Origin of the sequence: Aliirhizobium wenxiniae, assembly GCF_014201355.1 — a bacterium.
Lineage (GTDB): Bacteria > Pseudomonadota > Alphaproteobacteria > Rhizobiales > Rhizobiaceae > Neorhizobium > Neorhizobium wenxiniae.
In genome coordinates, this window is sequence record NZ_JACHEG010000001.1 from 52,973 (window position 1) to 108,191 (window position 55,219).

56 protein-coding genes and 3 tRNA genes (1 of these 59 only partly in view) are annotated in these 55,219 nt (G+C 57.8%); 36 read left to right on the forward strand and 23 right to left on the reverse strand.

The genetic code is table 11. From position 1 onward, the window contains the following. Positions 1–252, reverse strand: partial view of a DUF3597 domain-containing protein gene (locus HNQ72_RS00325; protein WP_183989068.1) — the 5' portion only. Its footprint begins 177 nt before the window's first position; 252 of the gene's 429 nt are visible here — the first part of the coding sequence; the start codon lies at positions 250–252; the stop codon falls past the left edge of the window. Between the two features lie 181 nt (positions 253–433). Here HNQ72_RS00325 and HNQ72_RS00330 point away from each other — a divergent pair, with 181 nt between their 5' ends. The 4 genes from HNQ72_RS00330 to HNQ72_RS00345 all read left to right on the forward strand — a co-directional run bounded on the left by HNQ72_RS00330 (position 434) and on the right by HNQ72_RS00345 (position 4,879). Beyond that, positions 434–1,333: an alpha/beta hydrolase gene (locus HNQ72_RS00330; protein ID WP_183989069.1), complete on the forward strand. Its 900-nt coding sequence runs from the start codon at positions 434–436 to the stop codon at positions 1,331–1,333. 143 nt (positions 1,334–1,476) lie between these two features. Continuing rightward, positions 1,477–2,724 carry a threonine ammonia-lyase gene (ilvA, locus tag HNQ72_RS00335; protein WP_373289338.1) on the forward strand — a complete coding sequence of 416 codons (1,248 nt, stop codon included), beginning with the start codon at positions 1,477–1,479 and terminating at the stop codon, positions 2,722–2,724. Between the two features lie 80 nt (positions 2,725–2,804). Beyond that, the gene (locus tag HNQ72_RS00340; RefSeq protein ID WP_183989070.1) at positions 2,805–3,125 is read left to right on the forward strand and encodes an HlyU family transcriptional regulator; all 321 of its coding nucleotides are present in this window, start codon (positions 2,805–2,807) and stop codon (positions 3,123–3,125) included. 497 nt (positions 3,126–3,622) lie between these two features. Next, on the forward strand, positions 3,623–4,879 hold the full coding sequence (locus HNQ72_RS00345) for a GGDEF domain-containing protein (RefSeq protein ID WP_183989071.1): 1,257 nt from the start codon (positions 3,623–3,625) through the stop codon (positions 4,877–4,879). Between the two features lie 14 nt (positions 4,880–4,893). Here the strand turns inward: HNQ72_RS00345 and HNQ72_RS00350 are convergent, their stop codons facing one another. Continuing rightward, entirely contained in the window at positions 4,894–5,511 is a 618-nt protein-coding gene (locus tag HNQ72_RS00350) for an FMN-dependent NADH-azoreductase (protein WP_183989072.1), read from the reverse strand. 154 nt (positions 5,512–5,665) lie between these two features. Between HNQ72_RS00350 and HNQ72_RS00355 the strand changes: the two genes are divergently transcribed. Both HNQ72_RS00355 and HNQ72_RS00360 read left to right on the forward strand, forming a co-directional pair. Further along, complete coding sequence (locus HNQ72_RS00355; protein WP_183989073.1) at positions 5,666–6,649, forward strand: LysR family transcriptional regulator; 984 nt, start codon at positions 5,666–5,668, stop codon at positions 6,647–6,649. 199 nt (positions 6,650–6,848) lie between these two features. Next, the gene (locus HNQ72_RS00360; RefSeq protein WP_183989074.1) at positions 6,849–7,457 is read left to right on the forward strand and encodes a DUF2087 domain-containing protein; all 609 of its coding nucleotides are present in this window, start codon (positions 6,849–6,851) and stop codon (positions 7,455–7,457) included. Between the two features lie 5 nt (positions 7,458–7,462). Here the strand turns inward: HNQ72_RS00360 and HNQ72_RS00365 are convergent, their stop codons facing one another. The 3 genes from HNQ72_RS00365 to HNQ72_RS00375 form a co-directional block, all read right to left on the reverse strand. Continuing rightward, positions 7,463–8,299, reverse strand: coding sequence for a PhzF family phenazine biosynthesis protein (locus tag HNQ72_RS00365; RefSeq protein ID WP_183989075.1), 837 nt, complete (start codon positions 8,297–8,299; stop codon positions 7,463–7,465). Between the two features lie 88 nt (positions 8,300–8,387). Further along, on the reverse strand, positions 8,388–10,376 hold the full coding sequence (locus tag HNQ72_RS00370; protein ID WP_183989076.1) for a bifunctional 2',3'-cyclic-nucleotide 2'-phosphodiesterase/3'-nucleotidase: 1,989 nt from the start codon (positions 10,374–10,376) through the stop codon (positions 8,388–8,390). 97 nt (positions 10,377–10,473) lie between these two features. After that, positions 10,474–10,812 (reverse strand): PilZ domain-containing protein, encoded by a 339-nt coding sequence (locus tag HNQ72_RS00375; protein WP_183989077.1) that lies wholly within the window; start codon positions 10,810–10,812, stop codon positions 10,474–10,476. Positions 10,813–11,030: 218 nt separating this feature from the next. Here HNQ72_RS00375 and HNQ72_RS00380 point away from each other — a divergent pair, with 218 nt between their 5' ends. Further along, positions 11,031–11,864 carry a DMT family transporter gene (locus HNQ72_RS00380; RefSeq protein ID WP_183989078.1) on the forward strand — a complete coding sequence of 278 codons (834 nt, stop codon included), beginning with the start codon at positions 11,031–11,033 and terminating at the stop codon, positions 11,862–11,864. A 14-nt stretch (positions 11,865–11,878) separates the two neighbouring features. On the opposite strand, the gene HNQ72_RS00385 is transcribed toward HNQ72_RS00380, so the two are convergent. Both HNQ72_RS00385 and HNQ72_RS00390 read right to left on the reverse strand, forming a co-directional pair. After that, entirely contained in the window at positions 11,879–12,631 is a 753-nt protein-coding gene (locus HNQ72_RS00385; RefSeq protein WP_183989079.1) for a pYEATS domain-containing protein, read from the reverse strand. A 65-nt stretch (positions 12,632–12,696) separates the two neighbouring features. Beyond that, a complete protein-coding gene (locus tag HNQ72_RS00390; protein ID WP_183989080.1) occupies positions 12,697–13,158 on the reverse strand; it encodes an Lrp/AsnC family transcriptional regulator in 462 nt (153 codons plus the stop codon). 158 nt (positions 13,159–13,316) lie between these two features. Between HNQ72_RS00390 and ald the strand changes: the two genes are divergently transcribed. Further along, positions 13,317–14,435 carry an alanine dehydrogenase gene (gene ald / locus HNQ72_RS00395; RefSeq protein ID WP_183989081.1) on the forward strand — a complete coding sequence of 373 codons (1,119 nt, stop codon included), beginning with the start codon at positions 13,317–13,319 and terminating at the stop codon, positions 14,433–14,435. 159 nt (positions 14,436–14,594) lie between these two features. Continuing rightward, complete coding sequence (locus tag HNQ72_RS00400; RefSeq protein WP_183989082.1) at positions 14,595–15,296, forward strand: PadR family transcriptional regulator; 702 nt, start codon at positions 14,595–14,597, stop codon at positions 15,294–15,296. An 87-nt stretch (positions 15,297–15,383) separates the two neighbouring features. On the opposite strand, the gene HNQ72_RS00405 is transcribed toward HNQ72_RS00400, so the two are convergent. The 5 genes from HNQ72_RS00405 to HNQ72_RS00425 form a co-directional block, all read right to left on the reverse strand. Beyond that, on the reverse strand, positions 15,384–15,854 hold the full coding sequence (locus HNQ72_RS00405) for a DUF1203 domain-containing protein (RefSeq protein ID WP_183989083.1): 471 nt from the start codon (positions 15,852–15,854) through the stop codon (positions 15,384–15,386). 81 nt (positions 15,855–15,935) lie between these two features. After that, a complete protein-coding gene (locus tag HNQ72_RS00410) occupies positions 15,936–16,493 on the reverse strand; it encodes a GNAT family N-acetyltransferase (protein WP_183989084.1) in 558 nt (185 codons plus the stop codon). Between the two features lie 15 nt (positions 16,494–16,508). Further along, positions 16,509–17,384 (reverse strand): 3-mercaptopyruvate sulfurtransferase, encoded by an 876-nt coding sequence (sseA, locus tag HNQ72_RS00415; protein WP_183989085.1) that lies wholly within the window; start codon positions 17,382–17,384, stop codon positions 16,509–16,511. A 21-nt stretch (positions 17,385–17,405) separates the two neighbouring features. Further along, on the reverse strand, positions 17,406–18,143 hold the full coding sequence (locus tag HNQ72_RS00420; protein WP_183989086.1) for an alanyl-tRNA editing protein: 738 nt from the start codon (positions 18,141–18,143) through the stop codon (positions 17,406–17,408). Between the two features lie 22 nt (positions 18,144–18,165). Beyond that, positions 18,166–19,203, reverse strand: a complete 1,038-nt coding sequence (locus tag HNQ72_RS00425) for a cysteine synthase A (protein ID WP_183989087.1) — start codon at positions 19,201–19,203, stop codon at positions 18,166–18,168. A 235-nt stretch (positions 19,204–19,438) separates the two neighbouring features. Here HNQ72_RS00425 and HNQ72_RS00430 point away from each other — a divergent pair, with 235 nt between their 5' ends. Continuing rightward, positions 19,439–20,083: a ChrR family anti-sigma-E factor gene (locus HNQ72_RS00430; protein ID WP_183989088.1), complete on the forward strand. Its 645-nt coding sequence runs from the start codon at positions 19,439–19,441 to the stop codon at positions 20,081–20,083. 88 nt (positions 20,084–20,171) lie between these two features. On the opposite strand, the gene HNQ72_RS00435 is transcribed toward HNQ72_RS00430, so the two are convergent. Continuing rightward, the gene (locus tag HNQ72_RS00435) at positions 20,172–20,414 is read right to left on the reverse strand and encodes a DUF982 domain-containing protein (protein ID WP_183822132.1); all 243 of its coding nucleotides are present in this window, start codon (positions 20,412–20,414) and stop codon (positions 20,172–20,174) included. Positions 20,415–20,586: 172 nt separating this feature from the next. After that, complete coding sequence (locus tag HNQ72_RS30470; RefSeq protein ID WP_194468885.1) at positions 20,587–20,910, reverse strand: hypothetical protein; 324 nt, start codon at positions 20,908–20,910, stop codon at positions 20,587–20,589. A 153-nt stretch (positions 20,911–21,063) separates the two neighbouring features. On the opposite strand from HNQ72_RS30470, the gene HNQ72_RS00440 reads away from it, so the two are divergent. Both HNQ72_RS00440 and HNQ72_RS00445 read left to right on the forward strand, forming a co-directional pair. After that, positions 21,064–21,138 (forward strand) — tRNA-Asn (locus HNQ72_RS00440). A gap of 269 nt (positions 21,139–21,407) precedes the next feature. Next, positions 21,408–21,581, forward strand: coding sequence for a hypothetical protein (locus HNQ72_RS00445; RefSeq protein ID WP_183822090.1), 174 nt, complete (start codon positions 21,408–21,410; stop codon positions 21,579–21,581). Positions 21,582–21,645: 64 nt separating this feature from the next. Here HNQ72_RS00445 and HNQ72_RS00450 read toward each other — a convergent pair whose 3' ends face one another. The 3 genes from HNQ72_RS00450 to HNQ72_RS00460 form a co-directional block, all read right to left on the reverse strand. Then, positions 21,646–22,287, reverse strand: coding sequence for an exopolysaccharide biosynthesis protein (locus HNQ72_RS00450; RefSeq protein ID WP_183989089.1), 642 nt, complete (start codon positions 22,285–22,287; stop codon positions 21,646–21,648). Positions 22,288–23,047: 760 nt separating this feature from the next. Beyond that, positions 23,048–23,410: a DUF982 domain-containing protein gene (locus HNQ72_RS00455; RefSeq protein ID WP_183989090.1), complete on the reverse strand. Its 363-nt coding sequence runs from the start codon at positions 23,408–23,410 to the stop codon at positions 23,048–23,050. Between the two features lie 107 nt (positions 23,411–23,517). Continuing rightward, a tRNA-Cys gene (locus tag HNQ72_RS00460) sits at positions 23,518–23,591 on the reverse strand. Positions 23,592–23,832: 241 nt separating this feature from the next. Between HNQ72_RS00460 and HNQ72_RS00465 the strand changes: the two genes are divergently transcribed. The 6 genes from HNQ72_RS00465 to exoR all read left to right on the forward strand — a co-directional run bounded on the left by HNQ72_RS00465 (position 23,833) and on the right by exoR (position 31,897). After that, positions 23,833–24,030 carry a hypothetical protein gene (locus HNQ72_RS00465; protein ID WP_183989091.1) on the forward strand — a complete coding sequence of 66 codons (198 nt, stop codon included), beginning with the start codon at positions 23,833–23,835 and terminating at the stop codon, positions 24,028–24,030. 172 nt (positions 24,031–24,202) lie between these two features. Beyond that, positions 24,203–24,856 (forward strand): protein-L-isoaspartate O-methyltransferase family protein, encoded by a 654-nt coding sequence (locus HNQ72_RS00470; RefSeq protein WP_183989092.1) that lies wholly within the window; start codon positions 24,203–24,205, stop codon positions 24,854–24,856. A gap of 220 nt (positions 24,857–25,076) precedes the next feature. Further along, positions 25,077–25,970, forward strand: a complete 894-nt coding sequence (locus tag HNQ72_RS00475) for a PopZ family protein (protein ID WP_183989093.1) — start codon at positions 25,077–25,079, stop codon at positions 25,968–25,970. A gap of 133 nt (positions 25,971–26,103) precedes the next feature. After that, on the forward strand, positions 26,104–29,019 hold the full coding sequence (locus HNQ72_RS00480; protein WP_183989094.1) for a valine--tRNA ligase: 2,916 nt from the start codon (positions 26,104–26,106) through the stop codon (positions 29,017–29,019). A gap of 351 nt (positions 29,020–29,370) precedes the next feature. Continuing rightward, positions 29,371–30,633, forward strand: a complete 1,263-nt coding sequence (locus HNQ72_RS00485) for an OmpP1/FadL family transporter (protein ID WP_183989095.1) — start codon at positions 29,371–29,373, stop codon at positions 30,631–30,633. 493 nt (positions 30,634–31,126) lie between these two features. Then, entirely contained in the window at positions 31,127–31,897 is a 771-nt protein-coding gene (gene exoR / locus HNQ72_RS00490; protein WP_373289339.1) for an exopolysaccharide production regulator ExoR, read from the forward strand. A gap of 39 nt (positions 31,898–31,936) precedes the next feature. On the opposite strand, the gene xth is transcribed toward exoR, so the two are convergent. After that, the gene (xth, locus tag HNQ72_RS00495) at positions 31,937–32,743 is read right to left on the reverse strand and encodes an exodeoxyribonuclease III (protein WP_183989097.1); all 807 of its coding nucleotides are present in this window, start codon (positions 32,741–32,743) and stop codon (positions 31,937–31,939) included. 95 nt (positions 32,744–32,838) lie between these two features. Beyond that, positions 32,839–33,168 carry an iron-sulfur cluster insertion protein ErpA gene (gene erpA, locus HNQ72_RS00500; RefSeq protein WP_183989098.1) on the reverse strand — a complete coding sequence of 110 codons (330 nt, stop codon included), beginning with the start codon at positions 33,166–33,168 and terminating at the stop codon, positions 32,839–32,841. 169 nt (positions 33,169–33,337) lie between these two features. Between erpA and HNQ72_RS00505 the strand changes: the two genes are divergently transcribed. The 13 genes from HNQ72_RS00505 (at position 33,338) to HNQ72_RS00565 (ending at position 48,673) form a co-directional block, all read left to right on the forward strand. After that, entirely contained in the window at positions 33,338–34,555 is a 1,218-nt protein-coding gene (locus tag HNQ72_RS00505) for a deoxyguanosinetriphosphate triphosphohydrolase (RefSeq protein ID WP_183989099.1), read from the forward strand. A gap of 64 nt (positions 34,556–34,619) precedes the next feature. Next, entirely contained in the window at positions 34,620–36,377 is a 1,758-nt protein-coding gene (gene argS / locus HNQ72_RS00510; protein WP_183989100.1) for an arginine--tRNA ligase, read from the forward strand. Positions 36,378–36,442: 65 nt separating this feature from the next. Continuing rightward, positions 36,443–39,448 carry an SPOR domain-containing protein gene (locus tag HNQ72_RS00515; protein ID WP_183989101.1) on the forward strand — a complete coding sequence of 1,002 codons (3,006 nt, stop codon included), beginning with the start codon at positions 36,443–36,445 and terminating at the stop codon, positions 39,446–39,448. A gap of 126 nt (positions 39,449–39,574) precedes the next feature. Then, the gene (nagZ, locus tag HNQ72_RS00520) at positions 39,575–40,591 is read left to right on the forward strand and encodes a beta-N-acetylhexosaminidase (protein ID WP_183989102.1); all 1,017 of its coding nucleotides are present in this window, start codon (positions 39,575–39,577) and stop codon (positions 40,589–40,591) included. Between the two features lie 69 nt (positions 40,592–40,660). Next, positions 40,661–41,464: a segregation and condensation protein A gene (locus HNQ72_RS00525; protein WP_183991181.1), complete on the forward strand. Its 804-nt coding sequence runs from the start codon at positions 40,661–40,663 to the stop codon at positions 41,462–41,464. After that, complete coding sequence (gene scpB / locus HNQ72_RS00530; protein WP_183989103.1) at positions 41,461–42,189, forward strand: SMC-Scp complex subunit ScpB; 729 nt, start codon at positions 41,461–41,463, stop codon at positions 42,187–42,189. Before HNQ72_RS00525 ends, scpB begins: the two co-directional genes overlap by 4 nt. A gap of 154 nt (positions 42,190–42,343) precedes the next feature. Further along, positions 42,344–42,556: a twin-arginine translocase TatA/TatE family subunit gene (locus tag HNQ72_RS00535; RefSeq protein WP_112507697.1), complete on the forward strand. Its 213-nt coding sequence runs from the start codon at positions 42,344–42,346 to the stop codon at positions 42,554–42,556. A gap of 33 nt (positions 42,557–42,589) precedes the next feature. Further along, entirely contained in the window at positions 42,590–43,423 is an 834-nt protein-coding gene (gene tatB, locus HNQ72_RS00540; protein WP_183989104.1) for a Sec-independent protein translocase protein TatB, read from the forward strand. Then, positions 43,420–44,241 (forward strand): twin-arginine translocase subunit TatC, encoded by an 822-nt coding sequence (tatC, locus tag HNQ72_RS00545; RefSeq protein ID WP_148146410.1) that lies wholly within the window; start codon positions 43,420–43,422, stop codon positions 44,239–44,241. Before tatB ends, tatC begins: the two co-directional genes overlap by 4 nt. Positions 44,242–44,292: 51 nt before the next feature. Then, entirely contained in the window at positions 44,293–45,573 is a 1,281-nt protein-coding gene (gene serS, locus HNQ72_RS00550) for a serine--tRNA ligase (RefSeq protein WP_183989105.1), read from the forward strand. A 13-nt stretch (positions 45,574–45,586) separates the two neighbouring features. Further along, positions 45,587–46,357, forward strand: a complete 771-nt coding sequence (gene surE / locus HNQ72_RS00555; protein ID WP_183989106.1) for a 5'/3'-nucleotidase SurE — start codon at positions 45,587–45,589, stop codon at positions 46,355–46,357. An 8-nt stretch (positions 46,358–46,365) separates the two neighbouring features. Beyond that, entirely contained in the window at positions 46,366–47,007 is a 642-nt protein-coding gene (locus HNQ72_RS00560) for a protein-L-isoaspartate(D-aspartate) O-methyltransferase (protein WP_183989107.1), read from the forward strand. Between the two features lie 124 nt (positions 47,008–47,131). Continuing rightward, entirely contained in the window at positions 47,132–48,673 is a 1,542-nt protein-coding gene (locus HNQ72_RS00565; RefSeq protein ID WP_183989108.1) for a LysM peptidoglycan-binding domain-containing M23 family metallopeptidase, read from the forward strand. Positions 48,674–48,807: 134 nt separating this feature from the next. Here HNQ72_RS00565 and HNQ72_RS00570 read toward each other — a convergent pair whose 3' ends face one another. After that, entirely contained in the window at positions 48,808–49,680 is an 873-nt protein-coding gene (locus HNQ72_RS00570) for an ATP-binding protein (protein ID WP_183989109.1), read from the reverse strand. A gap of 182 nt (positions 49,681–49,862) precedes the next feature. On the opposite strand from HNQ72_RS00570, the gene yajC reads away from it, so the two are divergent. The 4 genes from yajC to HNQ72_RS00590 all read left to right on the forward strand — a co-directional run bounded on the left by yajC (position 49,863) and on the right by HNQ72_RS00590 (position 52,176). Continuing rightward, complete coding sequence (gene yajC, locus HNQ72_RS00575; protein WP_183989110.1) at positions 49,863–50,219, forward strand: preprotein translocase subunit YajC; 357 nt, start codon at positions 49,863–49,865, stop codon at positions 50,217–50,219. Between the two features lie 113 nt (positions 50,220–50,332). Further along, complete coding sequence (locus tag HNQ72_RS00580) at positions 50,333–50,719, forward strand: Mth938-like domain-containing protein (protein WP_183989111.1); 387 nt, start codon at positions 50,333–50,335, stop codon at positions 50,717–50,719. Between the two features lies 1 nt (position 50,720). Further along, the gene (locus HNQ72_RS00585) at positions 50,721–51,575 is read left to right on the forward strand and encodes a phytoene/squalene synthase family protein (RefSeq protein WP_183989112.1); all 855 of its coding nucleotides are present in this window, start codon (positions 50,721–50,723) and stop codon (positions 51,573–51,575) included. Between the two features lie 40 nt (positions 51,576–51,615). Beyond that, positions 51,616–52,176, forward strand: coding sequence for a hypothetical protein (locus HNQ72_RS00590; protein WP_244654254.1), 561 nt, complete (start codon positions 51,616–51,618; stop codon positions 52,174–52,176). Here the strand turns inward: HNQ72_RS00590 and trmFO are convergent. The 3 genes from trmFO to HNQ72_RS00605 form a co-directional block, all read right to left on the reverse strand. Continuing rightward, positions 52,154–53,563: a methylenetetrahydrofolate--tRNA-(uracil(54)-C(5))-methyltransferase (FADH(2)-oxidizing) TrmFO gene (gene trmFO, locus HNQ72_RS00595; RefSeq protein ID WP_183989113.1), complete on the reverse strand. Its 1,410-nt coding sequence runs from the start codon at positions 53,561–53,563 to the stop codon at positions 52,154–52,156. The two genes, HNQ72_RS00590 and trmFO, sit on opposite strands and share 23 nt — an antisense overlap. Before the next feature lie 183 nt (positions 53,564–53,746). Continuing rightward, complete coding sequence (locus HNQ72_RS00600; RefSeq protein WP_119940433.1) at positions 53,747–53,890, reverse strand: DUF1127 domain-containing protein; 144 nt, start codon at positions 53,888–53,890, stop codon at positions 53,747–53,749. 315 nt (positions 53,891–54,205) lie between these two features. Then, entirely contained in the window at positions 54,206–54,352 is a 147-nt protein-coding gene (locus tag HNQ72_RS00605) for a DUF1127 domain-containing protein (RefSeq protein WP_112507721.1), read from the reverse strand. A gap of 641 nt (positions 54,353–54,993) precedes the next feature. On the opposite strand from HNQ72_RS00605, the gene HNQ72_RS00610 reads away from it, so the two are divergent. Then, positions 54,994–55,078, forward strand: a tRNA-Leu gene (locus HNQ72_RS00610). Positions 55,079–55,219: the final 141 nt, after the last annotated feature.

The following is a 55,219-nucleotide window of genomic DNA, read 5'->3' on the forward strand; positions in this document are numbered from 1 at the left end:
GTCGACGATCGAGTGGCGCCAGTCGAGCTTCTGGCCGCTCTTCTTGACCGCAGCGTCAAGGATCGGTGCGACGTCGACGGGCGCAGACGTTGATGGACTGGGCGCCGGAGCGGTGGAAGCTGCGGCGGGGGCAGGGGACGAAGTGGCAGCAGTCGGCGCGGCGCCCGTTGCGGCAGGAGCCGCGGCTGGGTTCTCAGCCGCCGCTGCCGGGGAGCCGAAGATCGCATTCTTAATCTTGCTGAAGATGCTCATTGTCTTCTCCTCAAGGTTAGACGGTAAGGAACTAGGGCGTCCAGTGGCGGAGGAAATGGGGCCTATGTCTAAACGAGGCGAATTGTGGTGGTCAGCAATATTGTCGCGAACGTCTAGGATCGCTTCAGGTTGACGCTTTACTGTCCGGGGCTATGTCCTCCTCCATAACGAGGAGGAAAATATGGTCGGGAGAGTATTGTTCTTTTTGCTGGTGATCTTCGTAGGCTCCGTGGCGCATGCGGAAGGTACGGTAAAGGAAGGCCAGGTCATGGCCAGCCGCATTCTCGGAAAGAACGTCGAGTTCACGCTGTATCTGCCGCCGGGTTTCGGCCGTGACGAGAGGCGCTATCCGGTCATCTACCTTATGCATGGTGGCGGCGACGGCCAAAATCAGGATTGGTATCGTTTCGGCAACGCCAACCTCGTTTTTGACAGGTTGATCGAATCGGGTGAAGTGCCGCCCTTCATCGCTGTTACGCCGGAAGGCCGCCGGGATGACGACAACAAATTCAACACCTATTACATGAACGATGCCGACGGCCAGTATCTGTGGCAGGACATGTTCGTGAAAGAGTTCGTTCCGCACATCGAAAAGACCTTTCCCGTCATTCCAGGCAAGAAATCCCGCGGCATTCTCGGCCTGTCGATGGGCGGATATGCAGCGATGGCTTTTTCCATGAAATATCCGGATCTTTTCGCCGGTGCCGCTGCATTGAGTGCGGCCTTCCGCACCGACCAGCAGATCGTCGAAATGGATCAGGCAGGATATGATCGGCGCTATGGCAAGGCCTGGGGAGTGGGATTGGGTGGACGCGATCGCCTCAATCAGCCTTATTATGCCAACAGCGTTCTTGATCTGGTCGACAAGGTCCCGGCTGACGATCTTAAGAAGACCGAGCTCTATATAGACTGCGGTTCATATGACGATTTTTTCGTCGGCAACGCTGAACTGACAATGAAACTCCGGAAACTGAAAGTGCCGCATCATTTCATGGCCCGCGAGGGTGGTCATGACTGGACCTACTGGCGCACCGGGCTGCCACAGGCGACCGTTTTCCTGGGTAAGGTTTTTCATCAATAACAGACCGATAGAGGTCATTTGCTCGTCTCCGCCGGGATGCTGAAGTCGGCGGAGAACTGAAAGCTGGTTAAACGGGCTTGGTCTTCATCCACAAGCTATGGCATAGCGATGAAAATCTTGACGAGCCGTGGATGGTTTATGTGATGAAGACAGGTGTGGATGATGCCAAGGCGGCGATGCGGACGATCTTTCCGGAGACGCCGCTCCAGTTGAACGAGCATCTGAGCCGCCGTTACGGCGCAGATATCTGGTTGAAGCGTGAGGATCTGTCGCCGGTCCGTTCCTACAAGATACGCGGCGCCTTCAATTTCCTGCGCAAGGCGATCGCTGCTGGCGCAAACGGCAAGACGTTCGTCTGCGCTTCGGCCGGCAACCATGCACAGGGGTTTGCCTTCGTCTGCCGCCATTTCGAAGTGCCTGGCATTGTTTTCATGCCGGTCACGACGCCGCAGCAGAAAATAGACAAGACCCGCATCTTCGGCGGCGAATTCATCACCATCAAGCTTGTCGGCGACATTTTCGACCAATGCTACGCCGCCGCCCGTACCCATGTGGAGGAAATCGGCGGCATGATGGTGCCCCCCTTCGACGATCTTGACATAATCGAGGGGCAGGCGACCGTTGCTGCGGAAATTTCTACCCAGCTGCCCGATGGCGTGTTGCCGGACTTGGTCATCCTTCCGGTTGGCGGTGGCGGTCTTGCTTCCGGCGTCACCGGTTACCTCAAGGACGCGGTCGCGGCTGAAGGTTTTCTCTTCACCGAGCCGACAGGCGCGCCGAGCCTGAAGAAAAGCCTCGAGGCCGGATCGCCCATAACGCTTCCGAAGGTCGACAATTTCGTCGATGGTGCCGCGGTCGCGCGCATCGGTGACCTCAATTTTGAAGCGTTGAAAGGTTTCTCGTCGTCGCAGGTGATGCTGGTTCCCGAAAATGCGATCTGCGTCACGATGACCGACATGCTGAATGTCGAAGGCGTCGTGCTGGAACCGGCAGGTGGCCTTTCGATCACCGCCCTGTCGCTTCTTCCGCGTGAAAAGATCGCCGGAAAGACCATCGTCTGCATCGTCTCGGGCGGCAATTTCGATTTCGAGCGGCTACCCGATGTGAAGGAACGGGCCATGCGTTATGCGGGTCTGAAGAAATATTTCATCCTGCGTTTGCCCCAGCGCCCCGGGGCATTGCGTGACTTCCTCAATCTTTTGGGGCCTGATGATGATATCGCCCGTTTCGAATATCTGAAGAAATCCGCCCGCAATTTCGGCTCGATCCTTATCGGTATCGAAACGACGGCGTCGGAAAATTTCGCCGGCCTTTATGAGCGTTTTGAAGGGGCAGGGCTCGGTTACGAGGACATCACCGAAAACGAAATCCTGGCCAACCTGATCATCTGATGGGCTGGCGCTTCCGGCCTGAAACAGTTACAGGCGGTTGGATGCGTTTCGGCGCCGGGAGCAATGTGGTAGGCAAAATCATGGCATCTTTTTTCTCTTCTCTCCTCTCCGCCTTTTCAGGCAAGGATAAGCCGGCTCAGGCTGCCAAAGGCGTGGAACCTGTTGCTTACAAGGATTGCCTGATCTATCCGGCACCGATCGCCGAAGGCGGACAATATCGCCTCGCTGGCCGGATCGAGAAGGACGTAAATGGCGAAACGCTGGTTCGCCATGTCATTCGGGCCGACATGTTCTCATCGATGGACGACGCCGTGACTTTCACGGTTCGCAAGGCTGAACAGATCATCGACCAGAACGGCCCTTCGCTGTTTTCGGACGGTCAAAGCTCCCGTTCGGCCTGATCGGCCACTGATCGGACGTTACATTTTCCGTTTCCTCAGGGACGGGGAGGCGATCCGTGTTTTTGAGATCATCAGGCTCAGCGATGACGCCCGGCATGAGATTGCGATCTTCCGCGGAGGTCTCGGCTAGGCTGATGGCTCTGATCGGGGCGCAGGATATGGTCGGTGCCTTGGGGAAGACGAATTCGCAGCAATTCTGGTAAGCGTGTCGACGGAACGAGATCTGGAAACGTTCAGCGCTCTGCCTGGAGCATACGGCTGACAAGGATGCGCCGGTCGGTTGTGCCGATATCGTGCTCTATCGAGATCGATCCCGCGATTGCTGTTCAACTCAAACACATGCCAAGACGATTGCCGGAGGGTGCAGGGTCTCGACCTCAAAGAGGGCGCGACTGTCCGTCTTGTCAGATAACTTGCGCATGACCCACCGGGATTTGAGGAAAACTTAACTGAGACGATCCTAAAAGAGCTTGTTCTCAATGGCGCAAGGAGCGCCCATGCAATGGCTTAATCTCGGCTTGTTTCTGCTTGAAGCGGTCGTCTATTTCTCCGTCATGACGGCGTTCCTGCATTTTCGGCGTTCGCTTGGCCTGGGTGTGTTTTTGGCCGCGCTCGGTGTGATGCACTTCATGGAGACCTACCTGGCGGCGGTCTTTTACGTCGAGCTGCCATTCGGAACGGTATCGCCAGGTTCCTCCATCTTTTTTGCCGGCAAGCTGATGATGATCCTGATGCTTTATATCAAGGAAGATGCAGCAACGGTGCGGCAGCCCATTTATGGACTGTTTCTCGGCAATCTCGTGACAGTCGGCATCGCCCAGATATTGCAGCTGCACGCGGCTGTAACGCTGCCTGGTGGACGCGCTGCCGATATGGCCTTTCTCGATGAGATGGGTTGGCTCATGGTCTGGGGTACGACGATCCTCTATGTCGACGCGATTGCCATCATCCTGCTTTACGAGCGATTAGGGCGTTTCGTCGATAATGTGGTCATGCGCTTCGCCATCAGCGGCGCCATTATGCTGACTTTTGATCAGGTCGCGTTTTTCTCGGTGCTCCACATTTTACTTGGTGTGCCGCTGCCTGTCTTCTTCGGTGGCTGGTATGCGAAGCTACTCGCGGTGCTTATTTATTCGAGCCTCTTTGCAGTCTATCTCAGGATCGATCAAAACGACCGATGGTTCGCGTCGTCACGGCAGATCAAGGATATTTTTCACGACCTCACATTCCGCGAGCGTTATCAGGCTCTGCTGGCAAAGGCTGGTGTGGACGGACTGACCGGTCTGTTGGATCGCGGCCGTTATGAGATGGACGGACCTGAACTGGTGCGAAAGAGCCTCGCAATGCGCCAGTCGATCAGCATGGTCATCGTCGATGCCGATCATTTCAAGGAGGTCAATGATCGATTCGGCCATCAGCGTGGTGATACTGTTTTGCGGGATTTGGCAGCTTGTCTGAGCAGGAGCGCTCGCTCAAGTGATCATTTATCCCGTTTCGGCGGCGAGGAATTCGTGATCCTTTTGTCGGACACCGACCATGAAAAGGCTCTGGAAGTCGCAGAGCGCCTTCGCTTGGATATCGCGGCCAACATCACGCGTCCCGATGGCGCGCCGCTTACGGTCTCGATCGGCGTTTCGACCGCTCCTGAGGATGGTCGGACACTCGACCTTATCTTGAGCCGGGCGGACGAACGGCTCTATCAGGCAAAAAATAACGGCCGTGATATGGTTCACGGCCGTTATGGGAAGTTCTGAAATTCTTCAGGAGATTAGGCGGCAAGTGCCAGCTGCTCGGTCCGTTCCTGGGCCGAAGCGATTGCCTTTTCGAAGGCTTCCGGACCGAAAGCCGTGCCTTCGACATAGATGACTTCGACATCGGTCATGCCCATGAAGCCGAGAACGGTCTTCAGGTAAGGAACGGCGTGGTTCATAGCCATGGCAGGGCCTTCGGAATAGATGCCGGCAGCCGAGAGGACGACGTATACTTTCTTGCCGGTTGCAAGGCCTTCCGGGCCTTCTGCCGTGTAGCGGAACGTCAGGCCTGCGCGGGCAACATTGTCGATCCAGCTCTTCAGCTGCGAATAGATGTTGAAGTTGATGAGGCCGGTTGCCAGCACGACCGTATCGGCAGCAAGCAGCTCAGCGGTGAGCTTGTCCGACAGCGCGGCAGCTGCGGCTTCTTCGGCATTGCGCTGGTCGGCAGGCTTGCGGATGGCCGAGGTGGTGACGGTGTCCAGATGGGCGATCGGGTTCTGGCCGAGGTCGTGGCCCACAACGGTCGAGCCGGGGTTCTTTGCCTTCAACTTATCGACGAATTCGTTGGCGATCTTGGTCGAGAGGGATTCGCCGCCGCGCGGGCTGGAGGTGACGAGAAGAATGGAAGACATGGTGCCAATTCCTTGATTTGTCTTGGAGGCCTTCTTTCGACCTCGATATTGGGGGCGAGACTGGAGGCTCGTATGACTGACAAATAGGTCTGGACCGCCATCGATAAAACAGGGATAATATCGAAGCTTCCTATCGAATATCTGGATATCTCTCATGGATGCCAATCCGACCCTCGACCAGTTGCAGGTCTTCATCGCCGTCGCGGAAACAGGAAGTTTTTCTTCCGCAGCCCGCTCGCTAAACCGGGCGCAATCGGTTGTCAGCTACACGATCGGTAATCTCGAAGCCCAGCTTGAAGTGACGCTTTTCGAGCGCAGTGGCGCACGTCAGCCGAAGCTGACAGAGGCGGGCAGGGCGATGCTGGCCGATGCCCGCCGGATCGTCGCCGACCTGCAGGTCATGCGCTCACGCGCCAAGGGCATTCGGCAGGGGCTGGAAGCGGAAATCACGCTGGCAATCAGCGTCATGGTACCGGCCGATGCTCTGGTGGCCGAGCTGAAGGAGTTCAGGACGGAATTTCCGACGGTAGCTCTCAATCTAAATGTCGGCGAACTCGGCATGGTGATGAACCTCGTCATGAACGGCAAGGCGGATATCGGCATTGGCGGGGCTCTGCTGAAACAGGACGATTCGCTGATGGCGGAAAAGATCGGCCACGCTTTCCTGCTTCCGGTCGCAGCTGCCGACCATCCGCTGGCAAGGCTCGGGCGGCCGCTGACGCTTGCCGATGTCCGCGAAGAGACGCAGCTTGTCGTCACCGATGCATCGGGCATTACCGCCGGCCGCGATTTCAACGTTCTGTCCTACAAGATCTGGCGGGTCAGCGACATCGCCACCAAGCATCATCTCGTCAAGGGTGGGCTTGGATGGGGCGGCCTGCCGGCATCGCTGGTGCGTGATGACGTGCGTGACGGCAATCTCGTCGTCCTCGATATCGAAGCCTACGAACAGGGCGAATATCCGCTTTATGCGCTGCGCAGGACGGCCAGTCCGCCCGGTCCTGCCGGCCAGTGGCTGATCGATAGCTTCGCCCGCCGGCTTTCGACCTGCCCGAACAAGGAGCATTTCACCACCATGCTCCGCGCCGATATCGACAAGCCCATCGATGCGCCTGCCTATCCTCAGGCGGCGGAATAGAGGCGCAATGCGGACGATTGACCGCGTCGGGCTGATCTTGATATAGGTCGATCACGGTCAGCAGTTCACCGAGGCGTCGCCGTCCCTTATGGGAAGCTAAACCTGCAAATTCAGATATCAGCACTTATCCTGTGCCGAAGTCGACAAGACGGTGACCAGCGACATACCAGACGGACCGGCACGCTTTAAAGGATAAGCCATGCCCAGAACCATCTTTCCGATGGCCGTGTCAGATATGTCGGCTTTCGCCAAATCCCTGCGAGACCAGATTGACAAGCTTGATCACAAGCCGACCCATGTGGAGATGCTCAATCTCCTCAGTCGCGCCGCAGGTTTCCGCAATTACCAGCATTTTCGCGCAACCGCCGATGGCGCCGATCCCGTCGAGATGAGCCATGCCACGGCCGAGCCGGAACCGCAGGCAAACGAACGTCGTGTCATGCATACGCTTCGCGTCTTCGACCGTGACGGGCGTATCATCCGCTGGCCGGGAAAACGCTCGCAGCAGGAGCTTTGCCTCTGGTTTCTCTGGTCGAAGATCCCGCGCGGAAGAATATTTTCCGAACGGGAGATCAGCGCATTCTTGAACGGACAGCACCTTTTCGAGGACGCCGCATTGCTCAGGCGTGATCTCTTCGATCTCGGCCTGGTCACCCGCAATCGTGACGGCAGCGATTATCGCCGTGTCGAGAAAAAGCCGCCGCCCGAACTGGGGTTGCTCCTGCGCAAGCTCGCAACCTCACCCGTGAAAGCCGCAGGTCGGTACAGGCCAGCTACAGTCTTGCCGGAAACCTCGGCCCCCGCCTGACCGCTTCACAGCGTCAGTGTGCCGGAAATGCATGTCGCGACTTCGCCGCCGACCCATATGTCGTCGCCGACCTTGTCGACATGCACCCGGCCGGCGCGGCCGAGAACGGTACCCTGTGCCGCCACATAACTTTCAGGCGCGACACCGGAGCCGATCAGCCACTGAGCCAGCCCGGCATTGAGGCTTCCCGTCACCGGGTCTTCATAGCCGTTGCGGGTAAAGGCGCGCACTTCGAACTGCGCGTCTTTACCGTCCGACTGCGGATCGAAGCGACCGACCAGCCCGACCCGTGCGCCTTTGAGAACGGAATAGTCCGGCCTGACCGCCAGCACATCCGCACGCGAGGGCAAGCGCACGCCGATCCAGTCCGGTCCGTTTTCTATCCAGTTCGCGTCCTCGATCATCGCTGCCGGAATGCCCAGCCCCTTGGCTATCCTTTCGACCAGAACCGGCTCCACCGGGCCGCTGCACACGAGCGGTGGTGCGGCAAAAGCCAGCCGCCGGCCGTCGCGGCGAAGACGCACTAGCCCCGCATCGCATTCCTGCACGATCTCGCCTTCGGGTGCATTTGCCGCCTGGCTGAGCCAGACATGCGCGCTGCCGAGCGTCGGATGTCCCGCAAACGGCAGCTCCTGCGTCGGCGTGAAGATCCGCACGCGGTAATCCGCACCTGCCGCTCTCGGCTTCAAGAGAAAGGTTGTCTCGCTGAGATTGGTCCAGTTGGCGAAGGCCTGCATCTGTGCGTCATCGAGATCGTCCGCGCCGATGACGACCGCGAGCGGATTGCCGCGCATCGGCTGGCTGGAAAAGACGTCGACCTGCTGGAAGGAAAAGCTTGGCATTAAGATCACTGCGTCCGGTTGAAACGAAAACGGCAGCTTTTCAGCTGCCGTTCGATTCCGCAAATGATTTGCCGGGTGGCCGATCGCCTCACAGCACCAGCCGGAATTTTGCAAAACCGTTTTCACCGTCGCCAGCGTCCTCGATCTTGGCCCCCTTGATCTCACCGGCGAAATGGCGCCCCTTGGGGCCGCTCTCGAACACGGCTGTCGTTCCCGGCAGCGGCTTGAACGACCAATTGTCGTCTGCCGACGGATTGATCGTCCCCTGATCGACGATATAGCGGACGATCACGTCGCGGTTGGTGTCGGGAGCGACGAAGATCAGTTTATCGGCTGCGATCTCCGGGAACTTGCCGCCACCACCAGCACGATAATTATTCGTCACGACAACGAATTTCTGAATTGGATCAATCGGTTTTCCGTCAAATTTCAAGTCAGTTATGCGATGCGCATCTTCATTGATCAGCTTACCGTCCTTGTCGAAGCGCACCGGCTGCGACAGGTCGATCTGGTAGGTCACGCCATCGATGACATCGTAATTATAGGAAGGGAAGCCGTCGTTCAGCAGCGCCGCATCCTTGGCGCCCGCCTTGAGCTGATTGAACATGCCTGCCGACATTTCCAGCCAGTTTTTCACCTGCGCGCCGGTAATCAACACCGCCTGAACCGTGTTCGGATAGAGGTAGAGGTCGGCGACGTTCTTGATCGCGATATCACCGGTCGGCACGTCGGTATAATATTCGGCACCGCCACGTCCGCCGGCCTTGAATGGTGCCGCAGCCGAAAGCACCGGATAGTCCTTGTACTGGCCATCCTTCAGCATCTGCTTGATATACCAGCTCTGCGCATTCGAGACGATCTGCACTGAAGGATCGTCGGCCACCAGCGCGAAATAGGAATAGAGCGGCGCCGAGGTCTTGCCGACAGGTCGGCGCACATAGGCAAGCGTTGCCTCATGTTCGGCCTTGGCCGCTGCCAGAACCTCCGGCTTGTCCTTCACATCGGCGACCACCTTACGGTTCTCGTCGCGATGGTAGATCGGCCGCGCTTCCGAGGTCGACGAAATTATCTTCCAGCTGTTACCATCCTTTTCCAGCAGCAGGTCGATCAGCCCCATATGCGAGCCCCAGAAACCGGCCATCACCGCGGGCTTGCCCATCAGCGTGCCCTTCTTGGCATCCGCGCCGGCAATCCCGTCAAAATCCTTCGGCCCGGGGAAGACCAGATGCTGGTGGCCGGTGAAGATCGCGTCGATCCCTTCGATGCCGGCGAGATAGAGTGAGGCATTTTCCATCCGCTCGCTCTGGCCGGAACCGTCTATGCCCGAATGCGAAAGCGCGATCACGATATCCGCACCTTCCTCCTCCATCTGCGGCACCCAGGCCTTGGCGGCGTCGACGATGTCGCGTGTCTGCGCCTTGCCTTCGAGGTTCTTGGCATCCCACACCATGATTTGCGGCGGCACGAAACCGATGAACCCAACCTTGATCGGCGAGGTCGCGCCGGAACCATCACGGATCTGTTTTTCCAGGATCACATAAGGCTTGAATAAAAGCTCATCTTTTTTGGCATCGGATGCCAGCATGCCTTTGGTAAGGTTTGCACAAACGTAAGGAAATCCTGAGCCCGCCAGCGCCTTGAACATGAAGTCCAGGCCGTAGTTGAACTCGTGGTTGCCAAGCGTCCCGACATCATAGCCGAGCACGCTCATGGCGGTGATCACCGGATGCTTGTCGCCTTCCTTCATGCCACGCTCATAGGCGATATAGTCGCCGAGCGGATTACCCTGAAGAAAGTCGCCATTGTCGACCAGCATCGAATTGCCGGCCTCCGCCCGGATCGCGTCGATGATCGAGGCCGTGCGGGCAAGCCCCAGCGTGTCATTCGGCTTGTCGGCGTAATAGTCGTATGGGAAGACGTGGACATGGATATCCGTCGTTTCCATGATCCGCAGATGTGCCTGGTTGGCCTGCGCTCGCGCCGCGAAAGGATGCAGCGCAACCAGTGCAGAAGAGGCGGCAATTCCACCCAGAACCGAACGGCGCGAGAGCTGAGAGGATAAAGTGGAGGACGGCATGATATCTCCCTATTTCGTCATCGAAAGGCGTAACACTAGGCGCATTCGCATGAGCCTGCATCACCAAAATGACAGGGGGAAATAATCCTTCTCTGGCCTACCGTCTCAGCACGGGCTGGATGTCCTGATGGAAGAAGCGGAAATAGGCTGCGACCTGCGCCGCTGCATTTGTATTGGGGCGAAACTGGATGCCGAGGCGTCCATTATGGCTCCACTTCACGATACCCTCCAGAACGCCCAACTCCTCACTGTCAATCCTGACGGGGCTTCCGATGGAGGCATTGAGTGGTGCGCCGAGGTCTAGCGCAAGACCGGTCGCGGAAATATCGACGACGCGAGCATTGACCGATTGCCCGTAATATTTCAGCGTTCCGGGAATTCGTGCCTTGCGCCGAGGAGCAGAGCGCACCTTCATGTTGAGATTGTTTATCGCCATATCCTGATACCTCCTGACCTTTTATCCGGGTTATATCTGGCATGAATTGAAACGCCTTTAGTTTGCGTCATAAAATTGTAACGGATCGGGTAACCGCCGCTTTACATCCGTTCGCGTCTGGCGCGAATGAATGGGGGAGATAAGCTGATTCTCTCGCTGTGGAGGATTTGCATGCCTGGATATTTTGGCCATGCCGCGACGACCGGAATGGATGGCGGATGAGCACGTCGGTTGTGCTTCTGGCTTTGTTTGCTGCAGTTCTTCATGCCAGCTGGAATGCTTTCCTGCGTTCGGGTGCCGATCGCTTCTGGATGATGACGGTCATGAACCTCGCCATCACGGTTGCCGCTATTCCGGTTGCGCTCATCTTTCCCATGCCGGTAACCGATGCATGGCCCTATATTATTGGTTCTTCGCTGTTTCAGGTCGCCTACGGCCTTCTGCTCGTCGCCGCATACAGGCATGGTGAACTCGGGCAGGTCTATCCGATCATCCGTGGCAGTGCACCGCTTCTGGTCACGGTTGGCAGTTTCTTCCTGATGGGCGAAGTGCTCCAGTTTCTGGCCATGCTCGGCGTTCTGTGCATCGTGCTCGGCATCATGACGCTGGCGCTCGGCAAGGCGAGGGCATCCGGCACGTCCATGCTGTTTGCACTTGCGACCGGCGTGGCGATCGCGGGTTATTCGACCTTTGATGCCATCGGCATCCGGGTGGCAGGCGAACGAGTAGCCTATATTGCCTGGGTGTTCATTCTTCCGGGCATTCTTCTTTCCGCAGCCTACATGGCTATGCGCGGGCCCCTGCATATCGATATTCGCTCACCGGAAACCCGCAAGGCGATCGGCGGCGGCATGGTCTCGCTTCTCTCTTACGGCACTGTTCTGGTTGCTTATTCATTGGCACCGGCCGGTCCGGTATCGGCCCTCAGGGAGACCAGCGTGGTGTTCGCTGCTCTCATCGGATGGAAGTTCCTGGGGGAGCGCCTGACGCCGAGGCGCATCCTTGCATGCATCGTGGTTGCCGCCGGCGCCATCCTTATTGGGGTTTCGTGACGCCGCGACCATCCTTAGCGGCTTTTCCAGTTCATAGGTGCAACCACATTGGGGCTTGTTGCCAGATCAAGTTCAAGAGGAATGCGTTTTTCGCCTGCAAGAGCTCCCACGGTGAAAGCTCCCCATGCTCTGATGACTAGCTTGGCCTCACCTTTGGTCACCGGTATACGGTATTGATTGGGCTGGAAGCTGTCATGCAGAAAGAAATCGACCACGCCCCTGAGGGGGGTGTCTTTTGTCGCTCGAACGGTGATCGAAACTTTCTGCCAATCGCCTCCGACATCAGATTTCTCGACGATGGCGGCAATCTGCAGCCCGTCATTGGTTTCCTGCCCACCGAAACGCTTTTTCTGCGGGTCGTTGACAACGGTGACCGTCGGCAATTCCGGCTTGTCAGTCGTGGAGATACTCTGCGCCTCGAAACCGTTTTCAAGACTGGAGGAGAATTGCCGGAGCTGCCGAAGCTCCTCGAATATCTGCGAGATCTTCTGGTTCAACTGTTCATCGAGCTCGATCGCGACGTTTTTCGTCCGCTCGATACGCTGGCCGTTTTCTTCCATTTTCTCGGCCAGGGAGGCGACGAGACCATCCTTGCCGACACTGATGCTCGCAAGTTTTGGGGCAAGCAACGCTATGATCGCCATGGCAAGATAGGTGGCGATCTTTGCGCTGTCACTGCTTTGATACCCGATCACCTCTCCGATGACGAGCAGTATGGAAATAATGCTGACGATACCCGCGCCCAATTCCAGTGAACTTCGCTTCATCTACCCCTCCCTTGAATGGCATCTCAAGATTGGGTGTATTCGCAGATTTATGCAACCATAAATAATCACAGGCCTACATTGGGTCTATCGATGATTTCACGGAGCGCGAAACTTGAATTGATCTTCACAACATGCGGTAGAGCCGACAGCCAGTCGCGATGAATACGCTCGTAGTCTTCAAGATCCTTGGCCGCGACGCGCAGGATATAGTCATATTCCCCTGACATCAGATAGCAGACAAGCACATTGGGGCACAATTTCACCGCGGCTTCGAATTCGGTCAGCGTCTTGGCGAACTGGCCCGATAGGGAGATGTGGACGATCACCATCATCTTGTAGTCGAGTGCGGTATTGGAAAGACGCGCATGATAGCCGCTGATCGTGCCGTTTTTCTCAAGAATGTCGAGGCGGCGCGAACAGGCAGATGGTGAAAGCCCGACGCGCTCGGCCAGGTCCGCATTGGAAATGCGTCCGTGATCCTGCAACGTCCGCATGATCGCACGATCGATGGCATCAAAGCTGCTCATTGCGGTTTCTTCCGAAAAATGGCGATCTGGCGCAATAATCCCCGAAAATCACTGTCGCAGCAATCACTCTTCGCAAGGACATTCCGTCGCTTTTCTGGTGTGCTCGTCCGGCAAAAAAATCAACTGGCGATAGCCAATATAAAAGAGAGGAATGCTGTATGCGTGTCGGGTGCCCGAAGGAAATCAAGAACCATGAATATCGTGTCGGTCTCACGCCCGGTGCCGTGCGTGAATATGTGGCGCATGGCCATGATGTGATCGTGGAAACGAAGGCTGGTGCCGGTATCGGCGCAGATGACGCCGCCTACCAGGCTGCCGGCGCAAAAATCGTCGCTTCGGCCAGGGATGTATTTGAAAAATCCGACATGGTGGTCAAGGTCAAGGAACCGCAGCCGGCAGAATGGGCACAGTTGCGCGAGGGACAGATCCTCTACACCTATCTTCATCTCGCTCCCGATCCCGAACAGACCAAGGGACTTATTGCCTCCGGCGTTACCGGTGTTGCCTATGAGACAGTAACCGATGAGCGCGGCGGCCTTCCGCTTCTGGCGCCGATGTCGGAAGTCGCCGGCCGGCTGGCAATTCAGGCCGGTGCAACAGCCCTGCAGAAAGCCAATGGCGGTCGTGGCATCCTGCTCGGCGGCGTGCCCGGCGTGGCTCCGGCCAAGGTCACTGTCATCGGCGGCGGCGTCGTCGGACTTCATGCTGCCCGCATGGCGGCCGGTCTTGGTGCCGATGTAACCATTCTCGATCGCTCGCTGCCGCGCCTGCGCCAGCTCGACGATATTTTCGCCGGCCGCGTCCATACGCGTTATTCGACCATCGATGCGCTGGAAGAAGAAACCTTCTCGGCCGATCTCGTCATCGGTGCAGTGCTCATCCCCGGCGCCGCAGCGCCGAAACTTGTCACGCGCGAAATGCTGTCGGGCATGAAGCAGGGTTCGGTCATGGTCGACGTTGCGATCGATCAGGGCGGTTGCTTCGAGACATCCCATGCCACCACACATTCCGACCCGACCTATGAGGTTGATGGCATCGTGCATTATTGCGTCGCCAACATGCCGGGCGCAGTGCCGATCACCTCCACCCATGCGCTGAACAACGCCACACTCCAGCATGGCCTTGCTCTCGCCGATCGCGGCCTGCGCGCGATTGCCGAAGACAGGCATCTGCGCAACGGCCTGAACGTCCACAAGGGGCGGGTCACCAACACGGCTGTTGCCGAAGCGCTTGGTTACGAAGCCTTCGCACCTGAAAGCCTGCTGAACGTCGCCTGATTCATCTTTTGCGATCGGTCTGAACGCCGGGGGCGACGGTTCCCGGCGTTTTTTTGCCCGAAAAATCAATTCGATATTATTTAGATATATCGAATCACTTGCATCCGGTCTCGTTTGAGCTATCTTTAGATATATCGAAAGACAGTCTAGGAGACAAAAATGTTTGGACACAGGTTTGATGGCCGCCATGGATGCGGCGAACGTGGAGGCCGCAAGGGCTTCGAGGAAGTTTGCGCCGCGCGCGGCGGGCCATTCGGTCGTGGCTTTGGCGGTCCGGGGCGTGGCGGGCGAGGCGGCCCCGGCGGCGGTCACGGATTTGGTGACGAAGGCGACGGTCGTATCGGCCGCTTCCTTATGCAGGGCGATCTTCGCCTTCTGGTTCTGGCGCTGATCGAAAAGGAACCGCGCCACGGCTATGAGATCATCAAGCATATCGAGGACATGACCTATGGCTTTTACGCGCCAAGCCCAGGCGTCATCTACCCGACGCTCACCTATCTCGAGGAAGCCGGTTATGTAGTCTCGGAGGCCGACGGCAACAAGAAGCGTTACGCCATCACCGAAGAAGGCAGGGCGCATCTCGAAGAAAACCGCAGCTTTGCCTCCACCATCCTCGGCAGGCTTTCCGAACTTGCCGAACGCATCAAGCAGCGGCAGGAACGCAACGAACATCACCAGCGCCGCGAACACGGCCCGGAACTGCCGCGCAGCGTCGACGCCGCGCTCCTCAACCTGCGCGAAGTCATCGCCGCCAAGCTGGCGACGGACGAAAGGAAAGCCGGTGATTTCGTCAAGCTTCTGCTGCAAATGGCCGAAGATCTCGATCGTGACGGGAACAAGGATACCGGCGGCCTGAGCTGACCTTTAGGCACCAATCCAGAGAACAAGTTGTTGCTCTCTGGATAACCTTCGCTTGCGGGGGGAAGCGCTGAAGGACAGGCTGGTGAATTAAGCCCTGTCGATGCGGCACTGATAACAGTTGTTACGGGCCGAGCGCACATGCACATAGGCAATTTCGTCGCGTTCCAACAGGCTTGCCGCGCGTTCGGCAATGGCGTCGGTCGGCGTTACCGCGCCGCTGCCGTAAACGATACGGTCGTTGAAGCCGTAGCCACGGACGATATAGTCTGGGCTGGAAAGGATCGGCGGCCGAGCCTCTTCGCAGGCATAACGCGGGCAGGGCTTTGCATGCAGGAAGATCGGCCCGGTCTCGGCATAAGGCTGCAGCGATGGAAAGGGCCGATAGGCAAGCACGAGCAGGCCTTCTCCTTCGTCGATATTCTGCAGGCAGTGGCGGCAGGGATGTCCCGGGCCATCCGAAACCATCGTTTCAGGCTTGTTCCGATAGGCATCGGCGCCGCCACGCCAGAGTTCTTCGGCCTCTTCCGTCGGCATGGCGTGAAAGCGGATTGTAGACATGTACCTCTCCTTGAAGTGGAAAAGCCATGTGATGGCGGTGATCGGCAAAAGCCGCCACCCGTTTCTTGCCAGCGTTGGACCTTATCCGTCCAGTGCCTTGAGAAGCTCCGTATCTGTCATCGGCAGGATCGTCTCTTCGCTGGTGCCGACCGGCGAAAAGCCCATCATCTGGTAAAGCTGGATTGCCCGCGGATGGTCGAGATTGTTGGTGGTGACGGTAACCTTGGAGGGATTGTCCTGCCAGGCAGCATAAAGCGCCTGCAGCAGAAACCACTTGCCGATACCAAGTCCCATCGCCCGTTCGAACAGGCCGAAATAGGAAAGCTCGATCACGTCGTCCGGCTGCTTGGCAAGCTCGAAAAAGCCGGAAGGCGCGCCATCGACATAAAGCACGCTGATGGACACCTGCTTGCTGTGGATGATCGCGGCCAGTTCCTCGTCGCTCAGTCTCAGGCGCTCATACCATTGCCAGCGTTTTCCCACCTGCCGGTAGAGATAGCGGTAGAAATGCAGTGGGATGTCCGGCGAGCGCATGATCGCCGTCTGCACATTGACCGGCACCGGCAGACTGCTGCGCGGTGCCGCCGTCATTTCGAGCCGCGTGACACGGACTTTCAGCGGGGAAGGTTTCTTGGCCATCAAAACTGTTCCGGCCTATCGCGCATCCGCCGGGCCGGTTACCACCGGTGCCTCGTCGCGAGCGCCCCATTCCGTCCAGGAGCCGTCATAAAGCGCGTTGTCTTCGTGCCCGAGCGATTCGAGCGCCAGCGTGATGATCGCGGCGGTTATGCCCGATCCGCAAGTGGTGACGACCGGCTGGCCGAAATCGATCCCCGCATCCTCGATCGCCTGACGCAGTTCCGGCAGGCTGCGCAGCTTGCCGTTGACGGAGAACGTGCCGGAAGGAAGGCTGCGGGCGCCCGGCATGTGGCCGGAGCGCAGGCCCGGACGCGTTTCAAGCTCGGTTGCGGCAAACCGTCCGGCGCTGCGCGCATCAGCGATCTGCCGCTTGCCGTCGACGACGATCGACAGCATTTCACGGAAATTGATAACCTTGTCGAGGCGCAAATCTGTTTTGAATGTGGTGGCAGAAGTAGAAGGGGTCTCCGTCTCCAGCGGCCGCCCCTCGGCCTTCCAGCCGTCCAGGCCACCGTCGAGCACGAAGACGTTTTCAGCGCCCATGATCCGGAACAGCCACCAGCCGCGCGGCGCGGAAAAAATACCCGGACCGTCATAAACGACGATCCGGTCCGTTTCTCTGATGCCCATCTTGCCGACAGCCTCGGCAAATACGTCCGGGGCCGGGACCATGTGCGGAAGGCCGGTCGAATGATCGGCGACCTTGTCGTGATCGAAACGGATGGCGCCGGGAATATGGCCGGCAAGATATTCGGCATCTGCGTTGCGGCCCTGTGCCGGCAGATAGAAGGAAGCATCGATGACCTTCAGGTCGCTTGCTCCCAGTTCGTTTGCCAGCCAATCCGACGAGACCACAAAACGGCTCGTCTTTCCCTCAATCGCTTCGCTCATGCCATCTCTCCCTTGGCCTTTTCAGGCCTGTATCTCGGGCTCGCCGAACCGGATCCGGAAGCGGCGGTTCTCCTTGCCCTTCTTTTCTATTCTGGCGATATGGATCGCCCCGACCTCGCTTGTTCTCGCGACATGTGTTCCGCCGCAAGGCTGGCTGTCAATGCTGGAATTCTCGCCGATACAGACCAGACTGACGCGCCCGAGGCCGACCGGCGGGCGGACATTTTTCGACTTCACGATGCCCGGATTGGCGGCCAGTTCCTCGTCGGTGATCCATTGCAGGTAGACGGGATGATCCGCGTTGACCAGAGCCATAAGTCTCGTCGTAACGTCGTCCTTGTCGATCGTATCGGCCATGTCGAAATCGACCCGCGACTCCTCCTCGCCGACGGCAGCTCCGGTGATCGGATACTGACAGACGACCGAAAGCAGGTGGCAGGCAGTGTGCATCCGCATCAGGTTGAAACGGCGCGGCCAGTCGATCGACAGCGTCACTGTTTCGCCGACCAATGGCTGGGCTTGGCCTTCGACAGGCACATGAATGACGATGTCCTTCGACGCGCCATGCCTGGTCTGGCCAAGCAGAATGCGACTTCCATCGGCCCGGTCGAGAAAACCGGTATCTCCTGGCTGGCCACCGGAGGTGGCGTAAAAGCAGGTTCGATCGAACTCGATCCCACCATCCTCATGCACGGATGTCACGACAGCCTCTGTCGTGGTCAGATAGAAGTCGTCGCGGTAAAGCAGTTGGGAAGACATGGGATGCTCGCGGGTATCGTAATCAGACCGTTTCGAAGGGCACGGATATCTGCCGCTTCTGCGTCAGCCATTTCGGCAGCGGCAGGCCCTTCGACTTCAGGAAGTCAGGGTTGAACAGCTTGGACTGATAACGGTTGCCATAGTCACACAGCACCGTGACGATCGTGTGTCCCGGCCCAAGATCCTTAGCAAGCCGGATCGCGCCAGCAATGTTGATGCCGGAGGAGCCGCCGAGGCAAAGGCCTTCTGTCTCGACCAGGTCGAATATGTAGGGCAGGGCTTCCGCGTCCGGGATGCGATATGAGAAGTCCGGGGTGAACCCTTCGAGATTGGCGGTGATCCGGCCCTGGCCGATACCCTCGGTGATCGAGTTGCCTTCCGATTTCAGTTCGCCATGGGCGTAATATTCATAGAGTGCCGCACCTTCGGGATCGGCAATGCCGATCTTGATGTTAGCATTTTTCGCCTTCAGGCCCATAGCCGTGCCGACCAGCGTGCCGCCGGAACCGACCGAGCAGATGAACCCGTCCACCTTGCCGCCTGTCTGTTCCCAGATTTCCGGTGCGGTGGTCTCGATATGAGCCTGGCGGTTGGCGACATTGTCGAACTGGTTTGCCCAGATCGCACCCGCCGGCTCCGTCCTGGCGAGCTGCTCTGCAAGCCGGCCCGAGACCTTCACGTAATTGTTGGGGTTGCGATAGGGAACCGCCGGAACCTCGACCAGTTCCGCGCCGAGCAGCCGCAGGGCATCCTTCTTCTCCTGGCTCTGGGTCTCTGGAATGACGATCACCGTCCGATATCCGAGCGCCTTGGCAACCAGCGTCAGGCCAATCCCGGTATTGCCGGCCGTGCCCTCGACGATCACACCGCCTGGTTTTAGCAAGCCCCTGCGTTCGGCATCGCGGATGATGAACAGGGCAGCCCTGTCCTTCACCGATTGGCCGGGATTGAGAAATTCGGCCTTGCCGAGGATTTCGCAGCCGGTCTTTTCCGACGCATCCTTCAATCGGATGAGCGGTGTGTTGCCGATGATGTCGATGACGTTGGGATAGGAAACCATGACGAAGCGCCTTTTTTGGCTGATTTAATCAGCGTCTTTTCCATGGACAAGCGTTTGGGTGCAAGAAAATCCGTTCTCGACCTCTCGGTTGATAGGAAAAGCTCTGCTGCCTCGCGACAGGTTACGCAAAACCGCGTCGGAAAGCATGCACGCGATTTTGTGATCCGATTAGACGAACCCCTAAAATCTACCATCTTTACGTTGTGCCGATAGGCCTCTAAATTTGACAACAGACATGTTGCTGAACCTGGAACGGCTAGATCTGCTTGTTGCTCACTACGTCGCCGGTTGCCTGCCGGAGCCGGCGCATATCCTCGTGGGCTCTCATCTGGAGATGCAGCCGTCATCGGGACGGTTGGCAGGCGAACTGGAAATTCTTGCCGGACAAAGCCTGGAAGATGCCGAGCCGAGCGGGTTGTCGTCATCCGAAAGCCGGTTGAAAGCGATCCTGCAATCGAGGCCGGAAATCGACGTGCCGCCTGCAATCGCAAGGCAAGGCGATTCGCTCCCGCATTATCTGCGTTCCTACGCTGGAAGAAATCTCGACGATGTTCCGTGGAAGACCAAGCTTCCGGGCCTCAAGCAACATGTGATCGAGAAGTCGTCGGGGATGGAGGCAAGTCTTTTATGGGCAAGGCCCGGCCGCGCATTGCCGCATCATCACCATAAAGGACTCGAGCTGACACTTGTCTTGCAGGGGCAGTTTTACGATCATCGAGGTGCGTTTTCGCAGGGTGATGTTTCCGTTGCCGACGAGACCATCATTCATCGACCCGTCGCGGCGTCCGATAGTCCTTGCCTGTGCTTTTCGGTTCTGCTGGCGCCCATCACCTTGAGCGGGCCGACCTTCAGGATGCTGGGCGATATCTTGGGTATGTAATGCTAAGCTGATGCATGGCCGCAGCCAAAAAATGCGGCCACCCGACGGGTGACCGCAATCTGACCTCGTAAAAGTCAGTAAGGCAATCTCAATTGACGTGAAGCTGTGCCTCGCTCACCGCGTTTTCGAACTCCTGCCGGGCCTCCTCGGGCGTGCGACGCCCATCGAGAGCTGCGCGGCAGCAACTTCTTGCCTTGACGAAATGTGGCCCTCGCAGATCCGGCCAGCGATCGGTCAGCACCATCAAAGCCTCCGAAGGGCTGCTGATCATCTCTGTCCCATGATTTCCGAATGCGACTTGAACCGGCTTTTGCCAATTTTCATGCGGCATGAACGATCCTCCCAGTGCTCAGCCCTGAACAATAGTGAACCTACACCCAGCGCCCTGTTGCGGCTACGATTTTTTTCCCGTTTAGGCTGCGCTCGTTAGGCCAAGTTGCCGCATAAGCCCGCATGCTTGGAAAACACCTGCTCCACTAGCCGCATTGGTGAATTTGCAGCGGTCATGGATTATCCGGCCGATGCGTGCTCTGCTTCATATCGGCGTCGGCTTTTGAGCCTCGTTTGCGCCGCGACCACCAGATCACCAGCCGGCGGCGCCTGCGCCGAATAAACGCGATGTCGTTCGACAGAACAATGAAGCCGAGTGGCAGCATCCAAAAACCGAGTACCGGGAGAAATCCGAGCGTCCCTCCCACCATCAGGGCAGAGCCTAGGCCAATGCGTCCGACGCGTGATCTCGGCATAGGAATACGCCAAGTGCCGAGCGCCAGTTTGCCGCTGCGAGGATCTATGCCGAAATGCCGTTTATGCGGTGTCGATGCCATCCAGTCGAAAAACCCTTTGATTTCATGAGATATCTGCCTGTGAGATGGGGACAGGTTGGGGATTAAACAAGGAATTTCATTTTTTTGTAAAAAAGCGCTTGGCAAATCGGAAAAGCATGCGTATTACCCGCCGCACACGCCGCGACGCGGTGTTCCCTGGTAGCTCAGCGGTAGAGCATTCGACTGTTAATCGACAGGTCGCCGGTTCGAATCCGGCCCGGGGAGCCAGATTCAAAGAAGCCCTGTTATCGTGGATATCCATGAAAACAGGGCTTTTTTATTTCATATCCTTTTCCATTATATTTCTGTGACGTTGCCGTGCATGGCTATTGATCCTTTATTGCACGCCATCAGCTCCGAAGCTCTGTCTTGAAAACCACGGCGGGCTCTCTCAGCCTTTTTCAGACGCACAGCGACCCAGCATTCAGCATGGCCTGTTCTGTTGTTGACTTTTCTCGAAAATAATAGAACATAAAGTGAACATTGTGGAGGTGCAGATGAAACGTGCCGAAGATGTCGCTGAACGTGCGCTTGCCATGGTCGCTGCCTCTCGTGCTTTGCGGGAGCGACATGATAAGCAGCGCAAGGAAGTTTACGAGCGGGTACAGATAGCCTCGCTACGCAAGCCGAAAATTCCCAAGGGGATACAGTTGAGATTAGACCTGCAATAGGTTCCGGCCCGGCTGGGGCATGCTGTGCCGGAATTCTCCTCCGCTCAACGAAGGGGCTGATTGGTCAGCTGAAAAAGGTAGCGAGGCCTTGGCCGGCACTGAAGGCTGCGTAGGCAAGAATGCCGAAATAGACGATCGTAATCACGTTGAACAAATGGCCTACGAGTACGATCGCGCCGTCTCGCTGGAGTATTCCTGCAGAAAGCAGGAGTATGGCTATGCCGGGAAGTGTATTCGAGAATGGTATAAGGCCTAACGGAAACATTAGAAGTACGCCAGCGAGAGTGATGGCAAGTCCGTTCAGTCGGTTTACGGTGGTTCCAGTCGTTAGCGTCCGCATGCGCGGCTTGAGGAAGCGGTCGAGGCGCGACACGATGTTTGCGCCTTTATCCAGCGCAGGAAGAAGTTTTTGCGTATCCAGTTCGCGATCCAAAATCCTTGCCGGAAGCCAGGGCATCCGGTTCAGTGTGATGGAAATGCTAATCAAAATGATGGCTGCGCCAAATACTGTGCTGACGCCGGGAATGGAGACCGGAATAAGAAAGGGTAGGGCGGCGACGGCGCAGACGAGCAGTAGCCCCTGTTCTCCAATCCGCTCCATCAGGTCCCGCAACGATACAGTCGGTCCCTGAATGCCTTTGATAAGACCTCGGAGAGTTTCGCTGAGGGAGGTGCTGGTATCCTGAAAGTCGAATTTTGCCTGCAAAATAGTACTCCATTGCCGCCGCAGAGGTGGCAATGGATATCAGGAACAGCCAGTCAAGCAAACCCGAAGCTCCTACTCTCGCGCGAAATGGAGAGTGAAGCGCGGCATATATCTGTGATTTTGCTACTTGTGATGGGTCTCCAGCCAGTGGTCATAGATGCCGCAAACGACAACCACCGCTAATACGCCCAACACGATGGGATTGATGGATGTGAAAAATTCGACGTAATGCATGCCAGCCTCCTCCTGCTGCATATCCGATACCCGACGCCTTCCCCGCCCGGTACAAATCCATTTTATCACCAACGTCGTCCCGACGCAAAAATATGTTACCCGGCAAAAAGACGCAGTATGCGGATCCTGCCGAATTTATAGGTGAGGACGATGGCGTCGCTCGCCAAATGAGCGGCGCACCAAGGCGCTCCGGCTCCATGCCGTTGTTTGCTGTTGTATGGCTTGCCCCGCGATAAACGAGTAACCGGCGTATGTTCTCAGTCGCTGGAGGTCGGGCAGGGGGGGGCTAGAAGAGCGCAAGCACCATGTGGAGTACATAGAGGATGCTGGAGAGCGATATGATAGTCGCGAGCGCCGCGAAGGCGTCTGAAAAAGTCAGTTTCATGTCGATCATCGCCGTCATGGCGATCCTTCTAAAAAGGTTACGGCAACATCGCCGCTAACGACATGATTAGGGGCGCGCTTTAAAAAATGGACTAACGGGGAGTGTAAATATTCGATTAAGGCCGGCGCGCTTGTTGATCGTTCATCCAAGCATCTTTGCTTCAATGCTGGCGAGAATGAAGGTTTCCCTGACCTCGTCGAGCGGAACCCGTCGCTGCAGGCATGCGGCGCATTCATTCACCGCTTTTGCGTGATAGTCACCGTAGCGAACCGGCCAGCGCCAATTCAGGTGTTCGAGTGCTTCACATGGTCCCCTGATGATTTCGGTGAAGCCGTAGCCTACCCTTACCCTGACTGGTTCTGACCAGAGAATCGTATCTTGGATGTGCCCGTTGTTCATGTTCTGCACTTTCATTTGCGGCGCAGAAAACGGGCTGCGTTCGGTTCGGTTCCCAAATTCTTGCAGAATTGTGTGCCGAATTCGCCAGAAAGAAGAGGCGATCAAGATCTCAAGTTACGGCGTGGAGGCCGATTGGACATGTGTCGCAGATGACTGAAACCGATGACGAGGCTTTTGCCTGTGAGGCGTGTCTAGTTCAATATCGGGGAAATTGGAGGCCTCGCCCGGAATTGAACCGGGGTACGAGGATTTGCAGTCCTCTGCGTCACCACTCCGCCACGAGGCCATCCATGCAGTAGTTTGCGGTGTGTGTCGGGGCGTTTAGAACGAATCGAAACGCTGCGCAAGCGCCTTGTCGGCCAATGCGCATATTTTTCTTGTCGCATCTTATGTCGCAGAAATTTCATGCAACCACCCAAGTCCCGCCACGGATCATGGTTAATTTTTAACTTCTTTACGCGAGCTTGGAACCGAAGGCGCGTCATGCGCTTTTATGGCCGTACTTGCAGTGAATGGAGGATTTGTCTGTGCTCACCAAATTCGTCAACGCGTTCCGCCCGTCCGTCGCCGATGTTGAGGGAACAGGAACTTATCCTGATGGTCTTTTTGCCGCCGCGCTTGCAAACCAGCTTAGATTTGACAGTGCTAGTGGTTTGCGAACCTCCTACGAGAAAGATTATCTGGCTGCGAAAAAGTTGAATGAGCCGCTGAGGCCACATTCATGACGCCTGTTTGAGGTGGGCGCGGAGCCTATCCGCCCGATTCTCTCTTATCCGGCGTTTGCGGCTCCGGTAACGGCACTGGCTGAAGGTTTTTTAGTGAGCCGCCATGCGCCGTCTTGAATCCATTGGCCTGCGCCAGTAATACGGTCGGCAGACAGTATACGAGGCGCAGGACATGATTGATTTCGAGGCCGCCCGGATAAAGATGGTTGAACATCAGATCCGGACCACTGACGTAACGTCGCACTCCGTTCTGCGTGCGTTTCTATCCGTGCCGCGTGAGGCTTTTGTTTCCGAGAAGGCGAAGCCGCTGGCATATCTCGATGCGGATATCGAGCTGTCGCCTGGCCGTTACCTGATGGAAGCTTCCCCCTTGGCTAAGCTGCTTCAGGCAGCCGAGATTACGAAGAACGATCGCGTTCTCGACGTCGGTGCAGGCACCGGTTACGTGGCGGCGCTGCTCTCGCATTTGGCCGGTTCCGTCACTGCGCTCGAAAGCGATGGTGCATTGTGCGAGCTTGCAGCGGCCAATTTGAACGCGCTGGGCTGTCCCAACGTCACCGTGGTGACGGGCGATTTGACCAACGGATACGCGGCTGCCGCGCCATATGATCTCATTTTCGTCAACGGCTCGGTGGAAGAGGTGCCTGCCGCGCTTTTGGAGCAGTTGGCGGAAGGTGGACGCCTCGTTGCTGTGATCGGTTACGGTAACGCTGCGCAGGCAAAGATCCTGCTCAAGGAACATGGTTCGATTTCTGAAAGCTCGCGCTTCAATCTTTCCGTCAAGCCGCTGCCGGGCTTCGCCAAGGTCAAGGAATTCGTTTTTTGACATCGGTGTGACTGGCCGTAACACGAGGGGCGTCTGACGCCCCTTTTTTGGTTTTAGCCAAGATCGGCTGTTGCAAAGAGGACTCTATGTCTGTGCAAAAGCTGTGTATCGCTGCCTTTGCTTATCTCCGTCACATTGTGTCTTGTCCGCAAGCCCTTACACTAGCCAAGAGTTTACCACCGTCGAGAAGACGGTAGCACTCGGCAACTGCGAGGATGAAATGGCTCAGCCAAATGTAGCGCGTGAACCTTCCATGGAGGAGATATTGGCTTCGATCCGCCGGATCATCGAAAGCAATGATCCCGGTTCAGACGCGGCTGGCCTGCATGAGGCTTCGTCTACCTTTGAAGACGATGAAATTGAGGATTTTGACGATTCCTCCGCTTTTGTTCCCGACGTGGTGGCCAACGATGTCGGTTTGCCGCGGCAGCCGGAGTTTTCGGTGCAGCAGGAGGCGTTTGCGGCTCCGGCAGCGGCAGAACGCTCGCTGTCGCTTGCTGATGTTGCCGCCCGGGTTCGCGCAGCCTCCGCACGCCACCAGGATATCCCGATGTCCCGCTCCGGCAACGTGTCCGAAGTCGGCATCCCGTTGATGCGCGATACTGCACCGGTCGCTATCGAAGCTCCGTCGCAGACCGTATTCAGCGAACCTTCAGCGCCGGTGATCCCCTTGCCATTGCCTGAGCTGCGTCCGTCTTTCGACGATAGCGCGATAAAGTCGCCGGTCGCTCCTGCGAGTGTCGAGGCCGTACAGCTTGCAGAAGAGAAGTCGGGCCAGCTTCCCGCAATTTCCGCGCCTGAGGCTATCAAGTCCGATCATATAAAGCCGGAACCTTTTGTGCCCACAGAGGTAAGGCCGCAAGTAGTACAGTCGGGAGCCTCGATTGCCACTATCGCCGGTCTTCTCTCTGAAACTGCCGGTGCCCAGGTGGCGAAGTCCTTTGGCGAACTCGCCGAGGTATTTGATGGCCTGGAGCGGCGCTCTGTCGAGGATATGGCGCAGGAAATGTTGCGGCCGATGCTGCAGGAATGGCTCGATGACAACCTGCCAACGCTCGTCGAGCGGCTTGTTCGCGAAGAAATCGAGCGTGTCGCCCGCGGCCCGCGCAGATAAACGCGCCGTCAAATCGCCGCTTATGCCATTGAATATGGCCGCCCCGGAAACGGGGCGGCTTTTTTATTGACTTGTCACCCCCCACATCTTTAACAACCAACCATCTCATTCATAAATAAAAACGGGTCAGGAAATGCTCGAAAAGACCTACGATTCCGCCACCGTCGAACCGAAGATCGCAAAAGCCTGGGACGATGCGGATGCTTTCCGCGCTGGCGCCAATGCCAAGCCGGGTGCGGACACCTTCACGATCGTGATCCCGCCGCCGAACGTTACCGGTTCGCTGCATATGGGCCACGCGCTCAACAACACCCTGCAGGACATCATGGTCCGCTTCGAGCGCATGCGCGGCAAGGACGTGTTGTGGCAGCCGGGCATGGACCATGCCGGTATCGCAACGCAGATGGTCGTCGAGCGCCAGTTGATGGAGCGCCAGCTTCCCGGTCGTCGCGACATGGGCCGCGAAGCCTTTGTCAACCGCGTCTGGGACTGGAAGGCCGAATCTGGCGGGCTGATCTTCAACCAGCTCAAGCGCCTCGGCGCATCCTGCGATTGGTCGCGCGAACGCTTCACCATGGATGAAGGTCTTTCCAAGGCCGTGCTCGAAGTCTTCGTCACGCTCTACAAGGAAGGCCTGATCTATCGCGGCAAGCGATTGGTCAACTGGGACCCGAAATTCGAAACGGCGATTTCTGATCTCGAAGTCGAGAGCAAGGAAGTCGACGGCCACATGTGGCACTTCAAGTACCCGTTGGCCGGCGGCGAAACCTATACCTATGTCGAGAAGGATGCCGACGGTAACGTCATCCTGTCGGAAGAACGCGACTACATCTCGATCGCCACGACCCGCCCGGAAACCATGCTGGGTGATGGTGCGGTTGCCGTTCATCCATCGGACGAGCGTTACGCGCCGATCGTCGGCAAGCTCTGTGAAATCCCGGTCGGCCCGAAGGAGCATCGCCGCCTGATCCCGATCATCGCTGACGAATATCCGGAGCCGGATTTCGGCTCGGGTGCCGTCAAGATCACCGGCGCGCATGACTTCAACGACTACCAGGTCGCCAAGCGCAACAGGATCCCGCTCTATCGCCTGATGGATACGGTCGCTTCCATGCGCGAAGACGGCGATTCTTACGCCGAATGTGCAGCAAGGGCGCTTGCCATCACCAAGTCCGGCGAACTGCCGAGCGAGAGCGACGTCGACGAGATCAACCTCGTTCCGGAAGAGTATCGCGGCCTCGACCGCATGGTCGCGCGTGCAAAGATTATCGAGGCGATCAATGCCGAAGGTCTTGCCGTCACGATCACGGATGCCGAAGGCAATGACATTCCCTATGTCGAGAAGAAGAAGATCATGCAGCCCTTCGGCGACCGCTCCGGCGTCGTCATCGAGCCGATGCTGACCGACCAGTGGTTCGCCGATGCCAAAACGCTGGCCGAGCCGGCGATTGCATCCGTTCGTGAAGGCCGCACCAACTTCGTTCCGAAGAACTGGGACAAGACCTATTTCGACTGGATGGAAAACATCGAGCCATGGTGCATTTCGCGCCAGCTCTGGTGGGGTCACCAGATCCCGGCATGGTATGGCCCGGATGGTCAATGCTTTGTCGAAAAGACAGAGGAAGAAGCCCTCGATGCCGCCGTCCAGCATTATCTGGCGCATGAAGGTCCGTGGAAGGCTTGGGTTCAGGAAAAGCTCGAAAACTTCGCTCCGGGCGACATTCTGACCCGTGACGAAGACGTGCTCGACACCTGGTTCTCGTCTGCTCTCTGGCCGTTCTCGACGCTCGGCTGGCCGGACAAGACGCCGGAACTTGCACGCTATTATCCGACTAACGTTCTCGTCACCGGTTTCGACATCATCTTCTTCTGGGTTGCCCGCATGATGATGATGGGCCTTCATTTCATGAAGGACGAGGACGGTAATCCGGTCGAGCCGTTCAACACCGTTTATGTCCACGCCCTGGTACGTGACAAGAACGGTCAGAAGATGTCGAAGTCCAAGGGCAACGTCATCGATCCTCTCGAACTGATCGACGAATACGGTGCTGATGCGCTGCGCTTCACGCTGGCGGTCATGGCGGCGCAGGGCAGGGATGTGAAGCTCGATCCGGCCCGCATTGCCGGCTATCGCAATTTCGGCACCAAGCTGTGGAATGCTACGCGTTTCGGCGAGATGAACGGCGTTACCCGCAACGCCGACTTCAGGCCGGAAGATGCAAAGTTGACGGTCAATCGCTGGATCCTCACCGAACTGTCGAAGACGGTCGAGGAAGTCACGACGGCAATCGAGACCTATCGCTTTAATGAAGCGGCTGGCGGTCTTTATCGTTTCGTCTGGAATCAGGTCTGCGACTGGTATGTCGAACTCCTGAAGCCGGTCTTCATGGGTGAGGACGAGCAGGCAAAGGCGGAAGCCCAGGCTTGCATGGCCTACGTCATGGAAAAGACCTACGCGCTTCTGCACCCGTTCATGCCGTTCATGACCGAGGAACTCTGGGCGCACACGGCCGAGCGTGATGGTCTTCTGGCTCACGGCGACTGGCCAGCTGCTGATTTCAGTGATGAAGAAGCCGCCAGCGAGATCAACTGGCTGGTCGATCTCGTCTCCGGTCTGCGTTCGGCGCGTTCGGAAATGAACGTGCCGCCGTCGGCGACCGCACCGCTGATCGTCGTCGGCGCAAATGAGGTAACCGCCTTCCGCATGCGTTGCCATGAGGCTGCGATCAAGCGCCTGGCTCGCGTCGAAAGCATCGAACCGGCCGATAGTGCACCCAAGGGCGCCGCACAGATCGTCGTCGGCGAGGCGACAGTCTGCCTGCCGCTCGGCAACCTGATTGATCTGGCCGCAGAAAAGGCCCGTATCGAAAAGGCGGTTGGCAAGACGGAACAAGAGATGGAGCGCTTGAACAAGAAGCTCTCCAACGAGAAGTTCATCGCCAATGCAGATCCGGAAGTAGTCGCTGCCGATCGCGAACGTTATGCCGAACTCGAAGTTCAGCTTGCCAATCTCAAGATCGCGCTGACGCGGATCGCCGAAGCCGGCTGATTTAGAGACGACTCAGCAATGTCAAATGCCGCATCCAGCGATGGGTGCGGCATTTTCGTATGCGCTTAGATGCCCAATTGATTTATTGTGCAGATGCGTAACCGGAGAAAAACACTCTGTTGCGCGAAGGTCACAGACGCATATTACCACAAGATAAAATTCCAAGATCGACTGAGATTCGTCAATTTTGCGGTAATTTCATCTCCTGTCGGCCGATTCTCTCCCCGTTGCTGGATAGCTTACGTAAATTTTGAGCGATTGTGCATTGCAATTGTCCCGACACCCGAAAGTTGTTGTTTAGGATCAACGATCTACAGTTATGCCGGTAACTTACCGGGAGTGGGAGAAAACATGGTAAGACACTTTATTTCTGGCGGAGTTCTGGCTGCGGCGGCGGTCGGAATGCTGCAATCGCCGGCGCTCGCTGGGGGGCTTGAGCGCGGCGGTTACAATATCGATCTCTTGTTCGATACGTCGCGTTTCACGGCGGAGGCGACATCTACATTCGTCATGCCGGATCGCAAGCTGAAGAATGTGAGGGATATAGATCCCAGTCCTTTCAATCCTGGCGGCACTCCGCCTACGGGTGGTGGTGGTAACCTGACCGGCCTTCCGACATCGGCAAATGGCAGCGAGGACTACTGGTCGCCCCGTATTGGCGTGAAGGCCGGAATTGGTGACGCTGTAGACTGCATGTTCGATTATTCCGAACCGTGGGGTGCGCACAAGAATCCAGGCCGTAACTGGGCTGGTGCCAACGAGGACATCGAAACAGAGGTGAAGAGCCGCAACTATGCGACCACCTGTTCCTACCGTTTTGATGTGGGACCGGGGCAGCTTCGTCTCATCGGCGGTGGCTTCTACCAAGAGGTATATGGCTTCCAGGAACGTCTGGTTCAGGCGTTTCCTGCCGGATTTCCACTCTCCGGCGTCGGCCGTCTCGACTTGGAAGGCGACGGCTGGGGTTGGCGGGCAGGTGTTGCCTACGAAATTCCAGAATACGCATTCCGGGCGAGCCTGGTGTATAACAGCGAAGTCAAGCTGAACGACATTACTGGCACACTGGATCTTTCTCAGGTTTCGGGAACGCCGAAATTTGACGTTTATGGCTCTCAAGCCATGCCGGATGTTCTCGAGTTGAAAGTGCAATCCGGTATCGCGCCTGACTGGTTGGCCTTTGGCTCAGTGAAGTGGGTTGACTGGAGTCAGCTGCAGAAGGTTCCCTTCTTCTGCTCCTCGGGCGTCGCAGGCGTATGTGCTTCCGGCACTCAGATTACGACCCTTGATCTCGGTTACCGTGACGGCTGGACTGTCATGGGCGGTATCGGCCACAAGTTCAATGAACAGTGGAGCGGTGCGGTCAGCCTGACCTGGGATCGCGGAACGTCGCAAGGCTTTGGATCGCAGACCGATACCTGGGCACTCGGCGTCCTGGGCAGCTATTCGCCCACGAAGAATGTCGAATTCCGTCTTGCAGGCGTTCTCGGCCTGATGACGGGCGGATCTTCCCGGACCGTTACGCTGGACGGAGTGCAATACGGGCAGCGCGCCAACTACGACTTCGACGATGATATCGTCGCAGCGATCTCGACGGGTGTGAAGGTTCGCTTCTGATCTCTGTTTTCAATACAGACAAAAGCCCGGTTTCGATCGGGCTTTTTCTTATCCTGTTATTTGATCGCCAGCTAAAATTCTGTGACGATTTGGCAACACTTTTTTGTGACGATGCAGCCGCGCTTGAAGGCTAGGACTTTTGTCCATTTCCCGCCACAAACGAGGCGCAGCGGTATGTAAGTAGAGAGCACGAACTGCGGGGGCGGAACGTGCATGTTGGAGTATCATGGGCGGGTTTTCTGAAGATAAACGGAGCTTTGCTGGCTTGGGCAAGCGGATTGCGAATTCGTTTTCCGTTGCCGCCGCGATCTTGTTTAGGGGTCCAAGTCTTGCCGGAAATGGAACTTACAGTTTCTCTCGCCCATCGGGAGGCAGAATGTCGGGATCGTCTTGTCCTGATCTTCTGTCCGCACGGCCAATAATGCACGCGTCGGCCCCCAGCCGCGCGCGGGTCGAAAGAAACTGAACCATGCGGAAGTCTGGCACTGGATCCATGAGAGTATTGCTTCTTGGAATATCGCTGGCGGCATTCTGTGCCGGGAACGCTCTTGCCTTCGACATTAAGGCAGGTGTGTCGAAGGAATCCGGTCCTTTCGATCTCTTCAAGTTCGGTTTCAAGGCCTATAAAAACGGCCAGAAGGAAGATGCGGTCGAAGCCTATCGTTATGCTGCCGAAAAAGGTCATACGGGTTCGCGCTGGGCGCTTGCCAACATGTATGCCTATGGCGACGGCGTGGCCAAGGACGACTATGCCGCATTCAAGATCTACAACGAGATAGCAGCCCAAGGTGTCGAACCCGGATCGGAAGACACCGGCTTCTTTGTGAACGCACTTCTGTCGCTTGCAAGTTATTACAGCCACGGCATTCCGGGCAGCCCGGTGAAGCCTGATCTCTATCAGGCCCGCCAGCTCTATTTCCAAGTTGCCTCGACCTTTGGCGTGGCCGAAGCTCAGTACCAGCTTGCCCGCATGATGCTCTCTGGTGAGGGCGGTGGCTCCAATATCCAGCAGGCCAAGAAGTGGCTCAATCAGGCCCGCAAGACCGGCCATGCTGGCGCCATGGCAGTTTTCGGCAATATCCTTTTTCAGGAAGGACAGTCGGTTCGTGGGCTGGCGTTTATGACGGCCGCTTTGGACCGCTGTATCGCCAAGGATTGCGGCTGGATGGAGCAGCTTCAGGAACAGGCATTTTCCATGGCTGATGAACGTGATCGGCGGGGAGCCGTTGCGCTGTCACATCAGCTGGCTGATAACGACGACTGATCCGAACGGTGCTTCTAAAGGGCGTTCGGGGACCAGCAGTCACGCTGCAAAATCGAATATGCCGACCACCGGAACGTGATCCGACGGCTTTTCCCATGCCCGCACATGCTTTTCGATCGATGTTGCCGTGAGCCGGTCTGCGGCCTCCGGCGACAGGAGCAGGTGATCGATGCGGATGCCGTTATTCTTCGGCCATGCGCCTGCCTGATAATCCCAGAAGGAATAGAGTTTCGTTGCATCGGTCGTGGCGCGCACGGCGTCGATCAGGCCGAGATTTTCGAGCCTGCGGAAAGCCTCCCGCGTCTGCGGCAGAAACAGTGCGTCTGTCGCCCACACGGCCGGATCGAAGCAGTCGTGCGGCTCCGGGATCACGTTATAGTCGCCGGCAAGGATAAGCGGCTCCTCCAGTGCAAGGCAGGCTTCCGCGTGGCGGCGAAGCCGTTCCATCCAGGCAAGCTTGTAGGGGTATTTGACCGGATCGTCGGCCGGATTGCCGTTGGGCAGATAGATAGAGGCAACCCGGATCACGCCCGTCGGAACCGAGAACACGCATTCGATATAACGGGATTGCTCGTCGACGGTGCCGTCCGGCGCTTCGCCGCCCGGCAGGCCGCGCATCACTTCATCGGGTTTGATTTTTGACAGGATCGCGACGCCGTTGAACCCCTTCTGGCCGTGCGTTTCCACATGATAACCAAGCGACTCGATCTCAATCCGCGGAAAGCCCTCGTCGATCGATTTGATTTCCTGAAGGCAGACGATGTCAGGCGCCGAATCGGCAAGCCACTGGCGCAGGCTGTCGATCCGCGCCTTGACGCCGTTGATATTCCAGGTCGCGATCTTCATGCGTCATCCACTTCATGTTCCCTGTCGTCTCTTTTAGACGATCGGTCGCAGGAAGGAAGCCGTGTCCGAGCGTAATCCCGCTCGGAAGACGTGGATCAGATGGAGAAGCTTGTGCCGCAGCCGCAGCTGGCGACCGCGTTCGGGTTCTTGATCTGGAAGGATTGGCCGAGCAGGTTATCGACGAAATCGATCTCGGATCCGGCCATGTAGATCAGCGACATGCTGTCGATCAGAACCTTTGCCTCGCCGTTTTCGATGACGATGTCGTCTGCTTCTTCAGTGTCGGCCAGATCGAACTTGTAGGAAAAGCCGGAACAGCCACCGCCTTCGACGGAGACGCGCAGCGCCTTCTTGCCGGCATCGGCCGCAACGATCTGGGTGATCCGCTTTGCCGCGGCATCGGAGAGGGTTACATTCTCGGTCATTTCGTGTCTCCTGCCGGGGTTAAGGCCCGGTGAGTTTCAGGGCATGCCTGTTTAACTCGAAGATAATTGTCACCTGCTTTGCGCACGGCCTTACTATAGGTATGAAGACGTGAACGGCACGTCAATGGGCCGGGCGGAACGGAATTGCAATGGAAATGCAGGTGAAGGCATGACGATCGATACCAGAGCGCTCGGTTTCGGCAGCGGAGAGCGGGCAGTTTATGCGTCGGACCCGTGGAACTCCAGGGGCCGCATGTTTCCCGAAGACGGCAGCATGACGCGTTCCGAGTTCCAGCGCGATCGCGACCGTATCGTCCACACGACTGCCTTTCGCCGCCTGAAGCACAAGACCCAGGTCTTCATCAGCCCCGATGGCGATCATTACCGCACCCGTCTGACCCACACGATCGAAGTCGCCCAGATCGCTCGCGCCTTGGCGCGTGCGCTGAAGCTGGACGAGGATCTCGCCGAAGGCGTGGCGCTTGTCCACGATTTCGGTCACACGCCCTTTGGACATACCGGCGAGGACGCCCTCGATGAGGTGATGAAGCCCTTTGGCGGCTTCGATCACAACGCCCAATCGCTCCGGGTCGTCACCAAGCTGGAGCGCCGTTACGCGGAATTCGATGGCATCAACCTGACCTGGGAAAGCCTTGAAGGTCTCGTCAAGCACAATGGCCCGCTGATGACGCCGGCCGGCGAGGGGCTGCACGGGCCGGTGCCGCAGCCGATCCGCGATTACTGCGAGCTTCACGATCTCGAACTGGCAAGCTTCGCCAGCCTCGAAGCGCAGGTTGCGGCGATTTCCGATGATATCGCCTATAACACTCATGACATCGACGACGGCCTGCGCTCCGGCCTGTTGACCTTCGAGATGCTGGAAGATGTGCCGTTTCTTGCAGAGTTGATGCGCCAGGTGCGGGAAAAATATCCGGATCTCGAACCAAGCCGCTTCGCCTATGAGGTGACCCGCCGCCAGATCACCCGCATGGTCGAGGATGTTATCGGTGTGGCGCAGGACAATCTGGCCGATATCCGCCCGCAAAGCGCGGCCGACGTGCGAGGCGCGGGCAAGGTGATCGCGACCTTTTCGCCCGAAATGGCTGAGACCGACCGAATGATCAAGAAGCTGCTGTTTGCCCGGATCTATCGCCATCCGGAAATCATGCGCATTCGCGCAGGTGCCTCGAAGATCGTCACCGACCTGTTCGAGGCTTACATGAACGACCCGACGCTGATGCGCAGCCACTACTGGGTCAATCATATTTCCGGGCTGAAGCAGGCGGCCAAGGCGCGCCATGTTGCCGATTATCTGGCCGGAATGACCGACACCTACGCCATCCGCGTGCATGGAGAGCTGTTTGACCAGTCTCCCGATTTGCGCTAGGCCGACCTCCAAACACCACCGGCTATTCCGATAGCCCGCTTCGCATTACGCGTGGATACAAGACATGAACCTTTTTGCTGACTTCGATAAAAGAATTAAGAACGCGCTCGAAACAATTGATATTATCAAGGAAAAGCGCAGCGAAGTCGATTTCGGACGACTGACCGTCGAGCCGCCACGCGACCAGAGCCACGGCGATGTGGCAACCAATGCAGCCATGGTCCTGGCAAAGCCGCTCGGCACCAATCCGCGCGCGCTTGCCGACCTGATTTCGGCAGCACTGCGCAATGACCCCGATGTCAGCGAAGTTTCCGTGGCCGGACCCGGTTTTATCAACATCCGTCTTTCGACCGTCTACTGGCAGCGCATTCTGAGCTCGATGATCGAGGCCGGTACCGATTATGGCCGCTCGGCCGTCGGTGCGGGCAAGAAGACCAATGTCGAATATGTCTCGGCGAACCCGACTGGACCGATGCATGTCGGCCACTGCCGCGGCGCTGTCGTCGGCGACGCTCTGGCCAACCTTCTATCCTTTGCCGGCTATGATGTCGTGAAGGAATATTACATCAACGATGCTGGCGGGCAGATCGAGGTGCTCGCTCGCTCCGTCTTCCTGCGTTACCGCGAGGCGCTGGGTGAGGATATCGGCGAAATCCCCGCCGGCCTTTATCCGGGCGATTATCTCGTTCCGGTCGGCAAGGAGCTTGCGGAAGAGTTCGGCCCGCGGCTGCATAACATGCCGGAAGAAGAGTGGCTCCCGCTCGTCAAGGATCGTGCCGTTGCCGCGATGATGGTGATGATCCGCGAGGATCTTGAAGCCCTCAACGTTCACCACGACGTGTTCTTCTCCGAGCGTACGCTGCATGCGGAAGGCGCCAAGCTGATCCGCGCTGCGATCAATGATCTGACCTTCAAGGGCCATGTCTACAAGGGCAAGCTGCCGCCGCCGAAGGGGCAGCTGCCGGAAGATTGGGAAGATCGCGACCAGACGCTGTTCCGCTCGACGGAAGTCGGTGACGATATCGATCGTCCTCTGATCAAGTCCGATGGCAGCTACACCTATTTCGCCGCCGACGTCGCCTACTTCAAGGAGAAGTACGACCGCGGCTTTGACGAGATGATCTATGTACTCGGCGCTGATCACGGCGGCTACGTCAAGCGGCTCGAGGCTGTTGCCCGCGCAGTGTCAGATGGCAAGGCGAAGTTGACCGTGCTTCTGTGCCAGCTGGTCAAGCTTTATCGCGATGGCGAGCCGGTGAAGATGTCGAAGCGCTCCGGCGATTTCGTCACATTGCGCGAAGTCGTCGATGAGGTCGGCCGTGATTCGGTCCGCTTCATGATGCTTTACCGTAAGAATTCCGAGCCTCTGGACTTCGATTTCGCAAAAGTTACTGAGCAATCGAAGGATAACCCGGTCTTTTACGTCCAGTATGCACATGCGCGCTGCATGTCTGTATTCCGGCAGGCTAAGGATGCGTTTCCGGATCTTGATATCGATTCGCTCGATCTCGCCTCGACGGTCGGTGAAATAACGGATCCGAACGAGTTGCAGCTAGTTGGCAAGCTCGCCGAATACCCGCGAATCGTCGAAAGCGCAGCGCTTTCGCAGGAGCCGCATCGCATAGCGTTTTACCTCTATGATCTGGCCAGCTTCTTCCATGCGCATTGGAATAAAGGTAAGGAACAACCTGAATTACGTTTTGTTAACGATAAAAACCGAGAATTGAGCATCGCCAGACTTGGGCTGGTGCGTGCAGTCGCTTCCGTATTGAGGTCTGGCCTCACAATTACGGGTACGGCTGCGCCGGAGGAGATGCGCTAAAAACGCCCTCATTTGCCCATATTGCTCTGGCAGAAGCGTAGTAATATAGGTGAGTGGACGACATCATGGCGGATAATAACCTTGCGCGTAGCCGGAATGATGTGCCGGAATTTTTTGCTGATGGTGATCCGTTAGCTGAACTGGCGCGGATCGTCGGTTATGAGGATCGGGTTGTTGCAAACCCGGCTCCTCCTGTTGCCGAGCCCGTAGCGGCAAGGCGAACCGATCCGGTCTTCAACCTTGAAGATGAGCTTCTCCGCGAGTTCGAGCGTTACGATGCGCCTCGGCTCGATCCTGTCGATGATCTGGTCGTTACAGAGCCTCCGATCGCTGCGATGGATGATGTTTCCGTCGAGCCTGCGTTCGAAGGCGACCGGTTTGTTTTCGCCCTCGATCAGGCAGCAGGCGAAGATCGGGCACAGGCTGAAGGCGATCCGCTGGAGCAGTGGGCATCAGACGACGTTTCGCATGGGGCCGTAGCTTCGAACGTTGAGGCTGCAGATTACGAAGCAGACTTGATCGATGGCGGCGATCGCGAGGTTGCCAATCAGTCTTACGTCGAAAGCCTTTCGGAACCTCTCCACGCAGAACTCGAAGAGGCCGGCTCGTGGCGTGCGCCGAGTGAGCCTGTCGATGCAGTTCCTGCGTATCAAGCCACTTCTTCGGTAGATCAGGATCTGTCCTTCGACGAATTCGATCTGGCCGCAGAATTGGAAACGTCCTTCGTTTCGACGCCGGTTGTCGCCCCCGTTGTTGAGGCGCAGCCTCAATCTGTGGAATCTCAGTCGCCGCCGATGGATGCGAAACGTAAAGGGGCAGGGTATACCCCAAGCTTCCGCATGCCTCTTGCCAACTTCCAGTCAGGCGCCGGCGTGGCCTCCCACCAGCGGACAGAGGCCAAGGTCGAGCCGCAGGCTGCTCCGGTAAAGATTGAGCCGATTTCTTTCGATGCATGGAATGTGGCTGCGCCGGTGTCGGCTGCGGTTTCTGCCCCTGTCGTCTCGGCTTTGCCAATCCCCTCGATGGATATTCCCCTTGCAGGCCCGGCTGAGCCGATTGCTGCCAAGGTTGTTGTCCCGGTCGGGGAGGTCGAGCCGGATCTGCCGAGAGATCAGTTCTCTGATCTGGATGCCCTTCTTTCAGGCGTCGATAATTATTCCGTCTCCTCGCGCACTGTTGCTCCGGTCGTTGAGACCGTGCAGTTTGCTGTAGACAGCGAACTCCCGTCGCCGGTTCCCGCGCAGCCGCAGGTATACGAAGCTCCCACAGCACCATCTGTTCCAGCCGAATCGGTCGATGAAGCCTCCGATCCATTCGCCGACCTGGATTTCGAATTGGCGCTCGACGCTCTGGAACTCGACCTGACGGATATGGTGGTCGAGGAGAATAGCAAGGTTGTTGCTCCCGTCGTTGCCGCTGTTGACCCCAATGTCTCCGCTCCTGCAGCGGTTGCTCCTGTAACGCAGCCTGCTTCGGCCCCAGTCGCCTCTACGGCTGTTGCAGCGCCTGTCTATGCTGCTGCACCTGCACCTGTATATTCTGCTTCACCGGCATTCGATCTCGAGCCTGAGGACGATGTCCCGTTCGATCCGGCTCTTCTTTCCGAACCTGACGAACAGCCGGAAGCGATTGCAGAACTCGATGTGCCGGCCCTTCCTGTAGAGGAGAAGGAAGAGCAGCCTGTTTATCGGAACGATTTCGATCTCGATATCGACGCTGAACTCGCCTCTCTTCTGGAGGCGCCTGAGACTACCGCATCGCTCCAGCGCGGAAGTGCCCAGCCGCAGCTCGCGGCCGTGGCCGCTGCACCGGCTGGTCAGAAATCCGTTTACGCGGATCTGGATGATTTCGAGCGGGCTCTCGAAGAGGATTTCCGCCGCAGTCTTGCAACCCCGCTTACCGCCAACGAAGGTTATGCTCAGGCCGAAGACTATGAGCAGAATGTCGATGACGTCGAACAGCGTGGATCTTCGCGACGCTGGATTGCCCCTCTCGTTGCCGTTGGTGTTGTCGCCGTTTGCGGCGCGGGTGCCTTTGCATGGTTTGGAAACTCCACGTCCGGTCTTGGCGGAAATGGTGAGCCGATGGTGATCGCTGCCGACAGCGAGCCGGTCAAGATTGCGCCGGCGAACCCGGGCGGCAAGACCGTGCCCAACCAGGACAAGGCCGTTTACGACCGCGTTGCCGGTGCAGGATCGGAAACTCCCAAGCAGCAGCAGCTTATTTCTAGCAGTGAAGAGCCGGTTGACGTCGTCCAGAAAACTCTGATGCCGGATACTCTTCCGCTTGAAGGGGAAAACGACGTGCAGATGACCGACGTCGCAGAGACCGAGGATCCGCGCCTTCTGCCGCAGGATCAGCAGCAGGTCGGTGAACAGCAGGCCGTCACGGTTATGCCGCGCAAGGTCAAGACAATGATCGTTCGCGCCGACGGCAAGCTGGTCGAGCAGGAAGTAGAACCTGCCGCTGCGGCAAAAATCGCTGCGGCTCCGGTTCGGGCTGATGCTCCGGCACAGCAAACGGCTGCAGCCTTCCCGACTGCCGCCCCGGCTCCTGCCGCACCTTCGACAGGTGTCGTTCCGGTCTCGGCCCCAGCCGATACTGTGTCGACAATGCCAGTTGCCGCCCAGGCTCCGGCATCGATTGAGCAACTGGCGGATACCGCACCGGCTCCCGCCGTTCGGGCTCCCGTTCCGGCCACCCGTCCTTCGGCTCAGCCGGCCAATGTCGTCGCCAGTGTCAGTGATCAGGGCAATGTTCGCACCGCAGCACCTGCCACCGCCGCCGCTCCGGCTGCGCAGAATACGCAGGTGGCTTCGCTTGGCGAAGGTGGATACGTGATCCAGATTGCTTCGCTGCCGTCCCAGGCCGATGCGCAGAAGTCTTACCAGAGCCTTTCGAATAAGTTCGGCAGTGTGATTGGTGGACGCGGCGTTGATATCAAGGCAGCAGAAATTGCTGGCAAGGGGACTTTCTACCGCGTCCGTATCCCGGCCGGCAGCAAGGAGCAGGCGGTCGCGCTCTGCGAAAAATATCGCTCGGCTGGCGGCAGCTGCCTTGTGGCGCGATAAGTCCTGATTCAGCCTGAACAGACGGGGCGCGTGGCGCCCCGTTTTTCGTTAGGGCAATTCCAGCAAAAGTGGAAAGCCGGTTTTGCTTACGGAAATGCTCCAGATCATCACAGCAGGTAGTTTGATATGAGTGTTTCGAAATCCATGATTCTCGGCGCCAGCGGCGCAACTTTGACTGCCGACGAAATCTCGCTCTATCGTGATGAGCGGCCCTGGGGGTTCATTCTCTTCGCCCGCAACTGCATCGAACTTCCCCAGATTGCCGATCTCGTCGCCGCCATGCGTGACGCAGTCGGCCGGCCGAATGCGCCGGTTCTGATCGATCAGGAGGGAGGTCGCGTACAGCGCATCCGCCCGCCCATGATCGAGCGTTATCCTTCGGCCACCGCCCTGGGCGAAATCTATCGGCAAGACAGAGAAAAGGGCTTGCGCGCAGCCTGGCTGATGTCGCGCCTGCATGCCTTCGATCTCATGAAGCTCGGCGTGACTGTCGATTGCCTCCCTGTCCTCGATGTTCCTGTCGAGGGGGCGAGCAATGTCATCGGTGATCGCGCCTACGGGTTCGATCCGCAAACGGTAGCATCAATGGGGAGGGCAGCAGCCGAAGGGCTGAAGGCGGGTGGCATGCTGCCGATCATGAAGCATATGCCGGGCCATGGTCGAGGCATGGCCGATTCGCATCATGAACTGCCGGTCGTCACCGCCTCGCGCGCCGAACTCGAGGGGCATGACTTCGTACCCTTCGTCGCGATGAAGGACGAGTTGATGGCAATGAGCGCACATATCGTCTTCACCGCCTATGACGATCGCGACCCGGCAACGATTTCGCCGGTGGTGATCGAAGAGGTCATTCGCGGTCATATCGGCTTTGACGGCCTGCTGGTCTCGGACGACACATCGATGAATGCCCTTAAGGGCACAATCGGCGAACGCGCCGCACGAATCATGGGGGGAGGTTGCGATATTGTCTTGCATTGCAACGGCCTCATGGACGAAATGAAAGCGGTGGTGAAGGAAGTTGTGCCTTTGTCGGGTAAGGCTTTGCAGCGCGCCGAGGCCGTCGAACTCGGCTTCGCAGCTCCCGATGCGTCCGACGAGCAGGCGCTGCGCGCAGAGTTTCACGAAATGATGGCGGTCGCCTGACGAGGTAGGACTGCCGAACGAGAGAGGTGGACTGGTTTGGCGGGGAATTCGGGGCAGGGCGCCATTCCTATGGACAAGCTCTGGCAGGACGTTTCCGAGCGTGCTGCCGACGACCCGGCACTTGTCATCGATGTTGCCGGCTTCGAAGGTCCGCTCGATCTGCTTCTGCATCTGGCACGTAGCCAGAAGGTGGACCTCGCGCGCATCTCCGTGCTCGCGCTTGCCGAACAATATCTTCTCTTCGTCGATAGCGCGAGGCGCGTGCGCATCGAGCTTGCCGCCGACTATCTGGTGATGGCGGCATGGCTTGCTTACCTGAAATCACGTTTGCTCATTCCCCAGCAGGTCAAGGGTGATGATGGCCCGACCGGCGAAGAAATGGCGGCGACGCTCGCCTTTCGTCTGCGGCGCCTGGAGGCGATGCGGGAAGCGGCAAGCCAGCTTGTCAATCGCAACCGGCTGGGACGTGATGTCTTTGCCCGTGGCGCACCGGAACATATTCCGCATCGCGTCCAATCCGCCTACGATGCTAGCCTCTACGATCTCTTGTCAGCCTACGCCAATCTTCGGCAGCGCACGGCGATCACCCAGGTCACGATCGAGAGGCGTAAGGTCTGGTCGCTGGTCGATGCGCGTGAGTTGCTGACGCGCATGCTGGGCGAGATTGCTGACTGGACGGCATTGCAGACGTATCTGCTTCCCTATCTGCCGCCGGAGGATCGGGTGACGGCAACTGCAAGCGCATTTGCCGCATCTCTGGAACTCGTGCGTGAGGGCAAGTTGGAGATCCGCCAGGACGGCGCCTTCCAGCCGATTTATCTTCGTGGTGGCAACCGGCAGCGATCGGCCCATTTGCCCGGAGGTGGCGAATGACGTCCGGAACTGACGGGATCAAAACCTTTTCGAACGCTGCTCATGAGTTGGATGACGGTCATAGCGGGCGGTTTTCGGACCTCGAAGCTGAGCGCATCGCCGAGGCACTGATCTTTGCCTCGGCCGAGCCTGTTCCCGAGCGATTTCTGGCCGACAGGCTGCCGCGAGGGACGGATATCCCGGCGCTTCTGGCTCGACTTGCCGAAAACTATGCCGGCCGGGGTGTCAATCTTGTCCGCATGGCAGACTGCTGGGCCTTCCGCACGGCTCCCGATCTTTCCTTTGTTATCCGCAAGGATGATAACGAGGTCAGAAAGCTGTCGCGTGCTGCGCTCGAAGTGCTGGCGATCATAGCCTATCATCAGCCCGTCACTCGCGCGGAGATCGAGGATATTCGTGGCGTTCAAACCTCCAAGGGTACGCTCGACGTGCTGATGGAGGCAGGCTGGGTCCGTTTTCGCGGCCGCAGGCGATCACCCGGTCGCCCGGTCACGCTCGGGACCACAACGGATTTTCTCGATCATTTCGGTATCGAGGAACTGCGTGATCTGCCAGGACTGGAAGAGTTGAAGGGCGCCGGCCTGTTGAGCGGCCGTATACCGCCGGGGTTCCATATTCCCATGCCAGGTGCGGATACTGATCTGTCGGATGAAGAAGATCCAATCACTCAGCTTGATCTTGAGGAACTTGGTCTGCTGAGCCCTGGCGGTGCTTCGGACGATTAGAGTTCGCAACTTATCGCAGCGCGTGTATCGGCGGCTAATGATCTCGCATGGCGCTAACGACCGCGTGATTACCGATGTATCATGCAAATTTGCTGTTTGAAAAAGCGCCACAAAGCGCTTACATCGAAGACTAATTCGAATTGGAGTTGGACTAATGGGTTCTTTCAGTGTGTGGCATTGGCTGATCGTTCTGGTCATCGTGCTCGTCTTGTTCGGGCGTGGTAAGATTCCGGAGCTGATGGGCGACGTCGCAAAGGGCATCAAGAGCTTCAAGAAGGGCATGACCGACGAGGACGCTCCGGAAACGACCACTGCGAAGACCGTCGACCACAAGGCTGACGAGGCGAAGGAAACCACCCGGTCTTAGTAGAACGGGTAGGGGCTTCAGGAGCTTCGTTGCATGTTTGATATCGGTTGGACCGAACTGCTCGTCATTGCGGTCGTACTTATTGTTGTGGTCGGTCCGAAGGATCTGCCACCCATGATCCGCGCATTTGGTAAGATGACAGCCAACTTCCGCAAGATGGCTGGCGATTTTCGTACGCAGTTCGATGAAGCCTTGCGTGAAGCGGATATGGATGACGTCCGCAAAACCATATCGGATGCGCAAAAGCTCAATCCGACCAATGCCCTGCGTGATGCGATCAATCCGCTGAGGCAGATGGGGCAGGACATCAAGTCGGACCTGCAGAAGGCGACGCAGATTCCTAGTCCTCTCGCCGAAAACACGACCGAGCTTTCGCCGACAGATGCTGAGGCGCAGCAGTCGATCGAAGGGGCCGAGCCGATTTCTGCTGCTCCTGAGGTTCCGGCAAGCGTTGAGCCGGCTGCCGCTGCAACAGCTGCTCCTGCGGCAGTGGCCGCAAATGTGGCGTCAGCGCCGGTAACGTCGGCACCCGTTGTTGCCGATACAAAAAATCTCGCTCAACCGGTGCCTATGGCTGCGACGCCGGTCAAGGCAGAGACTGCCGTTGCAAAGCCTCGTGCACCCCGCAAGTCCCCGGTGAAGGCCGGCGGAGAGGCCAAGGTGCGCAGCAAGTCTGGCAAGACTTCCGCGGGTTCCAGCACGACGGCTGCAGAGATCGCGCCTCTGGCTGAAAAGCCCAAACGGGCGAAGGCCGTGTCGAAGAAGATTGTCGAAACCGCATCCGTTGCTGTCGAAGCACCGGTTGCCAAAGCGCCCGCCCGCAAGCGCGCGTCTAAAAAGACTGATACGCCGAAGGACGAAGCATGAGCGACTACGAGGACAAGCCGCAGCCGCTTATCGAGCATTTGATGGAACTGCGCACCCGACTGATGTGGTCGATCGGCGCCTTCTTTATTGCTTTCGTCGTCTGCTTCTTCTTTGCCAAACAGTTGTTCAACCTGCTCGTCATTCCCTACAAATGGGCTGTAGTCTGGGCGGGGCTGGATATCGCCAAGTCCGAGCTGATCTACACCGCGCCACAGGAATTTTTCTTCACCCAGGTGAAGGTCGCGATGTTCGGCGCATTGGTAATTGCGTTTCCGGTGATCGCGTCACAGATCTACAAGTTCGTCGCACCTGGCCTTTACAAGAACGAGCGCTCGGCATTCCTGCCGTTCCTGATCGCGTCCCCGATTCTGTTCCTTCTGGGTGGCGCACTGGTTTATTTCTTCTTCACGCCGATGGTAATGTGGTTCTTCCTTGCCATGCAGCAGGCCCCGACAGAAGGTGAAGTTGGTATTTCACTTTTGCCGCGCGTGTCTGAATATCTGAGCCTGATCATGACGCTGGTCCTGTCCTTCGGTCTGGTCTTCCAGCTGCCGGTCGTCACCACGCTGCTCGCCCGCGTCGGCCTGCTGACAAGCGACTGGCTCAAGGAAAAGCGAAAATATGCCATCGTTATCGCATTTATCGCTGCAGCAATCCTGACGCCGCCAGATCCGATGTCTCAGATCGGTCTTGCTATACCGACCATCCTTCTCTACGAGATTTCCATCTATGCCGCGCGACTCGTCGAGCGCAAACGCAGTGAAGATTCTGAAACTGCAGAATCTTCCTCGGAAGTCGCCGAGACCGATAAGGCTTGAGGATTTTCCTGGCCTGATGCGCGCGGCGTCTCGCGTTGAAGGCTAGGGATTATGCTTGATATCAAATGGATTCGTGAAAACGAACAGGCTCTCGACGAAGCGCTGGCAAAGCGCGGCGCCGGGCCGATTGCAGCCGAACTCGTGGCGATGGATGAGCGCCGCCGCAGTATAATCCAGAAGCTTCAGGACATGCAGTCCCGCCGCAACGCCGCCTCCAAGGAGATCGGCGCAGCGATGGCGCAGAAAAATCTTGAACTGGCTGAAAAGCTCAAGGCCGAAGTTGCCGAAATCAAGGAAACCATGCCTGCCGCAGAGCAGGAAGAACGCGAAGCGATCGCTGCGCTTGACGATGCGCTGTCGCGTCTCCCCAACATACCGCTCGATGACGTGCCGGTCGGCAAGGACGAACACGACAACGTCGTGAAACGCATCGTTGGTGAAAAGCCGCGCTGGAATCATCCGGCCAAGGAACATTTCGATATCGGTGAAGCGCTCGGCTACATGGATTTCGATCGCGCCTCGAAGCTTTCCGGTGCGCGTTTCACGGTTCTGACCAGCCAGCTCGCTCGTCTGGAGCGGGCGCTTGGCCAGTTCATGCTAGACATGCACACGATGGAGCATGGTTATACGGAAGTCTCTTCGCCGCTGATGGTGAAGGCGGAAGCCATGTATGGCACCGGCCAGCTGCCGAAATTCGAGGAAGACCTGTTCAAGACCACGGACGGCCGCTACCTCATCCCGACCGCAGAGGTGACGCTGACCAATCTCGTTTCGGCCGAAACGCTTGAGCAGGAAAAGCTGCCGCTGCGCTTCACAGCACTGACGCCGTCCTTCCGTTCGGAAGCGGGGTCGGCCGGCCGTGATACGCGCGGCATGCTGCGCCAGCACCAGTTCTGGAAATGCGAACTGGTTTCCATTACCGATGCGGAAAGCGCGATCGCCGAACATGAGCGCATGACCGAATGCGCCGAAAACGTGCTGAAGCGTCTGGGCCTGCATTTCCGCACCATGACGCTTTGCACCGGCGATATGGGCTTTGGCGCTCGCAAGACCTACGACATCGAGGTCTGGTTGCCGGGACAGGACACCTATCGCGAAATTTCGTCCTGCTCGGTGTGTGGCGATTTTCAAGGCCGTCGCATGAACGCCCGCTATCGCGTCAAGGACGAGAAAGCGCTTCGTTTCGTTCACACGCTGAACGGTTCGGGTACTGCCGTCGGTCGCTGCCTGATCGCGGTTCTGGAAAATTACCTGAACGAAGACGGTTCCGTCACAATTCCTGATGCGCTTCTGCCTTACATGGGCGGCCTGACGAAAATCGAAAAGGCTTAAAGGATATATCGCGATGCGCATTCTCCTCACCAATGATGATGGTATTCACGCTGAAGGCCTCGCTGTCCTCGAGCGGATAGCAAGAACGCTTTCCGATGATGTCTGGATCGTTGCGCCGGAGACGGACCAGAGTGGTCTTGCGCATTCGCTGACGCTCTCCGAGCCTTTGCGCCTGAGGAAGATCGACGACAAGCGTTATGCGCTGCGCGGCACGCCGACCGATTGCGTTATCATGGCGATCAGCGAAGTCATGGACGGCAAGCCCGATCTCGTGCTGTCGGGCGTCAATGACGGCGCCAACATGGCTGATGACATCACCTATTCCGGCACCGTCGCAGGTGCGATCGAAGGCACGCTTCAGGGCGTGCGCTCGATCGCGGTAAGCCAGGCTGCCCGCAAGGACAATGGCCGCTTCACGCCTTGGGAAGTGACCGAGGCGCACGCGGTCGACCTCCTTCGCAAGCTGATCGAGGTGGAGCTTCCGGACGGAACCTTCCTCAACGTCAACTTCCCCCATTGCGCGCCGGAAGAGGTCAAGGGGGTCGAGGTGACATCCCAGGGCAAGCTGGACTTCGGCCTGATCATCGACCCGCGCGAGGATGGCCGCGGTCGGCCCTATTACTGGCTGAAATTCTCGGAGCGGAAGGGCAATTTCCGTGACGGCACCGATATCCAGGCGCTGAAGGAAAACAAGATTTCGGTGACGCCGCTGAAGCTGGACCTGACCGACTATTCGGTTCAGGATCGCTTGGCATCAGCGCTGGGATTCGGAGTTGCCGGTTGAAAACTGGAATGGTCGAAAAAGAAGGGTTTGCTGCACTCGTCCTGCGCCTGCGGGCTGAGGGTATTTCCGATCTAGACCTTCTGACGGCCGTCGAGCAGACGCCGCGCTCGCAGTTTGTACCCGCTCCGCTTGCCGAGGAAGCCTATTCCAGCCGCACGATCCCGATCGATTGCGGCGCCTTCATGGAAGGCGCCGACCTCGCTGTGCGCCTTCTGCATCGTCTGCAGGTAAAGCCTGGTCATCGTGTGCTCGAAATTGGCACAGGTAGTGGGTTTACTGCTGCGGTGATGGGGCGAATTGCCGAGCGCGTGACGACCGTCGAGCGTTACCGCACGCTGGTTGCAGCAGCCAACGCCCGAATGGATGCGCTGGGTCTTCGCAACGTTATCATTCGACAGGCGGACGGCAGCAACGGCCAGCCGGGTGAGGGAACTTTCGACCGCATCCTGGTGACTGCCGCATTTACTGCTTTACCGCGATTTTATGCCGAGCAACTCACGCATGGCGGCTCCATGATCGCCCCGCTCATCCTTGACGACGAGACCTGCCTCATGACGCGTCTGACCAAGACCGGCAGCCGTTTCGAGCGTGAGGATCTGTTCCCGGCCCCCTATCTTCCGCTTGTCCCGCATGTGGCAGAAGCTCTCTGAGCTTGGCTGGCATGGTTAGCAATTTGACAAAATACCGACTTTTGGTGCGGCGCTTTAACCTGCCAGTAAGACTAACAGGTTTTAATGACTCTCATGATGGTGGCGTCATGAGTAGGTCGAGTCAATGCGTTTCAAGAGTTCATCCAAGTTCGGTACATCCGTTGTAAAGTTCGCAGCGGCAGCCTTGTTGGCCAGCGCAGCGACCGGTTGCAGTTCGGACGCTACACGTTTTTCCGGTCTGTTCGACGGTACGGACAATATGACCACGGCATCCATTCCTCAGCGGCAGGGTGGTGGCGCATACGGTCAGGCTCCGGTTCCTCGTGGCGACGTGTCTTCGTCTCAGGGCATGCAGCCGCAATACGGTTCGAATAATGTTGCTTCGTCTCAGTCTTATCCGGCTTCGGGTGGCTATTCGTCGCCAGCGCGCGTCGCTTCCGCGCCTTCGAGCGTTCAGCGTTCGGAGCTTTCTGCTCCAAGCAGTCTCCCTCCTGTGTCCGGATCTGATTCGTCGACGCGCCAGCAGGCCATGGCTCAGCCATTTCCCCAGCAGTCGAACACGGCTCCGGTTCGTGGCGCCGATAACCTGACAACCGGCACAGTCAAGCCGATGTCCGGCTGGTCAACGGTCAATGCGCCGCGCGTCACGCTGAAGCCGGGCGAGTCTGCCAAGACATTGGCAAACCGTTATGGTGTTCCCGAAAAGGAAATCCTGCGGGCAAATGGCGGTGCGCTCGCAGCCGGCCAGTCGGTCGTAATCCCGACCTTTGGTCCTGCGCGCAATACTGCCAAGACTGCCGCCGGCGATATCGATCTTCAGAAAAATGCGCCTGCGCCGGAAAGCCAGTCTGAGCAGAAGCTCGCCGTATTGCCGTCACGTGACAAGTCTTTTGCCGAACCCGGTAAAGTCACGCCTCCTGGTGGCAAACCTCTGGGTGGCACCTACACCGTCAAGCCGGGCGACACGTTGACCAAGATTGCCCGTGAAACCGGCACGTCCGTCGATGCGCTGAAGGCAGCGAACGGTATGACCGATGGTACCGTTCGTATCGGCCAGACGCTCAAGGTTGCCAATGGCATGACTGACCCGGTTCGCACTGCCTCGGTTCCGCAGAAACCCGCCGAGCCGATGCAGGCAGCGCCGAAGGCTGCAGCTCCGCAGCAGCCGGCTGTCGCCAAGGTTGAGCCTGCCGTAGCTGCGCCGTCCAAGCCTGCCGCTGCAGAAAATGCATCGCTCAGCGAAGTGGAAAAGAAAGCTGACGTTGCGTCTGTCGCCCCGCAGTCCACGGGGATCGAGAAGTACCGCTGGCCGGTCAATGGCGCGGTCATTGCCGGCTACGGCTCCAACGTCAATGGTAGCCGCAATGATGGTATCGATATTTCCGTTCCGGAAGGTACGCCGATCAAGGCAGCCGAAAACGGCGTCGTGATTTATGCCGGCAATGGCCTGAAGCAGCTCGGCAACACCGTGCTCGTACGTCACGACGACGGCAAGGTCACCGTCTACGGTCACGCCAGTGCGATCAACGTCACCCGCGGCCAGAAGGTTACGCGCGGCCAGACGCTGGCATCCTCGGGTATGAGCGGCGACGCACAACGTCCGCAGGTTCACTTCGAGGTGCGCAAGGATGCCACCCCGGTCAATCCGAATACCTACCTTGAATAATGTAGTGCGTTTCAAGGGGACAACGAAAAAGCCCGGCTCTGCCGGGCTTTTTTGCGTTTTTTCAGTCGATTCCAGTAGAGGCGGTAACCGTTGTTGTCTCCGGAATTATGGCCTGGTGATCGAGTTCTCTGGCGTCACGTGCGATCCAGAGGCTTGCGCAGTCGGCCGGCGAGATCCTGAATGTATTGCCAGGCCACTCGACCCGAACGGCCCCCGCGTGTCGTTGCCCATTCCAGTGCTTCGGCGTGAAGTGTTTCTTGATCCAGACCCAGGTTGAAATGCGCTGCGTATCCGTCGATCATTGCCAGATAATCGTCCTGGCTGCATTTGTGGAAGCCGAGCCATAGGCCGAAACGATCGGAAAGCGAGACTTTTTCTTCCACGGCCTCGGACGGATTGATGGCCGTCGACTGCTCGTTCTCCATCATGTTGCGGGGCAGGAGATGGCGACGGTTGGACGTTGCATAGAAAAGCACATTGTCCGGTCGCCCTTCTATGCCACCGTCGAGCGCGGCCTTGAGCGACTTGTAGGCGGTGTCGTCATGATCGAAAGACAGGTCGTCGCAGAAAAGGATGACGCGCTGCTTCGATGATTTGAGAATGTCCAGAAGGCCGGGCAGCGAGGCGATATCTTCGCGGTGAACCTCTACGAGTTTGAGAGATGAGCCGGTGACCACCCGCACATCTTCATGCACGGCCTTGACCAGCGACGATTTGCCCATGCCGCGCGCGCCCCATAAAAGCACATTGTTTGCCGGATATCCTTCGGCGAAACGAAGCGTGTTTTCATGCAGGATATCGCGCACATGATCGACACCGCGGATCAGCGTCAACGCGATACGGTTCGGCCGCGGCACTGGTTGGAGCTTCAGGTTGGAGGGCACCCAGACAAAGCAATCGGCGGCATTCCAGTCGTTGACTGCGGGAGGCGGTCCCGCAAGACGTTCGACCGCATCAGCAAGGCGCCTTATTTCGGCAAGCACCCGTGCGTTGATGTCCTCGCTCATGACGCTGCCCTTCCTTTTCCTCTGTTTCGGGCCGGGTAACACGCTCGTCATTGCATAGAAAGGCTTTGAGCCGTGGATTCGGTACGCAAATTGCCGCTTTCTGTTGCATTCCGGGCCATCGCAACTATATTCCGGCGGCTTGAACGGGGGCGGGGAGTCTCCGGTAGTATTAGGAGTTCTCGATGTTCATTACCGAAGCATTCGCCCAGGCGAGTGGCGCAGCAGCCCCCTCGGGCACCGATTCCATCCTGCAGATGGTGATGCTGTTCGCACCCCTGATGGTGGTGTGGTATTTCTTTCTCATCCGTCCGCAGCGCGCCCAGGCCAAGAAGCGCAAGGAAACGCTTGATAACATTCGTCGTGGCGACCAGGTCGTTCTCGGTGGCGGTATCACGGGCAAGGTAAGCAAGGTCATCGACGACAACGAACTGGAAGTCGAAATCGCCGAAGGCGTCAAGATCCGCGCCCAGCGCGCCTATATCGCCGAAGTCAAGGTCAAGGGCGAACCGGTCAAGACCGAAGCTGCTCCGACCAAGTAAGCGGCACGATAACCGGCTTTCTGGAAAGTCGGCTACCTGATTGCCCGGATCGTTTCTGTCCATCGGATGGAGGCTTGATCCGGGCAAAGTCATTCTGGAAGGAAGCCGTGTCAATGGCGAAAGGCATCGAAATCCGAGACGCTCATTTTCCGGGCCGCGCGCCGATCGATGCCTACGGCAATGGCGGTTTCCGTTTCGCTGACATGTCCCATCGCGGCTCCATTCTCTGCTTGCCCTCGGGCATTCATGGCTGGGACATGCGGGAGGGCGATCCCCTGACGATCGCCTCTCTGGAGCGCGTACTGGCCGATGCGTCCGGCATCGAAGTGCTGCTGATCGGCGCAGGCACCAATCTCAGGCCGATACCCGCTGACGTGAAAGCTGCCCTGAAGTCCAGAGGCATCTCTTCCGATCCGATGAGCACCGGTGCAGCCGTGCGCACATTCAACATCATGCTGGCCGAATCCCGCGCTGTTGCGGCGGCTCTCATCGCTGTCTGACATGACCGATACCCTTTCCGAAAGCGGCGCGCTTTGCCTTTCCATGCTGCGGGAGACGGATCGCGACCGTTATCTGGCCTGTCTTCTTTCTCCTGAAGACAAGCAGGGTGCGCTTGCGTCGCTTTATGCATTCAGTGCGGAAATTGCCCGCGTCCGCGACGTGGTGCGCGAGCCGCTTCCCGGCGAGATCCGTTTGCAATGGTGGCGGGATCTGTTGGAAGGTGGCGCCGCAGGAGATACCGGCGGCAATCCACTCGCTGCTGGTCTGTTGGAGACCATAGAACGTTATCGTTTGCCACGGCAAACACTGGTCGCCATGACAGAGGCACGTATCTTCGACCTGTATGACGATGCCATGCCTGACCAAACCGCGCTGGAGGGCTATTCGGGTGAGACGGCATCGGCTTTGATCCAGCTGGCTGGTCTTGTCTTGTCACCTGAAGACGCGATTCAATCGGCCGATGCTGCCGGACATGCAGGCGTGGCACAGTCGATAGCCGGCTTGCTGATGCTTTTGCCGATCCATAACCGCAGGCGGCAGATCTATGTGCCGCTCGATATCCTTTCCGCAACAGGCCTTGATCGTGACACCTTTTTGGCCGGCGAGGACAAGGCGCGTATCTCGGCGGCGATCGAGGTTTTTTCCGGCCTGGGGTTGGAGCATTTGCAAAAGGCCCGCCATGCAGGGCCGATCGCCAAACCACTTTTCCCGGCCTTTTTGCCTGTCTCTCTAGCGGAGCACATCTTGAAACGGGCCAGAAAACAGGGCGCTTCGGCACTTTTCGGTGGCTTGCAGCAACCGCAATGGCGTCGCCAGATCAGCATGATGAAAGCGACGCTGCTTCGCCGCTTCTGATGCGACATAACACTCGCGCAAGCCTCGCACGTTAGGCACTATGCAACCCAAAAACCTGCCCCCCAAACCTTCTATGCCTAGGAGACGCGGTTTGAGTGCCCTTATCATCTGGATCACGATCGTTGCGCTGATTCTCGTTCTCGTTTTCTACATAAGGCGAATTGCCCGTAGGAACGATGAACAGGGGCGTTACGATCTCGGGACCGCAATCCTCGAATTCGGCCGGGCCTTTCCGGAGGAAGCGATTCGCAGCCTGCATGGCACAAAGGATGGTGATGTCTTTGTTCGCTTGCATAATGACAAGACGGGCTTCATGCGTAATCGACGCAACCACTATGCCTGCCACCTCATCCAGCCCGGACGCGTGAGGATCGTTCCCTTGGCAGATGCTAAAGGGTTCGTTGCGGAATTTCTCGATGCACCGACATTGAATGGCGAATTTATATTCGTGAAGGAAAGTGAAGCAGCCGAAGTTTCTCTCTGGCTGCTCGACAATTATGTCAGCGTTACAGGCAAAATCAGCGGCGACGGCCAGCCGGATGGCGGCCGTGAAATGGCCGCCGCCGATGGTGATGCCTCTACGCCAGACCGAGCCAATTAGCGCAATCTTTCAGCGCCCGCGCCGACAATAACTGCCGTTTCATAACGGTCTTGTCCTTGCCGCGAAAACGTTTGACGCCTTCCGGCTTGACGATCGAGCCGGGCTCGAGTTCTGGGAAAAGGCCGAAATTGATATTCATCGGCTGGAAGGATCGTTTGCCGGGCTCCTCATCATGAATGAGGTGGCCGCCGGTGATATGGCCGAGAAGCGAACCAAAGGCTGTGGTGGCAGGAGGCGGCGCAAGCGGTTCCCCCTTCCGCTCAGCAGCCGCAAATCGTCCGGCAAGGAGGCCTATCGCGGCGCTTTCCACGTACCCTTCGCAGCCGGTGATCTGGCCGGCAAAGCGCAAGCCGGGCCGGCTTTTCAGCGTCAGTGATTTGTCGAGCAGGATCGGCGACTGAATATAGGTGTTGCGGTGAAGGCCGCCGAGCCGCGCAAACTCGGCATTCTGCAGGCCGGGTATCATTCGGAAGATCTCTGCCTGCGCGCCATATTTCAGCTTCGTCTGGAAGCCGACCATGTTGTAGAGCGTGCCGAGCGCATTGTCCTGGCGCAGCTGCACGACCGCATAGGCCTTGACCGTCGGGTTATGCGAATTGGTCAGGCCCATCGGCTTCATCGGTCCGTGGCGCAAGGTTTCTCGGCCGCGTTCCGCCATCACTTCGATCGGCAGGCATCCATCGAAATAGGGGGTGCCTTCCCATTCCTTGAACCCGACCGTATCGCCGGCGATCAGTGCGTCGACAAAGGCGTCATACTGATCCTTGTCGAGCGGGCAGTTGATGTAGTCCTTGCCTGTTCCCCCTGGGCCCACCTTGTCGTAGCGCGACTGGTACCAGCATGTATCCATATCTATCGAATCGCGATGGATGATCGGTGCGATGGCGTCGAAAAAGGCGAGCTGGTCTTCACCCGTCTCCGCCTGGATGGATGCGGCAAGCGAAGGCGAGGTGAGGGGGCCGGTGGCAACCACGGCTAGGTCCCATTCCTTCGGCGGCAGTCCCTGGATTTCTTCTCGGACAACGGTAATCAGCGGATGGCTGGAAATTGCGGCAGTCACCGCATCCGAAAATCCGTCGCGGTCGACGGCAAGTGCGCCACCTGCCGGAACCTGATGTTTGTCGGCCGAGGCGATGATCAGCGAGTTCGCAAGTCGCATCTCTGCATGGATCACGCCGACGGCGTTGGCTGTCGCATCATCGGAGCGGAACGAATTGGAGCACACCAGTTCGGCAAGGCCGTCTGTTTTATGGGCATCGGTGCCGCGAACGCCGCGCATCTCGTGCAGGATGACCGGAATGCCGGCCTGTGCAATCTGCCAGGCTGCTTCGGAGCCAGCAAGGCCGCCGCCGATCACGTGAATAGGGGAATAGGATGTCTCTGTCATGGGCGGCGTCATTATCACGACAAGCTGCCGACAGGAATCAAAAAGCACTTCATTCGAAGTCAATTTGGCGCCTAAGGCTAACCAGAATCAAAAAGGCACCTGAGAAGGTGCCTTTGATCATCCTTGGGCATTTCGGCCGCTAGACTTGTTCATCCGGCGGTTGGGATACCGCCCCGTCAGGGATTAACGGAAGGAACGAGCCGCGATGTTACGGATATCGTAACGGGTCAGGCCGATGTCGGAGAGGGCCTGGTTCGACAGGTTGCCGAGTTCGTTCATCGTGCGGCGGTAGCTGACCCAGTTCTTTGCGATGCGGATCGGGTTCATGGTGGTTTCCTCAAGTCGTCTTTTTCCCGGCGCTCGTTATCGGCTCCGGCGATGTGCTTCTTATACGCCCGAATAATAAGAATGTGCAGTGCAAATTATGTGCAACTGCCATGCATTTGTGCGGTGAATTGTCGCTTTTCTGGGCGATGGGCGAAAAATGAGCTGAGGATTTGCGCTATGGCAATTCTGGCAAAAGACAGAGCGATTTCGCCGTTTCAACAGCAGGCGAAAAAGCTTCCAGGCAATAATGAACTGCACAAACGAAAAACGCCTCCCGAAGGAGGCGCTTTCGACCGACTGGAGAGTCGAGGTTTTTTAGAAGCCAACTGCAGTCCGAGCTACACGGCGGATGTCTGCGCGGCCAATGCCGAGGTCGCCCAGTTCGCGATCGGTCATGCGGCCGAGCTCGGAAACGGTTTCGCGGTACTTACGCCAGTCGCTGAATTTCTTTGCGATGCTCATTGTGGGGATCCTTTGCCCTGTGGGCGTCATATCCGCCCTCTTCATCTGCTAATCGTTTTAAATGTTGTTCTGCACAAAAAACAGCGCCCGTTACGTATGCCACCTATGCGTCTGGTGCATTCCATGTTGCAGTCTATGCCACTGTTGCACTCGGGAACGGAAATGAAGGGCTGAAACGAACGACGCCCACCGGGGGAGGAGGTCCGGTGGGCGTCATATGGGTGACCAGCGATTGGGAGGAGGAGTATCGCCAGTCTATACGGTGCAACGCATGGGAGGAGGAGAGCGCGCACCGAATTTCTTGCGGAAGGTCCGCTTATGAAGCTTGTCTGCAGGTCGGTAACGTTTGTTCCGTCCCGCAATCGCTTCGTTGACTGGAACCTACAGAATGCCAGGGAATTTGTGCACTGCAAACGTCGAATGGATGGCATGCTCCAACTGCATGGCTGTCAATGTGGGCGAGGCGGCTTTCTCATCGCAGGCTTTAATCTCTGTAAGACGTTGATCCACTCCTGTGATGGCTGTGGGCAAGTCTTCTTTGGTGACTGTCATTTTTCCTTTGCGTGCAAGAAAACGGATGATATAGAGACGCGCGCTCTGGAAGGCCTCCGGCGACGAGGTATTTCGACGCGGTTTGGGGCGCGGGTATGGTGAAATTGGTAGACACGCCAGATTTAGGTTCTGGTGCCGCAAGGCGTGGGAGTTCAAGTCTCTCTACCCGCACCAAGCACCGCTGAGGTGCGGTCTTGAGCCAAAGAATAGGCGAACGACCGGCGCCTTTAATGCCGCGGCTGGTCTCTTTGAAGTTCCGGCGATGTGCTGACTGTTGAACGGCTGGAAATGCCGGGTAGTCGGACATCTCCGCCA

What these genes read in the sequence shown, in the direction of transcription:
- HNQ72_RS00330 (WP_183989069.1), top strand. Translation starts at nt 434, where the DNA reads ATGGTCGGGAGAGTATTGTTCTTTTTGCTGGTGATCTTCGTAGGCTCC.
- ilvA (WP_373289338.1), top strand. Translation starts at nt 1,477, where the DNA reads ATGAAGACAGGTGTGGATGATGCCAAGGCGGCGATGCGGACGATCTTT.
- HNQ72_RS00340 (WP_183989070.1), top strand. Translation starts at nt 2,805, where the DNA reads ATGGCATCTTTTTTCTCTTCTCTCCTCTCCGCCTTTTCAGGCAAGGAT.
- HNQ72_RS00345 (WP_183989071.1), top strand. Translation starts at nt 3,623, where the DNA reads ATGCAATGGCTTAATCTCGGCTTGTTTCTGCTTGAAGCGGTCGTCTAT.
- HNQ72_RS00350 (WP_183989072.1), bottom strand. Translation starts at nt 5,511, where the DNA reads ATGTCTTCCATTCTTCTCGTCACCTCCAGCCCGCGCGGCGGCGAATCC.
- HNQ72_RS00355 (WP_183989073.1), top strand. Translation starts at nt 5,666, where the DNA reads ATGGATGCCAATCCGACCCTCGACCAGTTGCAGGTCTTCATCGCCGTC.
- HNQ72_RS00360 (WP_183989074.1), top strand. Translation starts at nt 6,849, where the DNA reads ATGCCCAGAACCATCTTTCCGATGGCCGTGTCAGATATGTCGGCTTTC.
- HNQ72_RS00365 (WP_183989075.1), bottom strand. Translation starts at nt 8,299, where the DNA reads ATGCCAAGCTTTTCCTTCCAGCAGGTCGACGTCTTTTCCAGCCAGCCG.
- HNQ72_RS00370 (WP_183989076.1), bottom strand. Translation starts at nt 10,376, where the DNA reads ATGCCGTCCTCCACTTTATCCTCTCAGCTCTCGCGCCGTTCGGTTCTG.
- HNQ72_RS00375 (WP_183989077.1), bottom strand. Translation starts at nt 10,812, where the DNA reads ATGGCGATAAACAATCTCAACATGAAGGTGCGCTCTGCTCCTCGGCGC.
- HNQ72_RS00380 (WP_183989078.1), top strand. Translation starts at nt 11,031, where the DNA reads ATGAGCACGTCGGTTGTGCTTCTGGCTTTGTTTGCTGCAGTTCTTCAT.
- HNQ72_RS00385 (WP_183989079.1), bottom strand. Translation starts at nt 12,631, where the DNA reads ATGAAGCGAAGTTCACTGGAATTGGGCGCGGGTATCGTCAGCATTATT.
- HNQ72_RS00390 (WP_183989080.1), bottom strand. Translation starts at nt 13,158, where the DNA reads ATGAGCAGCTTTGATGCCATCGATCGTGCGATCATGCGGACGTTGCAG.
- ald (WP_183989081.1), top strand. Translation starts at nt 13,317, where the DNA reads ATGCGTGTCGGGTGCCCGAAGGAAATCAAGAACCATGAATATCGTGTC.
- HNQ72_RS00400 (WP_183989082.1), top strand. Translation starts at nt 14,595, where the DNA reads ATGTTTGGACACAGGTTTGATGGCCGCCATGGATGCGGCGAACGTGGA.
- HNQ72_RS00405 (WP_183989083.1), bottom strand. Translation starts at nt 15,854, where the DNA reads ATGTCTACAATCCGCTTTCACGCCATGCCGACGGAAGAGGCCGAAGAA.
- HNQ72_RS00410 (WP_183989084.1), bottom strand. Translation starts at nt 16,493, where the DNA reads ATGGCCAAGAAACCTTCCCCGCTGAAAGTCCGTGTCACGCGGCTCGAA.
- sseA (WP_183989085.1), bottom strand. Translation starts at nt 17,384, where the DNA reads ATGAGCGAAGCGATTGAGGGAAAGACGAGCCGTTTTGTGGTCTCGTCG.
- HNQ72_RS00420 (WP_183989086.1), bottom strand. Translation starts at nt 18,143, where the DNA reads ATGTCTTCCCAACTGCTTTACCGCGACGACTTCTATCTGACCACGACA.
- HNQ72_RS00425 (WP_183989087.1), bottom strand. Translation starts at nt 19,203, where the DNA reads ATGGTTTCCTATCCCAACGTCATCGACATCATCGGCAACACACCGCTC.
- HNQ72_RS00430 (WP_183989088.1), top strand. Translation starts at nt 19,439, where the DNA reads ATGTTGCTGAACCTGGAACGGCTAGATCTGCTTGTTGCTCACTACGTC.
- HNQ72_RS00435 (WP_183822132.1), bottom strand. Translation starts at nt 20,414, where the DNA reads ATGCCGCATGAAAATTGGCAAAAGCCGGTTCAAGTCGCATTCGGAAAT.
- HNQ72_RS30470 (WP_194468885.1), bottom strand. Translation starts at nt 20,910, where the DNA reads ATGGCATCGACACCGCATAAACGGCATTTCGGCATAGATCCTCGCAGC.
- HNQ72_RS00445 (WP_183822090.1), top strand. Translation starts at nt 21,408, where the DNA reads ATGAAACGTGCCGAAGATGTCGCTGAACGTGCGCTTGCCATGGTCGCT.
- HNQ72_RS00470 (WP_183989092.1), top strand. Translation starts at nt 24,203, where the DNA reads ATGATTGATTTCGAGGCCGCCCGGATAAAGATGGTTGAACATCAGATC.
- HNQ72_RS00475 (WP_183989093.1), top strand. Translation starts at nt 25,077, where the DNA reads ATGGCTCAGCCAAATGTAGCGCGTGAACCTTCCATGGAGGAGATATTG.
- HNQ72_RS00480 (WP_183989094.1), top strand. Translation starts at nt 26,104, where the DNA reads ATGCTCGAAAAGACCTACGATTCCGCCACCGTCGAACCGAAGATCGCA.
- HNQ72_RS00485 (WP_183989095.1), top strand. Translation starts at nt 29,371, where the DNA reads ATGGTAAGACACTTTATTTCTGGCGGAGTTCTGGCTGCGGCGGCGGTC.
- exoR (WP_373289339.1), top strand. Translation starts at nt 31,127, where the DNA reads ATGAGAGTATTGCTTCTTGGAATATCGCTGGCGGCATTCTGTGCCGGG.
- xth (WP_183989097.1), bottom strand. Translation starts at nt 32,743, where the DNA reads ATGAAGATCGCGACCTGGAATATCAACGGCGTCAAGGCGCGGATCGAC.
- erpA (WP_183989098.1), bottom strand. Translation starts at nt 33,168, where the DNA reads ATGACCGAGAATGTAACCCTCTCCGATGCCGCGGCAAAGCGGATCACC.
- HNQ72_RS00505 (WP_183989099.1), top strand. Translation starts at nt 33,338, where the DNA reads ATGACGATCGATACCAGAGCGCTCGGTTTCGGCAGCGGAGAGCGGGCA.
- argS (WP_183989100.1), top strand. Translation starts at nt 34,620, where the DNA reads ATGAACCTTTTTGCTGACTTCGATAAAAGAATTAAGAACGCGCTCGAA.
- HNQ72_RS00515 (WP_183989101.1), top strand. Translation starts at nt 36,443, where the DNA reads ATGGCGGATAATAACCTTGCGCGTAGCCGGAATGATGTGCCGGAATTT.
- nagZ (WP_183989102.1), top strand. Translation starts at nt 39,575, where the DNA reads ATGAGTGTTTCGAAATCCATGATTCTCGGCGCCAGCGGCGCAACTTTG.
- HNQ72_RS00525 (WP_183991181.1), top strand. Translation starts at nt 40,661, where the DNA reads ATGGACAAGCTCTGGCAGGACGTTTCCGAGCGTGCTGCCGACGACCCG.
- scpB (WP_183989103.1), top strand. Translation starts at nt 41,461, where the DNA reads ATGACGTCCGGAACTGACGGGATCAAAACCTTTTCGAACGCTGCTCAT.
- HNQ72_RS00535 (WP_112507697.1), top strand. Translation starts at nt 42,344, where the DNA reads ATGGGTTCTTTCAGTGTGTGGCATTGGCTGATCGTTCTGGTCATCGTG.
- tatB (WP_183989104.1), top strand. Translation starts at nt 42,590, where the DNA reads ATGTTTGATATCGGTTGGACCGAACTGCTCGTCATTGCGGTCGTACTT.
- tatC (WP_148146410.1), top strand. Translation starts at nt 43,420, where the DNA reads ATGAGCGACTACGAGGACAAGCCGCAGCCGCTTATCGAGCATTTGATG.
- serS (WP_183989105.1), top strand. Translation starts at nt 44,293, where the DNA reads ATGCTTGATATCAAATGGATTCGTGAAAACGAACAGGCTCTCGACGAA.
- surE (WP_183989106.1), top strand. Translation starts at nt 45,587, where the DNA reads ATGCGCATTCTCCTCACCAATGATGATGGTATTCACGCTGAAGGCCTC.
- HNQ72_RS00560 (WP_183989107.1), top strand. Translation starts at nt 46,366, where the DNA reads ATGGTCGAAAAAGAAGGGTTTGCTGCACTCGTCCTGCGCCTGCGGGCT.
- HNQ72_RS00565 (WP_183989108.1), top strand. Translation starts at nt 47,132, where the DNA reads ATGCGTTTCAAGAGTTCATCCAAGTTCGGTACATCCGTTGTAAAGTTC.
- HNQ72_RS00570 (WP_183989109.1), bottom strand. Translation starts at nt 49,680, where the DNA reads ATGAGCGAGGACATCAACGCACGGGTGCTTGCCGAAATAAGGCGCCTT.
- yajC (WP_183989110.1), top strand. Translation starts at nt 49,863, where the DNA reads ATGTTCATTACCGAAGCATTCGCCCAGGCGAGTGGCGCAGCAGCCCCC.
- HNQ72_RS00580 (WP_183989111.1), top strand. Translation starts at nt 50,333, where the DNA reads ATGGCGAAAGGCATCGAAATCCGAGACGCTCATTTTCCGGGCCGCGCG.
- HNQ72_RS00585 (WP_183989112.1), top strand. Translation starts at nt 50,721, where the DNA reads ATGACCGATACCCTTTCCGAAAGCGGCGCGCTTTGCCTTTCCATGCTG.
- HNQ72_RS00590 (WP_244654254.1), top strand. Translation starts at nt 51,616, where the DNA reads ATGCAACCCAAAAACCTGCCCCCCAAACCTTCTATGCCTAGGAGACGC.
- trmFO (WP_183989113.1), bottom strand. Translation starts at nt 53,563, where the DNA reads ATGACAGAGACATCCTATTCCCCTATTCACGTGATCGGCGGCGGCCTT.
- HNQ72_RS00600 (WP_119940433.1), bottom strand. Translation starts at nt 53,890, where the DNA reads ATGAACCCGATCCGCATCGCAAAGAACTGGGTCAGCTACCGCCGCACG.
- HNQ72_RS00605 (WP_112507721.1), bottom strand. Translation starts at nt 54,352, where the DNA reads ATGAGCATCGCAAAGAAATTCAGCGACTGGCGTAAGTACCGCGAAACC.